This window comes from Bacillus sp. AY18-3 (assembly GCF_008042305.1).
Taxonomy (GTDB): Bacteria; Bacillota; Bacilli; order Bacillales; family Bacillaceae_G; genus Bacillus_A; species Bacillus_A wiedmannii.
The window spans coordinates 57,672-115,342 of record NZ_QKQR01000027.1 but is presented as its reverse complement, the minus strand read 5'-3'; the positions used below and the strand labels follow the sequence as shown (position 1 = coordinate 115,342).

Annotated in this window: 64 protein-coding genes and 2 other annotated features (2 of these 66 cut by a window edge); of the genes, 49 read left to right on the top strand and 15 right to left on the bottom strand. The window is 36.1% G+C overall.

Going from position 1 to position 57,671, the window contains the following annotated elements:
* The 8 genes from mltG to DM800_RS21695 all read left to right on the top strand — a co-directional run.
* A protein-coding gene (mltG, locus tag DM800_RS21730; protein ID WP_147787567.1) for an endolytic transglycosylase MltG crosses the window boundary here: on the top strand, positions 1-248 show its end. The gene continues 823 nt to the left of window position 1, outside the view; 248 of the gene's 1,071 nt are visible here — the last part of the coding sequence; the start codon falls outside the window, past its left edge; the stop codon is at positions 246-248.
* A 202-nt stretch (positions 249-450) separates the two neighbouring features.
* Positions 451-1,092, top strand: a complete 642-nt coding sequence (locus tag DM800_RS21725; RefSeq protein WP_097906788.1) for an O-methyltransferase — start codon at positions 451-453, stop codon at positions 1,090-1,092.
* Between the two features lie 7 nt (positions 1,093-1,099).
* On the top strand, positions 1,100-2,029 hold the full coding sequence (locus DM800_RS21720) for a peptidase U32 family protein (RefSeq protein ID WP_000742789.1): 930 nt from the start codon (positions 1,100-1,102) through the stop codon (positions 2,027-2,029).
* A gap of 18 nt (positions 2,030-2,047) precedes the next feature.
* A complete protein-coding gene (locus DM800_RS21715; protein ID WP_000217969.1) occupies positions 2,048-3,328 on the top strand; it encodes a peptidase U32 family protein in 1,281 nt (426 codons plus the stop codon).
* Between the two features lie 18 nt (positions 3,329-3,346).
* Complete coding sequence (gene udk / locus DM800_RS21710; protein ID WP_000537082.1) at positions 3,347-3,985, top strand: uridine kinase; 639 nt, start codon at positions 3,347-3,349, stop codon at positions 3,983-3,985.
* A gap of 278 nt (positions 3,986-4,263) precedes the next feature.
* Positions 4,264-4,740: a transcription elongation factor GreA gene (gene greA / locus DM800_RS21705; protein WP_000179964.1), complete on the top strand. Its 477-nt coding sequence runs from the start codon at positions 4,264-4,266 to the stop codon at positions 4,738-4,740.
* Positions 4,741-4,832: 92 nt separating this feature from the next.
* A complete protein-coding gene (locus DM800_RS21700; RefSeq protein WP_147787566.1) occupies positions 4,833-6,587 on the top strand; it encodes a peptidoglycan D,D-transpeptidase FtsI family protein in 1,755 nt (584 codons plus the stop codon).
* Positions 6,588-6,703: 116 nt separating this feature from the next.
* Entirely contained in the window at positions 6,704-7,351 is a 648-nt protein-coding gene (locus DM800_RS21695) for a YrrS family protein (RefSeq protein WP_060488236.1), read from the top strand.
* 34 nt (positions 7,352-7,385) lie between these two features.
* On the opposite strand, the gene DM800_RS21690 is transcribed toward DM800_RS21695, so the two are convergent.
* On the bottom strand, positions 7,386-7,601 hold the full coding sequence (locus DM800_RS21690) for a YrzA family protein (protein WP_000010984.1): 216 nt from the start codon (positions 7,599-7,601) through the stop codon (positions 7,386-7,388).
* 136 nt (positions 7,602-7,737) lie between these two features.
* Between DM800_RS21690 and DM800_RS21685 the strand changes: the two genes are divergently transcribed.
* From DM800_RS21685 to DM800_RS21605, 14 genes are all read left to right on the top strand, one after another.
* Complete coding sequence (locus DM800_RS21685) at positions 7,738-8,376, top strand: class I SAM-dependent DNA methyltransferase (RefSeq protein ID WP_000536314.1); 639 nt, start codon at positions 7,738-7,740, stop codon at positions 8,374-8,376.
* 14 nt (positions 8,377-8,390) lie between these two features.
* The gene (gene mtnN, locus DM800_RS21680; protein ID WP_048531328.1) at positions 8,391-9,086 is read left to right on the top strand and encodes a 5'-methylthioadenosine/S-adenosylhomocysteine nucleosidase; all 696 of its coding nucleotides are present in this window, start codon (positions 8,391-8,393) and stop codon (positions 9,084-9,086) included.
* An 82-nt stretch (positions 9,087-9,168) separates the two neighbouring features.
* Positions 9,169-10,092 (top strand): O-acetylserine dependent cystathionine beta-synthase, encoded by a 924-nt coding sequence (locus DM800_RS21675; protein ID WP_097906792.1) that lies wholly within the window; start codon positions 9,169-9,171, stop codon positions 10,090-10,092.
* Positions 10,093-10,095: 3 nt separating this feature from the next.
* A complete protein-coding gene (locus tag DM800_RS21670) occupies positions 10,096-11,229 on the top strand; it encodes a bifunctional cystathionine gamma-lyase/homocysteine desulfhydrase (protein WP_046956311.1) in 1,134 nt (377 codons plus the stop codon).
* A 260-nt stretch (positions 11,230-11,489) separates the two neighbouring features.
* Positions 11,490-14,093, top strand: coding sequence for a bifunctional acetaldehyde-CoA/alcohol dehydrogenase (gene adhE / locus DM800_RS21665; protein WP_147787565.1), 2,604 nt, complete (start codon positions 11,490-11,492; stop codon positions 14,091-14,093).
* Positions 14,094-14,219: 126 nt separating this feature from the next.
* Positions 14,220-14,447, top strand: a complete 228-nt coding sequence (locus tag DM800_RS21660) for a YrhC family protein (protein WP_048541451.1) — start codon at positions 14,220-14,222, stop codon at positions 14,445-14,447.
* A gap of 155 nt (positions 14,448-14,602) precedes the next feature.
* On the top strand, positions 14,603-15,550 hold the full coding sequence (locus DM800_RS21650; RefSeq protein WP_147787564.1) for an ABC transporter substrate-binding protein: 948 nt from the start codon (positions 14,603-14,605) through the stop codon (positions 15,548-15,550).
* Between the two features lie 5 nt (positions 15,551-15,555).
* Positions 15,556-16,575 (top strand): FecCD family ABC transporter permease, encoded by a 1,020-nt coding sequence (locus tag DM800_RS21645; RefSeq protein ID WP_147787563.1) that lies wholly within the window; start codon positions 15,556-15,558, stop codon positions 16,573-16,575.
* 269 nt (positions 16,576-16,844) lie between these two features.
* Positions 16,845-18,002: an RNA-guided endonuclease InsQ/TnpB family protein gene (locus DM800_RS21635; protein ID WP_147787574.1), complete on the top strand. Its 1,158-nt coding sequence runs from the start codon at positions 16,845-16,847 to the stop codon at positions 18,000-18,002.
* Between the two features lie 158 nt (positions 18,003-18,160).
* Positions 18,161-18,979, top strand: coding sequence for an ABC transporter ATP-binding protein (locus DM800_RS21625; RefSeq protein WP_088123434.1), 819 nt, complete (start codon positions 18,161-18,163; stop codon positions 18,977-18,979).
* Complete coding sequence (locus tag DM800_RS21620; RefSeq protein WP_087985284.1) at positions 18,946-19,341, top strand: ankyrin repeat domain-containing protein; 396 nt, start codon at positions 18,946-18,948, stop codon at positions 19,339-19,341. Before DM800_RS21625 ends, DM800_RS21620 begins: the two co-directional genes overlap by 34 nt.
* A 310-nt stretch (positions 19,342-19,651) precedes the next feature.
* Positions 19,652-20,158, top strand: a complete 507-nt coding sequence (locus DM800_RS21615) for a GNAT family N-acetyltransferase (protein ID WP_000469127.1) — start codon at positions 19,652-19,654, stop codon at positions 20,156-20,158.
* A gap of 56 nt (positions 20,159-20,214) precedes the next feature.
* On the top strand, positions 20,215-20,673 hold the full coding sequence (locus tag DM800_RS21610; protein WP_087985282.1) for a GNAT family N-acetyltransferase: 459 nt from the start codon (positions 20,215-20,217) through the stop codon (positions 20,671-20,673).
* 107 nt (positions 20,674-20,780) lie between these two features.
* Complete coding sequence (locus tag DM800_RS21605; protein ID WP_001101451.1) at positions 20,781-21,158, top strand: hotdog family protein; 378 nt, start codon at positions 20,781-20,783, stop codon at positions 21,156-21,158.
* Positions 21,159-21,191: 33 nt separating this feature from the next.
* Here DM800_RS21605 and DM800_RS21600 read toward each other — a convergent pair whose 3' ends face one another.
* On the bottom strand, positions 21,192-21,737 hold the full coding sequence (locus tag DM800_RS21600; protein WP_147787562.1) for a helix-turn-helix domain-containing protein: 546 nt from the start codon (positions 21,735-21,737) through the stop codon (positions 21,192-21,194).
* A gap of 156 nt (positions 21,738-21,893) precedes the next feature.
* Between DM800_RS21600 and DM800_RS21595 the strand changes: the two genes are divergently transcribed.
* Both DM800_RS21595 and DM800_RS21590 read left to right on the top strand, forming a co-directional pair.
* Positions 21,894-22,298 (top strand): DoxX family protein, encoded by a 405-nt coding sequence (locus DM800_RS21595; protein WP_001071550.1) that lies wholly within the window; start codon positions 21,894-21,896, stop codon positions 22,296-22,298.
* 21 nt (positions 22,299-22,319) lie between these two features.
* Positions 22,320-23,177: a VOC family protein gene (locus DM800_RS21590; protein WP_088064448.1), complete on the top strand. Its 858-nt coding sequence runs from the start codon at positions 22,320-22,322 to the stop codon at positions 23,175-23,177.
* 17 nt (positions 23,178-23,194) lie between these two features.
* Here DM800_RS21590 and DM800_RS21585 read toward each other — a convergent pair whose 3' ends face one another.
* The 3 genes from DM800_RS21585 to DM800_RS21575 form a co-directional block, all read right to left on the bottom strand.
* Complete coding sequence (locus DM800_RS21585; protein WP_087985280.1) at positions 23,195-23,509, bottom strand: 4a-hydroxytetrahydrobiopterin dehydratase; 315 nt, start codon at positions 23,507-23,509, stop codon at positions 23,195-23,197.
* Complete coding sequence (locus tag DM800_RS21580) at positions 23,490-25,244, bottom strand: aromatic amino acid hydroxylase (RefSeq protein ID WP_147787561.1); 1,755 nt, start codon at positions 25,242-25,244, stop codon at positions 23,490-23,492. Before DM800_RS21580 ends, DM800_RS21585 begins: the two co-directional genes overlap by 20 nt.
* A gap of 162 nt (positions 25,245-25,406) precedes the next feature.
* Positions 25,407-25,634 (bottom strand) — a binding site (T-box leader).
* A 51-nt stretch (positions 25,635-25,685) separates the two neighbouring features.
* Positions 25,686-25,915 (bottom strand) — a binding site (T-box leader).
* 188 nt (positions 25,916-26,103) lie between these two features.
* On the bottom strand, positions 26,104-28,851 hold the full coding sequence (locus DM800_RS21575; protein ID WP_147787560.1) for a S8 family serine peptidase: 2,748 nt from the start codon (positions 28,849-28,851) through the stop codon (positions 26,104-26,106).
* A gap of 300 nt (positions 28,852-29,151) precedes the next feature.
* On the opposite strand from DM800_RS21575, the gene DM800_RS21570 reads away from it, so the two are divergent.
* Positions 29,152-30,390, top strand: a complete 1,239-nt coding sequence (locus tag DM800_RS21570; RefSeq protein WP_147787559.1) for a TolB family protein — start codon at positions 29,152-29,154, stop codon at positions 30,388-30,390.
* Between the two features lie 42 nt (positions 30,391-30,432).
* Here the strand turns inward: DM800_RS21570 and DM800_RS21565 are convergent, their stop codons facing one another.
* Together DM800_RS21565 and DM800_RS21560 are read right to left on the bottom strand one after the other, a co-directional pair.
* Positions 30,433-30,555, bottom strand: coding sequence for a DUF4023 domain-containing protein (locus DM800_RS21565; RefSeq protein ID WP_000071861.1), 123 nt, complete (start codon positions 30,553-30,555; stop codon positions 30,433-30,435).
* A gap of 69 nt (positions 30,556-30,624) precedes the next feature.
* Positions 30,625-30,936, bottom strand: coding sequence for a phosphoglycerate mutase (locus tag DM800_RS21560; RefSeq protein WP_147787558.1), 312 nt, complete (start codon positions 30,934-30,936; stop codon positions 30,625-30,627).
* 198 nt (positions 30,937-31,134) lie between these two features.
* Between DM800_RS21560 and DM800_RS21555 the strand changes: the two genes are divergently transcribed.
* From DM800_RS21555 to DM800_RS21545, 3 genes are all read left to right on the top strand, one after another.
* Positions 31,135-31,737: a histidine phosphatase family protein gene (locus DM800_RS21555; RefSeq protein WP_088123427.1), complete on the top strand. Its 603-nt coding sequence runs from the start codon at positions 31,135-31,137 to the stop codon at positions 31,735-31,737.
* Positions 31,738-31,755: 18 nt separating this feature from the next.
* A complete protein-coding gene (locus DM800_RS21550; RefSeq protein WP_088608163.1) occupies positions 31,756-32,292 on the top strand; it encodes a delta-aminolevulinic acid dehydratase in 537 nt (178 codons plus the stop codon).
* A gap of 259 nt (positions 32,293-32,551) precedes the next feature.
* On the top strand, positions 32,552-33,052 hold the full coding sequence (locus tag DM800_RS21545; RefSeq protein WP_000236605.1) for a DoxX family protein: 501 nt from the start codon (positions 32,552-32,554) through the stop codon (positions 33,050-33,052).
* Positions 33,053-33,093: 41 nt separating this feature from the next.
* Here the strand turns inward: DM800_RS21545 and DM800_RS21540 are convergent, their stop codons facing one another.
* Both DM800_RS21540 and DM800_RS21535 read right to left on the bottom strand, forming a co-directional pair.
* Positions 33,094-33,972: an alpha/beta fold hydrolase gene (locus DM800_RS21540; protein WP_088064441.1), complete on the bottom strand. Its 879-nt coding sequence runs from the start codon at positions 33,970-33,972 to the stop codon at positions 33,094-33,096.
* A 15-nt stretch (positions 33,973-33,987) separates the two neighbouring features.
* A complete protein-coding gene (locus tag DM800_RS21535) occupies positions 33,988-34,821 on the bottom strand; it encodes a GNAT family N-acetyltransferase (protein WP_087985273.1) in 834 nt (277 codons plus the stop codon).
* A 261-nt stretch (positions 34,822-35,082) separates the two neighbouring features.
* On the opposite strand from DM800_RS21535, the gene DM800_RS21530 reads away from it, so the two are divergent.
* The gene (locus tag DM800_RS21530) at positions 35,083-36,468 is read left to right on the top strand and encodes an alkaline phosphatase (protein WP_147787557.1); all 1,386 of its coding nucleotides are present in this window, start codon (positions 35,083-35,085) and stop codon (positions 36,466-36,468) included.
* A 55-nt stretch (positions 36,469-36,523) separates the two neighbouring features.
* Positions 36,524-36,991: a hypothetical protein gene (locus DM800_RS21525; protein ID WP_088123422.1), complete on the top strand. Its 468-nt coding sequence runs from the start codon at positions 36,524-36,526 to the stop codon at positions 36,989-36,991.
* A gap of 75 nt (positions 36,992-37,066) precedes the next feature.
* Here the strand turns inward: DM800_RS21525 and DM800_RS21520 are convergent, their stop codons facing one another.
* Entirely contained in the window at positions 37,067-37,717 is a 651-nt protein-coding gene (locus DM800_RS21520) for a GTP pyrophosphokinase (protein ID WP_000456212.1), read from the bottom strand.
* Between the two features lie 338 nt (positions 37,718-38,055).
* Between DM800_RS21520 and rpmG the strand changes: the two genes are divergently transcribed.
* Both rpmG and DM800_RS21510 read left to right on the top strand, forming a co-directional pair.
* Complete coding sequence (gene rpmG, locus DM800_RS21515; RefSeq protein ID WP_001265617.1) at positions 38,056-38,205, top strand: 50S ribosomal protein L33; 150 nt, start codon at positions 38,056-38,058, stop codon at positions 38,203-38,205.
* 90 nt (positions 38,206-38,295) lie between these two features.
* A complete protein-coding gene (locus DM800_RS21510; RefSeq protein ID WP_147787556.1) occupies positions 38,296-39,795 on the top strand; it encodes a YcdB/YcdC domain-containing protein in 1,500 nt (499 codons plus the stop codon).
* Positions 39,796-39,853: 58 nt separating this feature from the next.
* Here the strand turns inward: DM800_RS21510 and DM800_RS21505 are convergent, their stop codons facing one another.
* Entirely contained in the window at positions 39,854-40,720 is an 867-nt protein-coding gene (locus tag DM800_RS21505; protein ID WP_147787555.1) for a hypothetical protein, read from the bottom strand.
* Between the two features lie 185 nt (positions 40,721-40,905).
* Between DM800_RS21505 and sigK the strand changes: the two genes are divergently transcribed.
* On the top strand, positions 40,906-41,619 hold the full coding sequence (gene sigK, locus DM800_RS21500; RefSeq protein ID WP_000051382.1) for an RNA polymerase sporulation sigma factor SigK: 714 nt from the start codon (positions 40,906-40,908) through the stop codon (positions 41,617-41,619).
* A gap of 290 nt (positions 41,620-41,909) precedes the next feature.
* Positions 41,910-42,698: a phosphatidylserine decarboxylase gene (locus DM800_RS21495; protein WP_088123419.1), complete on the top strand. Its 789-nt coding sequence runs from the start codon at positions 41,910-41,912 to the stop codon at positions 42,696-42,698.
* 148 nt (positions 42,699-42,846) lie between these two features.
* Here the strand turns inward: DM800_RS21495 and sda are convergent, their stop codons facing one another.
* The gene (sda, locus tag DM800_RS21490) at positions 42,847-43,002 is read right to left on the bottom strand and encodes a sporulation histidine kinase inhibitor Sda (protein WP_000853283.1); all 156 of its coding nucleotides are present in this window, start codon (positions 43,000-43,002) and stop codon (positions 42,847-42,849) included.
* 247 nt (positions 43,003-43,249) lie between these two features.
* Between sda and DM800_RS21485 the strand changes: the two genes are divergently transcribed.
* From DM800_RS21485 to DM800_RS21450, 8 genes are all read left to right on the top strand, one after another.
* On the top strand, positions 43,250-43,762 hold the full coding sequence (locus tag DM800_RS21485; RefSeq protein ID WP_000765308.1) for a YqeG family HAD IIIA-type phosphatase: 513 nt from the start codon (positions 43,250-43,252) through the stop codon (positions 43,760-43,762).
* 3 nt (positions 43,763-43,765) lie between these two features.
* Positions 43,766-44,872, top strand: a complete 1,107-nt coding sequence (gene yqeH / locus DM800_RS21480; RefSeq protein WP_000140797.1) for a ribosome biogenesis GTPase YqeH — start codon at positions 43,766-43,768, stop codon at positions 44,870-44,872.
* Between the two features lie 15 nt (positions 44,873-44,887).
* Positions 44,888-45,721, top strand: a complete 834-nt coding sequence (gene aroE, locus DM800_RS21475; RefSeq protein WP_000812092.1) for a shikimate dehydrogenase — start codon at positions 44,888-44,890, stop codon at positions 45,719-45,721.
* A 5-nt stretch (positions 45,722-45,726) separates the two neighbouring features.
* On the top strand, positions 45,727-46,029 hold the full coding sequence (gene yhbY, locus DM800_RS21470) for a ribosome assembly RNA-binding protein YhbY (RefSeq protein WP_000955225.1): 303 nt from the start codon (positions 45,727-45,729) through the stop codon (positions 46,027-46,029).
* Between the two features lie 130 nt (positions 46,030-46,159).
* Positions 46,160-46,729, top strand: a complete 570-nt coding sequence (gene nadD / locus DM800_RS21465) for a nicotinate-nucleotide adenylyltransferase (protein ID WP_001226041.1) — start codon at positions 46,160-46,162, stop codon at positions 46,727-46,729.
* Entirely contained in the window at positions 46,719-47,288 is a 570-nt protein-coding gene (yqeK, locus tag DM800_RS21460) for a bis(5'-nucleosyl)-tetraphosphatase (symmetrical) YqeK (protein WP_001078361.1), read from the top strand. The genes nadD and yqeK overlap by 11 nt, the downstream gene beginning before the upstream one ends.
* Positions 47,285-47,641 carry a ribosome silencing factor gene (gene rsfS, locus DM800_RS21455; protein ID WP_000653202.1) on the top strand — a complete coding sequence of 119 codons (357 nt, stop codon included), beginning with the start codon at positions 47,285-47,287 and terminating at the stop codon, positions 47,639-47,641. The genes yqeK and rsfS overlap by 4 nt, the downstream gene beginning before the upstream one ends.
* Positions 47,638-48,387, top strand: a complete 750-nt coding sequence (locus DM800_RS21450) for a class I SAM-dependent methyltransferase (RefSeq protein ID WP_000873071.1) — start codon at positions 47,638-47,640, stop codon at positions 48,385-48,387. Before rsfS ends, DM800_RS21450 begins: the two co-directional genes overlap by 4 nt.
* 171 nt (positions 48,388-48,558) lie before the next feature.
* Here DM800_RS21450 and comER read toward each other — a convergent pair whose 3' ends face one another.
* Entirely contained in the window at positions 48,559-49,386 is an 828-nt protein-coding gene (gene comER, locus DM800_RS21445; RefSeq protein WP_001020561.1) for a late competence protein ComER, read from the bottom strand.
* 77 nt (positions 49,387-49,463) lie between these two features.
* On the opposite strand from comER, the gene DM800_RS21440 reads away from it, so the two are divergent.
* The 3 genes from DM800_RS21440 (at position 49,464) to DM800_RS21430 (ending at position 53,016) form a co-directional block, all read left to right on the top strand.
* On the top strand, positions 49,464-50,063 hold the full coding sequence (locus DM800_RS21440) for a helix-hairpin-helix domain-containing protein (protein WP_000989940.1): 600 nt from the start codon (positions 49,464-49,466) through the stop codon (positions 50,061-50,063).
* A gap of 63 nt (positions 50,064-50,126) precedes the next feature.
* The gene (locus DM800_RS21435; protein WP_000439780.1) at positions 50,127-50,684 is read left to right on the top strand and encodes a ComE operon protein 2; all 558 of its coding nucleotides are present in this window, start codon (positions 50,127-50,129) and stop codon (positions 50,682-50,684) included.
* A gap of 13 nt (positions 50,685-50,697) precedes the next feature.
* On the top strand, positions 50,698-53,016 hold the full coding sequence (locus DM800_RS21430; protein WP_147787554.1) for a DNA internalization-related competence protein ComEC/Rec2: 2,319 nt from the start codon (positions 50,698-50,700) through the stop codon (positions 53,014-53,016).
* 29 nt (positions 53,017-53,045) lie between these two features.
* On the opposite strand, the gene DM800_RS21425 is transcribed toward DM800_RS21430, so the two are convergent.
* The gene (locus tag DM800_RS21425) at positions 53,046-53,180 is read right to left on the bottom strand and encodes a YqzM family protein (RefSeq protein ID WP_000997609.1); all 135 of its coding nucleotides are present in this window, start codon (positions 53,178-53,180) and stop codon (positions 53,046-53,048) included.
* Between the two features lie 345 nt (positions 53,181-53,525).
* On the opposite strand from DM800_RS21425, the gene holA reads away from it, so the two are divergent.
* Positions 53,526-54,536: a DNA polymerase III subunit delta gene (holA, locus tag DM800_RS21420; protein ID WP_001279932.1), complete on the top strand. Its 1,011-nt coding sequence runs from the start codon at positions 53,526-53,528 to the stop codon at positions 54,534-54,536.
* An 81-nt stretch (positions 54,537-54,617) separates the two neighbouring features.
* Here the strand turns inward: holA and rpsT are convergent, their stop codons facing one another.
* Positions 54,618-54,875, bottom strand: coding sequence for a 30S ribosomal protein S20 (gene rpsT / locus DM800_RS21415; RefSeq protein ID WP_001274014.1), 258 nt, complete (start codon positions 54,873-54,875; stop codon positions 54,618-54,620).
* A 181-nt stretch (positions 54,876-55,056) separates the two neighbouring features.
* Between rpsT and gpr the strand changes: the two genes are divergently transcribed.
* The 3 genes from gpr to lepA all read left to right on the top strand — a co-directional run.
* Complete coding sequence (gene gpr, locus DM800_RS21410; protein ID WP_000662625.1) at positions 55,057-56,160, top strand: GPR endopeptidase; 1,104 nt, start codon at positions 55,057-55,059, stop codon at positions 56,158-56,160.
* Complete coding sequence (locus DM800_RS21405) at positions 56,157-56,522, top strand: YqxA family protein (protein WP_002107663.1); 366 nt, start codon at positions 56,157-56,159, stop codon at positions 56,520-56,522. The genes gpr and DM800_RS21405 overlap by 4 nt, the downstream gene beginning before the upstream one ends.
* A 210-nt stretch (positions 56,523-56,732) precedes the next feature.
* On the top strand, positions 56,733-57,671 hold the 5' portion of the coding sequence (gene lepA, locus DM800_RS21400) for an elongation factor 4 (protein WP_001030960.1). 885 nt of this gene lie beyond the right edge of the window; the window shows 939 of its 1,824 coding nt (coding positions 1-939); it begins with the start codon at positions 56,733-56,735; its stop codon lies off the right edge, out of view.

Genomic DNA, 57,671 nt, shown 5'->3' with positions numbered 1-57,671 from the left:
GAAAGCATAAACAACGTGTATTATACGAAGATTTAAAGATCAACTCACCGTACAATACGTATGTTGTGAAAGGATTGCCGGTTGGTCCGATTGCAAACTCTGGTAAACATTCAGTGGAAGCGGCGTTAGAGCCTGCACAAACAGATTATTATTATTTCTTAGCTGCACCAACTGGTGAAGTGTACTATGCGAAAACATTGGAAGAGCATAATGCATTAAAGCAAAAATATATTACGAAAAAACAGTGAAATGGGGAGGGATAGCGAAAAATGTCGCACATCCCTCTTTTTTGTGGTAAAATATATCGGGTTAAAAACTGGCAGAAGAATCGTTTTTAATATCAAAACGGGACGTACAAGCTAAGGATGAAGCTGGCTTGTATTTTTATTGCATTCTATGTGTGAAAAGACGTCATAGAGGCACTTCTCCATGTAAATAAGGAGGACCATTATGGAGGATGCAGTTAACGAGTACCTATTATCATTTATTGATCCGAAAGATAAATTAATTCTTGAAATGGAAGATTATGCGAAAGAAAATCATGTGCCGATTATGGATCGACTTGGAATGGAATTTATGTTGCAATTTTTACGTTTAATTGGACCAAAAAGCATTTTAGAGCTTGGTACAGCAATTGGTTATTCTAGTATTCGTATGATGCAAGCTATTCCAAATTCTCGCATTGTGACAGTTGAACGCAATCGTGAGCGATATGAAAAAGCACTTGAATATATAGAATGTTCATCAGTTAAAGAGCGTATTTCTGTTATTTACGGTGATGCGTTAGAAACAGGTGAGCAAGTAGAAGAACATGGAACGTTTGACGTTATTTTTATTGATGCAGCAAAAGGACAATATCGTCGCTTTTTTGACTTATATGAACCGTTATTAAACCCTGGTGGCGTAATTATTTCAGATAATGTTATGTACCATGGCCTTGTAACGACAAAAGAGAAAATTGAAAACAGACGTACACGTGGTTTAATCCGTCGTATTAAGACGTACAATGAATGGCTTATGAACCATGAAGGATATGATACAACGATTTTCCCAATTGGTGATGGAGTAGCTGTTAGTAAAAAGAGAGGGTGACCAAGGTATGAAGAAACCTGAATTGTTAGTAACGCCAAAAGCAGTAGTGGATATCGAACCTCTTGCGAAAGCAGGAGCAGATGCGGTAATGATCGGTGAGCAAAAGTTCGGTTTACGTTTAGCAGGGGAATTTTCACGTGAAGATGTGAAACAAGCTGTGAAGATTGCGCATGAAAATGGTGTGAAAGTATACGTAGCAATGAACGCTATGTTCCACAATGATAAAGTAGACGAATTAACAGATTATGTTGCATTTTTAAACGAAGTAAGTGTAGATGCAATTGTTTTCGGAGACCCAGCAGTATTAATGGCGGTCCGAGAAGTAGCGCCAAATATGCAATTGCACTGGAATACAGAAACAACAGCAACAAACTGGTTTACTTGTAACTACTGGGGACAAAGAGGAGCAAAACGCGCTGTATTAGCTCGTGAGCTTAGCTTAGATGAAATTGTTGAATTAAAAGAAAATGCTGAAGTGGAACTTGAAGTACAAATTCACGGTATGACTTGTATGTTCCAATCGAAGCGTTCCTTAGTAGGAAACTACTTTGAGTATCAAGGACGTAATCTTGACATTGAAAAGAAAAAATATGAAGAGAATATGTTCTTATATGACCCAGAGCGTAACAATAAATATCCAATTTATGAAGATGAAAATGGTACTCACATTATGAGTCCAAACGATATTTGTTTCATCGATGAGTTAGAAGAACTAATTGACGCTGAAGTCGCTAGCTTAAAAGTTGATGGTGTACTAAAAAGCTCTGCATACATTATTGAGGTAACGAAGAAATATCGTAAAGCAATTGATTTATGTGTAGAAGATCGTGATGCGTATTATGACGTGAAAGACGATTTATATAAAGAGATAGAAGAAATGCAACCAGTAAATCGTCCGTTAGATACAGGATTCTTCTTTAAAGAGACGGTTTACTAAACGAGGAGGGTGTAGGAAATGACTGTACAAGAAATTTCACGAGTAATCGATGGCAAACGCGTTATTGTGAAGAAACCTGAACTGTTAATCCCTGCGGGTAACTTAGAAAAATTAAAAGTAGCTATCCATTATGGGGCAGATGCTGTATATTTAGGTGGACAAGAATTTGGTCTTCGTTCGAATGCAGGTAACTTTACACTGGAAGAAATGGCAGAAGGTGTTGAATTTGCAAAGAAATATGGAGCAAAAATATATGTAACAACAAATATCTTTGCACATAATGAAAATATGGACGGGCTAGAGGAATATTTAAAAGGGATTGAAAAAGCTGGCGTAACAGGAATTATCGTTGCTGATCCGCTTATTATTGAGACTTGTAAACGTGTAGCGCCTTCTGTTGAAGTGCATTTAAGTACACAACAATCACTATCCAACTGGAAAGCAGCACAGTATTGGAAAGAAGAAGGTTTACATCGTCTTGTATTAGCTCGTGAAGCAAGCTATGAAGAAATGAAAGAAATTAAAGAAAAAGTGGATATTGAAATTGAAGCATTCGTCCATGGTGCAATGTGTATCGCATATTCAGGCAGATGTACGTTAAGTAACCATATGACAGCACGTGACTCTAACCGTGGTGGTTGTTGTCAATCTTGCCGTTGGGACTATGATTTAGTTCAAACAGTATCACAACATAAAGATGCAAAAGAGCTTCCTCTATTCCAAGAAGAAGATGCTCACTTTGCAATGAGTCCAAAAGACTTAAATTTAATTTTATCAATTCCGAAAATGATTGAAATTGGAATTGATAGCTTAAAAGTTGAAGGACGTATGAAATCAATCCATTACGTAGCAACTGTAGCAACGGTATACCGTAAAGTAATTGATGCGTATTGTGCGGATCCGGATAATTTTGAGTTTAAACAAGAATGGTTAGATGAGCTTGATAAATGTGCAAATCGTGATACAGCTCCCGCATTCTTTGAAGGGGTTCCAGGACATCAAGAGCAAATGTTTGGAAATCATAGTAAGAAAACAACGTATGATTTCGCTGGTTTAGTGTTAGATTATAATGAAGAAACAGGCATCGTAACGATTGAGCAACGTAATCATTTCAAACCAGGACATGAAGTGGAGTTCTTTGGGCCAGAAATAGAAAACTTTACGCAGACGGTGGAGAAAATTTGGGATGAGGATGGAAACGAATTAGATGCAGCGAGACATCCGCTGCAAATCGTGAAATTCAAAGTGGATCAACCAGTGTATGTGAATAATATGATGCGCAAAAGCATACTTCAATAAGAAAGAGTTGATAGTCGAATGGGGACGAATAAGCCTGTTGTAATTGGAATTGCTGGTGGTTCGGGATCAGGTAAAACGAGTGTAACGAAAGCGATTTTTGACCATTTTAAAGGTCATTCTATTTTAATCTTAGAGCAAGATTATTATTACAAAGATCAAAGCCATTTACCAATGGAAGAGCGTTTAAAAACAAATTATGATCATCCGCTTGCGTTTGATAATGATCTGTTAATTGAACATTTGCAGCAGTTACTTGCATATGAGCAAATTGATAAGCCTGTATATGACTATACATTGCATACGCGTTCAGAAGAAGTTATTCCAGTTGAGCCGAAAGATGTAATCATTTTAGAAGGAATTCTTATTTTAGAAGACCCACGTCTTTGTGAGTTAATGGACATTAAGCTATTCGTTGATACAGATGCAGATCTTCGTATTTTACGCCGCATGCAGCGTGATATTAAGGAACGCGGCCGTACGATGGATTCAGTTATTGATCAATACGTAAGTGTTGTACGTCCAATGCACAATCAATTTATTGAGCCTTCTAAGAAATTTGCGGATATTATTATCCCTGAAGGTGGACAAAACCATGTTGCAATTGATATTATGGTGACAAAAATTGCAACAATTCTTGAACAAAAAGTAAATTTGTAATAGCATAGTAAAAGATATACGATAGGAAGGGATTTTTTCCCTTCCTATCGAATACAATGAAACATGCAACCTCATCTATATATAGGTGAGGGCATATTTATATCAACTTTCCATACATATCTTCTTTATATAAAGAGGAATTGGGAATACGGGGTTGTATGTGACAACTCCGCTAGTACAGGCGTGCTAGAAACCTCCGCTATACATATAAGTGGGGGAGTTTTCATATGGAACTCCTCTTTTTTTCGGGGGATTGGTATATAAAAGGAGTGGAAAATATGGCAACAGAAAAAACATACCCTATGACGCAAGAGGGTAAGCAAAAGCTAGAGAACGAACTTGAAGATTTAAAAACGGTAAAACGTAAAGAGGTTGTAGAGCGAATTAAGATTGCACGTAGCTTCGGAGATCTTTCTGAGAACTCTGAGTATGATGCAGCGAAAGATGAGCAAGCGTTCGTAGAAGGACGTATTACACAATTAGAAAACATGATTCGTAACGCAGTTATCATCACAGATAACGGCGAAGAGTCTACAGTTGTTACATTAGGTAAAACAGTAACATTTAAAGAGTTACCAGGTGGAGATGAAGAATCTTACACAATCGTAGGTAGCGCAGAAGCAGATCCATTTGAAGGAAGAATTTCTAACGATTCTCCAATTGCAAAAAGCTTATTAGGTAAGCAAATTGGTGAGAAGGTAGCAATCCAAACTCCAGGTGGAGAAATGCAAGTAGAGATTATCTCTGTAAAATAATAAAAAATCACTCGTGTAAAAGCGAGTGATTTTTTTATTTGTATAAAAGATGAAACACTCCGTCCAAACTATAATAGACGAGGTGTTTTTTTATGAAAATAAAACGGAGAATTACAATTGTTTTAATTTGTTTTATATGTATCATGTTTATTTTACTTTGTCGTTTAATTCAAATACAAATTATAGATACAGAATCATTTACAGATCGTAAGATAAATTTAATTGAAAAAAGTGTTACACAACGGACGCAGTCCATTACGGTAGATGATGGACGAGGCCATTTTATAGATCGGAACGGTAAGGAAATAGGTGAGAAAAAGTATCCTGTTTTAATTGTTTTTCCATTTCTACAAATAAAAAATGACATGTTAGAGAAAATTGCGCATATCATTGGTGTGTCGAGACAAGAGATTGAAAGTCAAATGAAAGACAAGAAAAGTGCATTTATCATGCAAAGGGGAAATGGTCCATTTCGCTTGGCACGAGAGCAGATGGAGAAGGTAAATCAATTAAATGTATTAGGTACTGTAGCAGCTGAAGTTCGTTTACGGCAAACTGGCAGGGTGAATCATTTAATTGGCGATGTGGGGGAGAATGAACGAGAATTTCAAAAACGATACGGAGAAGTAAGAAAAATTTCAAGGCAAACGCCAATTGGTATTTCAGGATTGCAGCAATCATTTGATGAATTTCTTTTGACCGATGGAGAGGCAAAAGTATTGTATCAAGTGGACCGACAAGGGGAACCGATTTTTGGAAAACAAGCGAAATATACTGCGCCTGGAAATCCGTTTTATCCAGTGACGATTCAAACAACTTTACATAACAGGTTACAGCAAAAAGCAGAAGAAGTGGTTGAAGCAAGCGAAATAAAGAAGGGGGGATTAGTATTACTTGATGTAAAGACAAATGAAATTTTAGCGATGGTCAGTAAACCATCTGTGCAGGTGAAGGATGAGCGTTTATATACAACTACACTTGAAAATCAAATGTTGACACCACATTTTCCCGGTTCTGTTTTTAAAACAATAGTTGCAGCGGCAGTGATTGATCAAAATGAAAATGTGTTTAATCGTACATTTAATTGTAATCAAGATTTATATGGTGAAGACCACCCACAAGTTATGATGGGTACACTTAGTTTTAAAGAGAGCTTTGCTAGAAGCTGTAACAGGACATTTTCAGAGTTAGGTAATGAGCTAATACAAAAGGATAAGATGGTGTTAGAAACTTACGTAGCAGCGTTAGGAGCCGCTAGTAAGGTTGGATGGAAAGGTTCTGTATTTCATACAACTCATTTTGAGCAAATGCCAGAGGAGAAGAGGGTTACGATTTGGGGTAGTGAAGGAAATAAGAATAGTAAAAAGGCGGTAGCGCAAACAGCAATTGGACAAAAAGATGTACGTATGTCACCTCTAGCGATTGCAAATATGATGGCGACGATTGCTAGAGGTGGAGAAAAGATGGAAGTGAAAGCTGTGGAAAAAATAATGTATAAAAATGGAACGGACTTCTATACATTTGAAGACCATACATTAGGTGGAAAACAGCTTTCCTATGAAACGGTGAAAACATTACAAGAGTTATTAAGGGGCGTTGTAACAACGGAGAAAGGAACAGGAGCAGCATTCAGGTCGTTACCACTAAGTGTTGCCGGAAAATCTGGGACAGCGCAAACAGGAAAAGGGATGAAAGTGAATCGTTGGTTTGCAGGTTATTTTCCATATGAAAATCCAAGATATGCTTTAGTTGTCGTGGATATAGAAACGAATAGCAATGTAAATAAAGTTACACCTATTTTCAAAGCTATCGTAGAATCAATCTATCGATTAGAGAATGAAAAGTAATCTTGCAATTCATAGTGAAATGTTTTCATTTCGTGAAAATATTATTGTAAATGTTCAACCTTTCTAGATTTAATGTTACAATAGCAAGTATGAAAAACTGCATGGAGGTTTGAAGAATGGCAGGAGGATCTAGATTCCAACAGAAACAACAAAAACGTCGTCAAAACGGTGTTTTAAATATTGCAATTGCAATTGTATTAATATTAGTAGCTATTGTATCATATCAATTGTTTGTTCCTGAAAGAAAAGAACAAGCGTCTTCTAGTGATAAAAAAGTAGCTCAGCAAACAACAAAAGAGAATAAGTCTGAGAAAGCTAAAGGCAAAGAAGAGACGAAGAAGAACGAGCAAGATAAGGCAGAGGCTAAGAATAAGGAAGAAGAGAAGCAAAAGGCTGAAGAAGAACAGAAAAAAGCTGAAGAAGAAGCGAAAGCTAACGAGAAAGTACCAGCTGAAAAAACACAGCCAAAGGCAACTGACGCTTATACGAAGTCTTCTTGGAAGCCAGTAGGTACAGAGCAAGGTGCAACACCTGCGATGACGTTTAAAAAAGGTACAGCAGATTGGAATGAGATGAACCAAGCAATTTCAGCTGCAATTGACGTTCCAGTAGAGCAATTAGTTATTCATCGAATCGGAAATAACGGTAAAAATAAAGCTTACGGTAACGTACAAGATAAACAATCAGGTAAAAAATATTATGTAAATATTGATTGGGTAGAGAATGAGGGCTGGAAACCAGTACTGGTTCAAACTCTAAACTAAAAAAGAGAGGCTCCTTAGGAGCTTCTCTTTTTTGTTAACGCAATTTTTTTAATTTAAAATGAACAACCGCGCTATAATACGGTCTTTTGCTTTCAGGATCCATAACCATTTGATGTGAGATGTGATGAACTTCAAGCATAAGTGCTTTATTATTATCAATTTGTTCACTAATTTTTCGTTCTAAAGAAGCTAAGTCTCCCGCTTCAAAAAATTCTACTTTATCTTCTAACATTTCAAAGGTAAATGACATGAAGACGGCCCCTCTCCTGTGTAATCAACTATAGTGTAACAAAGAAAAGAAGGAAATACCATGTACATTTCAATTGACATTTTTAGAAAGAGGGCATATTATACTGATAAAACCGATAAGAAAAAGGGGAATTTTTATGGGTACAGAATTTAATGGTTTATTTGATGAGTGGGCTCATACGTACGACTCATTTGTACAAGGCGAAGATATACAATATAAAGAAGTTTTCGCCCATTATGAGGACATTCTAGAGGATGTAGTTAACAAGTCATTTGGTAATGTATTAGAATTTGGTGTTGGTACTGGCAATTTAACAAATAAATTATTGTTTGCTGGACGCACAGTTTACGGTATAGAACCGTCACGTGAAATGCGCATGATTGCAAAAGAGAAATTACCAAAAGAATTTTCCATTACAGAAGGTGATTTTCTTTCGTTTGAAGTCCCAAATTCAATTGATACCATAGTAAGCACCTACGCATTTCATCATTTAACAGATGATGAAAAAAATGTAGCGATTGCGAAGTATAGTCAATTGCTAAACAAAGGTGGTAAAATAGTGTTTGCTGATACGATATTTGCAGATCAAGATGCATATGATAAAACTGTTGAAACAGCAAAACAAAGAGGTTTCCATCAGTTAGCAAACGATTTGCAAACGGAATACTATACACGTATTCCAGTCATGCAGTCTATTTTTGAAAACAATGGCTTCCATGTAACGTTTACGAGATTAAATCATTTCGTTTGGGTAATGGAGGCAACTAAGCAATAGAAAGAGGGATTAGATTGAGAATTGCTGTAATTGGAGCAATGGAAGAAGAAGTACGTATTTTACGTGACAAATTAGAACAAGCAGAAACAGAAACGGTTGCGGGTTGTGAATTTACGAAAGGACAATTAGCAGGACACGAAGTAATCTTGTTAAAGTCTGGTATTGGTAAAGTAAATGCAGCGATGTCAACGACAATTTTATTAGAAAGATATAAGCCTGAAAAAGTAATTAATACTGGTTCAGCTGGTGGCTTCCATCATTCTCTAAACGTTGGAGATGTAGTTATTTCAACAGAAGTTCGTCATCATGACGTAGATGTAACAGCATTTAACTATGAGTATGGTCAAGTACCAGGAATGCCTCCTGGATTCAAGGCTGATGAAGCATTAGTTACATTAGCTGAGAAATGTATGCAGGCAGAAGAAAATATTCAAGTTGTAAAAGGTATGATTGCAACAGGTGATTCATTTATGAGTGATCCGAACCGCGTTGCAGCAATTCGTGATAAATTTGAAGACCTTTATGCAGTAGAAATGGAAGCAGCAGCTGTTGCACAAGTATGCCACCAATATGAAGTTCCGTTTGTTATTATTCGTGCACTTTCTGATATTGCAGGTAAAGAATCAAATGTTTCATTTGATCAATTTTTAGATCAAGCAGCTCTTCATTCTACAAACTTTATCGTAAAAGTACTAGAAGAGTTAAAGTAATGTAACAAAAAGGCAACTGTCTCATATAAAGAAAATACATACAGTTGCCTTTTCTTTATTGGCAAATAAGGGGGAGAACACGATGAATGTATATCGTGGAGTTCATGAGTTGATTGGTCATACACCAATTGTAGAAATTACTCGTTTTTCACTTCCAGAAGGGGTCCGTTTATTTGCAAAGCTTGAATTTTATAACCCAGGTGGAAGCGTTAAGGACCGTTTAGGAAGAGAATTAATCGAAGATGCGCTAGAAAAAGGGCTTGTTACCCAGGGTGGAACAATTATTGAACCAACTGCTGGAAATACTGGTATTGGACTGGCACTTGCAGCGTTACAACATGATTTACGCGTTATTGTTTGTGTACCAGAGAAATTTAGTATTGAAAAACAAGAATTAATGAAAGCACTAGGCGCAACGGTCGTGCATACACCGACTGAGCAAGGAATGACCGGCGCAATTGCAAAAGCAAAAGAATTAGTAAATGAAATACCGAATTCATACTCTCCAAGTCAGTTTGCGAATGAAGCAAACCCGCGTGCTTATTTCAAAACACTAGGTCCTGAACTGTGGGATGCACTGAACGGAGAGATTAACATATTTGTTGCAGGAGCAGGAACTGGTGGTACATTCATGGGGACTGCATCTTATTTGAAAGAAAAAAATATAGATATAAAAACGGTTATTGTCGAACCAGAAGGATCTATTTTAAATGGTGGTAAAGCTGGTTCGCATGAAACAGAAGGGATTGGCCTTGAATTTATCCCGCCATTTTTGAAAACATCTTATTTTGATGAAATTCATACAATTTCTGATCGAAATGCATTTTTACGAGTGAAGGAATTAGCGCAAAAAGAAGGACTGCTCGTTGGGAGCTCTTCCGGAGCAGCATTTCATGCAAGTTTACTTGAAGCAGAGAAAGCGGCGCCAGGTACAAATATTGTAACGATTTTTCCTGATAGTAGTGAGCGCTATTTAAGTAAAGACATATACAAAGGATGGGAATAAAAAATGAGAGCAAAGACAAAATTAATTCATGGTATTCGCATAGGAGAACCTTCAACTGGATCTGTAAATGTACCGATTTATCAAACAAGTACGTACAAACAAGAAGCAGTTGGTAAGCATCAAGGATATGAATATTCACGTACAGGCAACCCAACACGTGCAGCTTTAGAAGAAATGATTGCAGTATTAGAAAACGGTCATGCTGGTTTTGCATTTGGTTCAGGAATGGCTGCTATTACAGCTACAATTATGTTGTTCTCAAAAGGTGACCACGTTATTTTAACAGATGATGTGTATGGTGGAACGTACCGCGTTATCACGAAAGTATTAAATCGCTTCGGCATTGAGCATACATTTGTAGATACAACAAACCTAGAGGAAGTTGTAGAAGCGATTCGTCCAAATACGAAAGCGATTTATGTGGAAACACCAACGAACCCATTACTGAAAATTACTGATATTAAGAAAATATCTACTCTTGCTAAAGAGAAAGATTTATTAACAATTATCGATAACACATTCATGACGCCATATTGGCAGTCGCCGATTACTTTAGGAGCAGACATTGTACTTCATAGTGCAACGAAATATTTAGGGGGTCATAGTGACGTAGTTGCAGGCCTAGTAGTTGTAAATAGCCCGCAATTAGCAGAAGACCTTCACTTTGTACAAAACTCAACAGGAGGCATTCTTGGCCCACAAGATAGCTTCTTACTACTTCGTGGTTTAAAAACATTAGGAATTCGAATGGAAGAGCATGAAACGAATTCACGTGCAATTGCTGAGTTTTTAAATAACCATCCAAAAGTAAATAAAGTATATTACCCAGGTCTTGCATCACATCAAAACCATGAACTAGCGACAGAGCAAGCAAATGGATTTGGTGCTATTATCTCATTTGATGTAGATAGTGAAGAAACATTAAATAAAGTACTAGAGAACTTACAATACTTTACACTTGCTGAAAGTTTAGGGGCAGTAGAAAGTTTAATTTCTATCCCATCTCAAATGACACATGCATCAATCCCAGCAGATCGTCGTAAAGAGCTAGGAATTACAGATACATTAATTCGTATTTCTGTCGGTATTGAAGACGGTGAAGATTTAATTGAAGATCTAGCACAAGCGTTAGCATAGTAAAAATGCACTGCTCATATAGGCAGTGCATTTTTATTACATCTTTTTGTGAAAAACTTCACAAAATAGACATACACAAATGAAATCATTTCATGTATATTAAGTTCATGAAGTGTTACTCACGAACAAACTTGTGAAATATTTCACAAACAATGAGGTTCATGTAGGAAAGCAACTCTATTTTTTTTTGCGCTAATCGGGACTCATTATGACCTATAGGGTCTTATTTAGTCCATGATAGCAGAATAGGAGGAATTTACATGGTAGTCAAAGAGAAAGTTGTAAATGAAATGCAGGAAGTAAAAGAGATGATTGATACGTTAGTGAATAACGGTCGAAAGGCTTTACAAGCATTAGAAAGTTTTACACAAGAGCAAATTGACAACATTGTTCATGAAATGGCATTAGCAGGTGTTGATCAACATATGCCGCTTGCGAAGTTGGCTGTTGAAGAAACAGGTCGTGGTGTATATGAAGATAAATGTATTAAAAATATTTTTGCTACTGAATATATTTGGCATAGCATAAAAAAAGATAAAACAGTAGGGATTATTCACGAAGATCCTCATGAAGAAATAATAGAAATTGCGGAACCTGTCGGTGTAGTAGCTGGGGTAACGCCAGTAACGAATCCAACGTCGACAACAATGTTTAAAGCATTAATCGCGATGAAAACGAGAAATCCAATTATTTTCGCATTTCATCCTTCAGCACAAAACTGTTCCATTGCAGCGGCGAAAACAGTATATGATGCAGCGGTGAAGGCCGGGGCACCAAAACATTGTATTCAGTGGATTGAAAGACCTTCTGTCGAAGCAACGAAACAATTAATGAACCATGAAGGTGTTGCGCTTGTTTTGGCAACTGGAGGAGCAGGTATGGTGAAATCAGCTTATTCTACTGGAAAACCAGCGCTAGGTGTAGGTCCTGGTAATGTACCATGCTATATAGAGAAATCAGCGCATATAAAACGAGCTGTTAATGATTTAATTTTATCAAAAACATTTGATAACGGTATGATTTGTGCATCAGAACAAGCAATCATTGTAGACAAGGAAATTTATGATGATGTGAAAAAAGAAATGATTGCAAACAATTGTTACTTTGTAACAGAAGAAGAGAGAAGAAAATTAGAAAAGCTTGTTATTAATGAAAATACATGTGCAGTAAATAGTGATATTGTAGGGAAATCAGCACAGTACATTGCCGCATTAGTTGGAATTACTGTGCCTGAAAATACAAAAATGCTTGTAGCTGAAATACAAGGTATCGGAGGAGCATATCCACTATCTCGTGAGAAACTGAGTCCAGTATTAGCTTGTGTAAAAGCAAATTCACTAGAAGAGGGACTTACATATTGCGAAGACATGTTAGACCTTGGTGGTTTAGGACATTCAGCAGTCATTCATTCTACAAATAAAGAAGTACAAAAACAATTTGGATTACGTATGAAAGCTTGCCGTCTTATTGTAAACGCTCCTTCATCACAAGGTGGAATCGGTGATATATATAATGGATTTATTCCATCACTTACGCTTGGTTGCGGCTCGTATGGGAAAAACTCAGTTTCTCAAAACGTAACAGCGACGCATTTATTAAATATAAAAAGGTTGGCAAATAGAAAAAAGAATATGCAGTGGTTCAAATTACCACCAAAAATTTATTTTGAAAAACATGCGACAGCATATTTAGCAAATATGCCTAACATTTCACGTGCATTTATTGTAACGGATCCAGGAATGGTTGAGCACGGATATGTAGATACGGTTACGCATTATTTACGTAAACATGCAAATGATGTAAAAGTCGAAGTTTTCTTTGAGGTCGAGCCAGATCCATCAGATGAAACTGTGTTTAAAGGTGCGGAAATGATGAGAAGTTTTAAGCCAGATGTAATTATCGCACTTGGTGGTGGTTCAGCTATGGATGCAGCGAAAGGGATGTGGCTTTTCTATGAGCAACCAGAAACAACATTCTATGGAATTAAACAGAAGTTTTTAGATATAAGAAAACGTACATGTAAATATCCGGAATTAGGAAGTAAGGCGCAGTTTGTTGCCATTCCAACAACATCAGGAACAGGATCAGAAGTAACACCATTTGCGGTTATTACAGATAAGCAAAATAATATAAAGTATCCGCTCGCGGATTATGAATTAACACCAGATGTAGCAATTGTTGATCCACAGTTTGTAATGACAGTACCACCACATGTAACAGCAGACACTGGTATGGACGTATTAACGCATGCAATCGAGGCGTATGTGTCTGTTCTAGCAAATGACTATACAGATGGATTAGCATTAAAGGCCATTGATCTCGTATTTAAATATTTACCAAGAGCATTTAAAGATGGAAATGACGAAGAAGCACGAGAAAAAATGCATAATGCTTCTGCAATCGCAGGGATGGCATTTGCAAATGCTTTCTTAGGTATTAATCACAGCTTAGCACATAAAATTGGACCGGAATTTCATATTCCGCATGGGCGTGCGAATGCAATTCTTATGCCGCACGTAGTTCGCTATAATGCTATTAAGCCAAGAAAACACGCATTGTTCCCAAAATATGAGCACTTTGTGGCTGATGAACGCTATGCACATATTGCGAGAATGCTCGGGCTTCCAGCAGGCTCGACAGCAGAAGGTGTGGAATCCCTCGTCCAAGCAATTATTGAGCTTGGAAAAAGCTTAAATATAAATATGAGTATTGCAGGACAAGGAGTTGCTAAAGACCAATTTGAAGAGGTTGTTGGATTATTAGCAGAAAGAGCTTTTGAAGATCAATGTACAACAGCTAATCCGAAATTACCTCTTATTTCAGAGTTGAAAGAAATTTATATGGAAGCATATAAAGGGGAGTAATGGGTATGAAAGAGTCGCAATAAAGCGGCTCTTTTTCATTTGGAAAACATCTCCCAGAATGGCTGTATTTACTGGTCTTTAAGTTTAATAGAATATGATACAGTGAAATAGAGGAGTGAGAATATAATGAAAGAATTACAAGGAAAAATAGAAGATTATACTCGGTTCGGACAAATCCTTCTCGCTGTAAGTACATTGTTAATGGTTGGCTTATTGATTCCGAATGGAGCAAAAGAAGCAATACAATCTTTTGTTATGATGGGGAGTACCGTTATATTTTTAAGTTTATCATTCTTTTTCTTTCAGCGTGTGAAAGTGATGCGAGAACAGTTAGAGGGAAACGAATGTGAGTAATATTATGAAATAGAGCACTACGAAAAGAATGAATCTTTTTGTAGTGCTTTTTGTTTTTGTAAAAAATGTATGCGGTTTATATTGACAATGATAATCCTTATCAATTAAAGTAGAATAGTAGTTAATGATTATCATTATCAGTTAGAGGTGAAAGAATGAAAAAATCTATTACGCTATTCACAGCGATTTTATCTATTTTTTTCTTGTTAATAGGTTGCAATGCAAAGGGAGACGAAAAAGCATCTGCAACAAAAACAGAAAAAGGAAAAGAGAAAATCGAAGTTACCGACCTATCAGGAAGAAAGGTAACATTCGATAAAGTGCCAGAGAGTTTTGCAACATTAAGTATGGGGGACATGAATATTATTCATGCTTTAGGCGGAAAAATAGTAGGTCGTCCGGATGCAAAAATAACTCTTCCAGAGGATGTAAAGAAAGTACAAGTAATCGGGAATGCACATCAACCGAATTTTGAGCAAATCGCTAGTTTAAAACCGGATGTACTTATTGCTAACAATGGGTTTCAAAAGAATGTTCCAACGGTTGAAGGGCAAGGAACGAAAGTAATGATTTCTTCTGCGAATTCTGTACAAGATATTCAAAAGAATATTGAACTATATGGAACGATAATGAAGAAAGAAGATAAAGCAAAAGAACTTAATCAAAAAATTAATGATCAAATGAAGACATATGAGAAAAAGAGTGATGTGAAAGCACTGTTAGTATACGGAGCACCAGGTACTTATTTAGCAGCATTACCAACATCTTTATCAGGTAATATTTTAGAAAAAACAGGCGGAAAAAATATTGCAGCTAATTTTCCGGAAATGAAGGAATATCCGCAATATGCGCAGCTAAGTGTAGAACGTATTATTGAGGCAAATCCAGATGTGATTTATTTAATTACACATGGAGATCCAAATAGCGTTAAAAAAGCATTTGAAGGCGAAATGATGAAAAATGAAGCGTGGAAAAATTTAGATGCAGTAAAACAAAATCGTGTAGTTATTTTGCCACCAGACTTATTTGGATCAAATCCTGGAACAAAAGTTACAGAAGCAATGGACTTTATGTATAAAAGTATACAAGATGTAAGGAAATGATAAGTATGGAAAGTAGTGAAGTAGTAAGGGAAAAGGAACATCCTTTTGCGAAAAAAAGATGGATAATAGCAGTTACTTTAGTTGTATTAACGATTCTAGGTCTTTTTTACGGTCTTTTCGCAGGAAGCCTATCCTTTTCTTTACGAGAAATTCTAACAGGGATACAAGATGAAGGTTCGACGGTTCATCGAATTGTATGGGACCTTCGTATACCGAGAGTGCTCGTTGGATTTATAGTAGGAACATGTTTAGCAGCATCTGGTGCACTGCTACAAGGGGTTATGAGAAATCCTCTTGCAGACCCTGGTATTATCGGGGTTTCATCTGGAGCAGGCCTTGTAGCAATTGTAATTATGGTTTTATTCCCTCAGCATATGGCATTTTTACCGCTCGGGGCGTTTATAGGAGCTTTCATAACGGCGATGGTCATTTATGCTTTATCATGGCAAAAAGGGGCGCCGCCTTCAAGGATTGTCTTAGTAGGTGTATCAATCAATGCATTAATTGGTGCAGCGACGTCAGCGTTAATGTTATTACATAGTGACAAAGTACAATCGGTGTTACCTTGGTTAGCAGGTGGCATTGGTGGTGTAAGTTGGGCACATTTAAACATGGTTATTTATTATGCAATATTCGCTATTATATTAGCCTTCTTTGGTATAAAACATATTCGAGTATTAATGCTTGGAGATGAAATGGCGAAATTATTAGGTCATAACGTGGAGAAAAGCCGGTTTTATTTAATAGTAGTAAGTACACTATTAGCTGGAATTGCAGTTAGTGTTTCTGGTCTTATTGGATTTGTCGGTCTTGTTGTACCACATATGTTACGTTTATTAGTTGGAAATGACTATAAATATTTACTGCCATTATCATGCCTTGGCGGAGGTATATTACTTGTTTTCGCGGATGCGATAGCTCGAAGTTGGTTCGATCCAATTGAATTGCCTGTTGGTATTTTATTATCCTTCTTAGGCGGTCCGTTCTTCTTATATTTAATTTATAAAGGAGGAAACAGTAAGTAAAAACAGAAGGAAATGTGGACATGCTTAGTAAAATATAAACATGAAACAATATAAACCAAAAGAGTTTTCAGGGATGATTAATGTATCTGTTAAGACATTACAAAGATAGGTGTATTCATTTTGGTTAGGACTGGTTTGAGAGATTTCTTCATAAGGTGGGAGTAGAAGTTATTATTGTTAATAATAACAAGTTATCTCCACAAGAAGAACTTATTCAGGATATATGGATTGAGGAAATAAAAAAAGAAAATGTCGGAGGATGGAGAGCTATGAAGAAAGCATACCGAATAGAGATTAAACCGACAAATGAACAAATAACCAAGATAAATCAAACGATTGGGGTGTGCAGGTATGTTTACAATCTATATATATCTAAAAACAAAGAGATATATGAAGCCGAGGGGAAATTTCTCAGTGGCTATGACTTTTCTAAATGGTTAAACAACATCCATACAAAAGAGTGCGACCAGTGGGTTAAAGAAGTGTCAAGTAAAGCTGTAAAACAAGCGATTATGAATGGAGATAAAGCTTTCAAGAAGTTTTTTAATGGTTTGTCTAAGTTTCCACGCTACAAGAAAAAGAAAAATGAAGATGTAAAATGTTATTTCCCTAAGAACAATAAAACAGATTGGGCAGTGGAAAGACATAGAGTAAAAATCCCTACGATTGGATGGATGAGATTAAAAGAGCATGGATATATCCCAAAAGATGCGGTTGTAAAAAGCGGAACGATTTCTAAAAGAGCAGGAAGATATTTTGTATCTGTTCTTTGCGAAGTGGAAGAAACAAAAACGAAGCCAATACTCCATTCAACCGGTTTAGGGATTGATTTAGGTGTGAAAGATTTCGCTGTACGTAGCGATGGAAAAACTCATAAAAATATAAATAAAACAGTACAAGTAAAAAAGATAGAAAAACGGTTGAAACGTGAACAACGCTCTTTATCACGCAAATTTGAAAATATAAGAAAACGAGGTGAACAACCTGTTACTAATAAAAGAGCGAATATAGATAAAAACATTCTTAGGGTGAAAAAACTACATGCTAGGCTAGCAAATATTCGATTAGCGTATGTAAAGTCTATTGTAAATGATGTGGTGAAAACCAATCCAACGTTTATTACAGTAGAAGATTTGAATGTGAAAGGTATGATGAAGAATAAACATCTATCTAAAGCAATTGCTAAGCAGTGCTTTTATACGTTTAAAACATGGTTATTGACGAAATGTGAGGAATATGGAATTGAACTGCGTCAAGTAGATAAATTCTATCCCTCGTCAAAGATATGCTCATGTTGTGGTCAAAAGAAAGCAGACTTAAAGCTATCAGACCGAGTATATGAATGTGACTGTGGTAATGTAATGGATAGAGATTCGAATGCGTCAATCAACCTTCTACAAGCAAAAATATATACAATACTAACGTAAATAGATTGTATATATGTACGGTGGGCTACATCGGAATTTACGCCTGTGGAGTGTTACAGCAAACTGTAGTAGCGAGTGGTTGGCAAGGCAGGACACGTAGAAGCAGGAATACTCTAAGAGTATATATTTATCTATATTTTTAGTAGCAGGAAGACAACGTGATTTCCGTTAATAAAGTGTTTTACGCACATTCTGAAAGATTTCAAATGCAAAATATGAATGTACATATTAAAGCTGGAGAGGTCGTTAGTTTAATTGGACCGAATGGATCAGGGAAATCTACTTTGCTTCGTTTAATGGCAAGACTACTTAAACAAAGTGAAGGGGATATCATTTTAGATGGAAAAAGTATTCATACGATGAAAAGTGCCGATGTAGCGAAGCAATTAGCGATGTTACCACAAATGCATGATCATCAATTAGATTTAACAGTGAAAGAATTAATCGAATTTGGAAGAGGACCTCATAAATCATGGAGAGGTCGCTTAAATAAAGACGATGAAAAAATTGTTGATTGGGCATTGTCTGTTACAAATCTTCAAGGGTATGAATATCGCCTTTTGCAATCTTTATCAGGAGGAGAAAGACAACGTGCCTGGATTGCAATGACGCTAGCACAACGTACAAATGTCTTATTATTAGATGAGCCAACAACCTTTTTAGATATCGTTCATCAGTTGGAAGTAATGGAACTTGTGAAACGGTTAAACGAGGAGTTTGGCATGACAATTGTAATGGTTTTACATGATATTAACCAAGCGGCTCAATATAGTGATCGTTTACTCGTATTAAAGCGAGGGCAGCTTCAGTATGACGGTATACCAGAAGAAGTGTTATGTCATGAAATGTTTCAACGTGTGTTCGGCATAGAGGTAGATATTTTTCAAGGAAGTGACAAGCCATTTTTCATACCAAAACGAATTTCTAAAAAAGGAGGAGCAAGATGCGAACAGAAGAATGTATTACCACTGAGTTAGTAAGAGAATTTGTTATGGCAGCTCACGGAGATTTAGAAAAAGTACAAGAACTGTTGGCTGAATCGCCAAGCTTACTTCATGCCTCTTACAATTGGGGCGGATCAGATTGGGAAAGTGCGTTAGGAGCGGCGGCACATGTAGGTCGTAAAGATATTGCTCTCTATTTACTAGAAAAGGGTGCTCGAATGGACATTTTCGCGGCCGCGATGCTTGGAGAATTAGAAGTTGTACAAGCTATTTTAGTAGCACAACCAGAGGCATTGCGTGCATCGGGTCCACATGGTATTTCCCTTCTTCAACATGCACGAATGGGTGGAGAACAAGCACAGCGTGTATTTGAGTACTTAACGGTGATCTCTTAATGACCGCAAAGGTTCTTATGTGCGGTAAACTTTTCACTTTCATATAATTGAAAAGTTTACCGCCCGTTAGAACGGGATAAGTATCTAGTATATTTGAAAATCCTACACCCCCCTCAATTGTAGTTTTCTTTATGCTAGTTATGATATGGATGCAGTAGACAATATTTGTCTACTGCCTTTTTTAGATTCTTGAGGGATTGAATATTCTGTATTTTATTCTTGGTTCATTTATAATAGATAGTAACATTTTAGGATATATACAAAACATGATCGTGTAGTTAAGTACAAATTCGTGGGAAGGAGTGCAGAGATGTTTCATACAGATCGTTTACAAATTCGCAAATATACAATGGATGATTTGCAGTTCTATGCTTCGCTATGGGGAAATGAGAAGGTAATGCGCTATATTGGAAATGGGACGTTAAAAACATATATGCAATGTAAAAAAAGTTTGGAGGAGTGGGTGATTCCTAGCTATAAAAACGGTCTTGGTTTATTTGTATTGATTGAAAAGGAAACGGGAATACGAATTGGTCATGCAGGGTTAGTAAAGCAGCAGATAGATGGAAAAGAAGAAATTGAAATTGGTTATTGGTTATTACCTCAGTATTGGGGAAAAGGGTATGCGAAAGAAGCAGCGGCAGCATTTCGAGACTATGGTTTCCAAGCGTTACGAATGAATAAATTAATTTCTCTTATTAATCCGGATCACCCCGCCTCAATCTTTGTTGCTAGAAAAACAGGGCTTAGTTATGAGAAAACAACTTCATTTCATGGGATGGACGTTCTTGTTTATTCCATTAAACGCGTTGGATGAAAAAAGGTAAATTGCATCTTTTGAAGAATGGTATATAAAAATAAAGGGGGGATTACATGTATATTTATCATAATGGCCTTATTATTCGTGAGGGAACGAATGGTGTGCCAGCATATGCAATTAAAACTTTATTCGAAGATGCTGGTTGGAGTAATGATGATATCCCTTCTTGGCAAATTGAAAAATTCACGATAGCATTTGAAAATTCAACATGGGCATTCACAATTTGGGATGAAGAAGAGATGATTGCGATGGTTAGAGTCATTTCTGATGGAATCATGATCGCGAACATAGTAAATTTAGTTGTGAAATGTGAATATAGAGGGAAGGGATTAGGTAAGAAACTTGTCGCTCTTTGTTTGCAAAAGTTGCCACATGGAGACTGGTTTGCACATACATCTGCGAGTAATTTTGATTTTTATAGAAGTTGTGGTTTTGAGGTGAGAGAATTATCGAGAAATGGAACATGTGCGTACTACGGGTATCAAGTAGCAAAAAAAGATGGGCACCGATAAAAGTAAGATAGTGTAGAAAAAGGATGCTATTTAATAATATAAACTGAACTGAGACTCATTTTATGATAAAATAAAAGAAAATTCTGTTTATTAAACGGGGGATAAAAATGAATGTAAAAGTTGGGGATGTATTTAAATACGAAAGAAGATTTACTGAGGAAGAGGTTTTTGAATTTGCAAATATTACAGGAGATAAAGGTAGGCATCATATGGAATATGATGAAAAAGGACGTTTAATGGTTCATGGTTTATTAACTGCTAGTATTGGAACGAAAGTAGGAGAAGAATTACATTACATAGCAAGAGAATTAGTAAGTGAGTTTATTAGACCGGTTTTTACAGGAGATACGATCACTTGTGAATTAACTTTAACAAATATTGAACAGATGGAAGGATATAAAAAGGTTTCAATCGAGTCAGTTTATCGCAATCAACATGAAAAGACTGTACTAGTTGGGACAAGTTATGGCGTTATAAGGGGATAAAAAAGAAGCCTGATTTACAGGCTTCTTTTTTATTTAATAAACACGTTTTCGATTTTCTGCATGACTAGAGATGAGTAATAATGCAGTTTCTTCCCCTATATTACGAACGATATGAGGAACACATGCATTCCAGGAGAAAGAATCACCTTCTTTTACTATTGCAATATCTTCTCCATGTTGAACTTCTAGTTTTCCGCGTAATACAAGGTGACATTCTTCCCCTTCATGGGCATTTGGTATATTTTCTTTCGGAAACCCAGCAGGAATTTCCACGAGGTTTAGGCGGAGGCCACCTTGCTCTGCAACATGTTCAATTCTTTGTTCATCTTTTCCGTATACACTGTATTTACGCTCTACCTTTTTGACAACTTTCAACCGATCTTTTTGTTCTAATAATAAATAGGGAAGGGGAACGTTTAAAAAATTGGAGATTGTTTCTAAAGTTGAGATAGATGGTGATGTTTTATTATTTTCAACCTGACTCATAAATCCTTTAGAAAGACCTGTTCCCTCACAAATTTGTGCGATTGTTATGCCTCTACGTTGACGAATTTCACGTATTGCAGAACCAATATTCATAAAATCAAGCTCCTTTTTGTAAACAACTATTTGTATCATAGCAAAAAAAATATATTTTTTCCCAGTGAAAATGAATTGACGAATAAAAAAAATTAGTGTATGTTTTGTAATGTAAAAAAAAGTTTTGCATAAGAAAACTATAAAGGAGAGAATGAAATGAATCAACATATCGGTAACTTAATTATTCGTATCGTGTTAGGGGTAACATTCTTTATGCACGGTTTAACAAAATTCCAATCGGGGATTGACAATATTGCAGGGTGGTTTACAAGCATTGGTTTACCAGGAGGTCTTGCATACGGTGTAGCAACAGCGGAAGTAGTTGGTGGTATATTGTTAATTCTAGGTTTAGGTGTAAGATATATTGGATTATTATTTGCACTTGTAATGGTTGGAGCAATTGTAAAAGTAAAATGGTCAGCTGGTTTATTAGGGGATGGAAAAAATCCTGGCTTCGAATTAGAACTTGCATTGTTAGCAATGGGTGCGTACTTATTTGTTGCGAAAGCAGACGGTTTTGTAGATAATTTCTTAAAAGAGAAAATGTCAAAGAAGAACTAAATTAAATGGGGGGCTAACAAGATGAGTTTTCAACTTCATCCCGATACAACACTTGATGTTGTTCATTTATATGTATCAAATATAAAGAAATCACTAGAGTTTTATACAGAAGTACTAAGTATGAAAGTACTAAAAGAAGATGAAATGGTCGTTACATTTGGGAATGAAAATAACGAACCACTCCTTATCATTGAAGAAAAGAAAGAAGCTTTACCAAAGCAAAGAGGGAGAACGGGGTTATATCATTACGCAATTTTACTACCACGTAGACAGGATTTAGCGAATATTCTTCGTCATCTTGTAGAAATGGTATATCCACTGCACGGCGGAGCCGACCATTACTTTAGTGAGGCCCTCTATTTAGCTGATCCAGATGGAAACGGGATTGAAATTTATCATGATCGCCAAAAAGAAGTTTGGCGTGATGAGAATGGAGAACTACCATTTGTTAGTAACCCGTTAGCTGGTGAAGAATTATTGCAGCAAGGAATTGCGTGGAATGGTTTTCCAGCTGGTACTGTGATGGGGCATATTCATTTCCATGTAGCTGATTTGGAAGAAGCGAAACGTTTCTATGTGGATGGTCTTGGTTTTGAAGTAACAATCCCAGCTCGTAATGGCGCGTTGTTCGTATCGGCAGGTGGCTATCATCACCATATCGGTTTAAATACGTGGCAAGGTGAAGGAATACCGCCGCAAATGCCAAATTCTGTTGGCTTGAAATATTTCACAATTGTACTAGCAGATGAAAAACAAAAAGAGCAAGTATGTGAAAGCTTAAAAAATATTGGCAAGATTGCTACGTACAAAGATGGAATATTACAAGCCCAAGATCCATTTGGACATTGTATCCATTTCAAAATTAAAGGAGAAGCCTAAAAAAGGCTTCTCTTTTTTTACTTTCTTATAATTGCTTTTTCGTTTTGTAAAAATAGTTCATTAAACTGCTTTGCAAGCTCAAAATCTAGTTTCGTTAAACCTTTTGCATTCCAAGATGACAAAGTAATAATGACTGCTTTATACTGGATAAGGATAAATGGATGGTGATTACGTTCTTCTGATAGTTTGGCGGCTTCAGAGACAAATTCGACTCCTTTTAAGTAGTCGGAAAACATATATTTTCGTTCAATCCATTTTTCATCTTTTATCATCCATTTATCCACCTTTAATAATTCCCCTTGAACTTCTTCTTCAGTTAATCGTAGCATCATTTTTCACATCCTTTACATGCAGTAGTGCAAGACCATTGTTAATAAGGCGTGTTACAGCTTCGTCAGTTGTGAAAGTAGAAAGTTGTTGTAATAATGCTGCTGATGTTTCGTGTCCTTTGTTATGCTCTAAAAGTAATTCTAATATTTCAAGGCGAAGCAGCCATTCTTTCAGATAAAATTTATTTAATACCTCTTGAATTGCTACTAATTGATTGACATGTGCGTCGTGTAAAATACCTCCACCTCGAATATCACGAACTGTTTGATACATACGATCCAGCTCAGTTAATGCAAGAGGTGCTGGAGTTTCCTCTGTTTCTTCATCAATTGGGAAAAATGATGCTGCATCTGCTGCTCCTGGGAATACTGAAATGATTTGTGAGCCAACAGCCATATCAAATGCGCCCCATGAAGCATCAAATAATACGCGGGCGTTATAAGTAACTGTGCAATCGATAAAGGAAATAAGAGCAATTTTCTTATCGTTTTTTATAATATCTGTTACTTTTCCTTTTACATGAATACCACTTGCAAAAGTAAACTCAGCAATATTTCCAATTGTAATTCCTAATGATTGTAGTTGTTCATCTGTACAATTTTCTAATGCAATATTTTCAGTGAGTAATCCAATTGGTGTTCCAAAGCCGTCACTGTGTATAGATGTAGAATGATTCGCTAGTTGTTTATTATGAATTGCTAATGCAGTTGGTGAATTTGTTCGCATGTAAATCACTTTACCTGCATCGTTTTCAATTGTCTCGCTGAATGTACCTGTAATCTGTAATCCACTAGTTAGTTCAGCAGTTGCATAGTTTTCAGAGCGAATCGCTTTTTCTAAACCTTCCTTTCCACCTGTTTTAAAGGCCATCGTTTCAGCAAATGTCTCAAGTGCTTCAGTCAGCTCTTCAAATGATTCACAAACAAATAGTTGTGGTTGCATTTTTGTTACGTCATAAGTTGTACCTGTACATGCCTCGATAGAGAATGGAACCTTTTCTACAGCGTCCGTTAAGCAATGTTTGCTTTCGCCAACAGAAGAAAGGAGACCAGCACCATATATTTTTGGAGCATCTATATTTCCGATTAACCCATATTCTACTGTCCACCAGAAAAGACGTGAAATTTGTTCAGCTTCTGATAAACCAGAAACTAATTTTTGTTTTTCAATTACAGTATTTTCAGCAGCGGCAACTTCGTCAGGAGTAGAAGTAGGGCTTTCTTTTACGATTGTTAATGTACGAACAGCTTCAAAAGCATCATGTTCTTCTTTTGTGGAGAAAGCTTTCGCACCAATTTGTCCAAAGCGTTTCACATACTTCGCATATGTAGGATCCAGTAAAATAGGTGCGTGTCCTGCTGCTTCGTGTACGATATCTGGAGCTGGTGTATACTCGATATTTTCTACTTTGCGAATATCTGTTGCGATTGGTAGTAATCCGTGTCCTTGGAAATCAAAGAATGCTACGCCGGGAATAAGTCCATCAATTGTTACAGCTCCCCATCCGCTTGGTGCTAAACAGTCATTCATTTCTTCTACCTTTGGAATTGCATCTATATTTATACCAGATGATTGTAGTCCGTTCACATAGGCTGGATGAGCAACGTCTTTTAAGAAACTATGATTTTGTCTCATAATGTAACGCCAAACAGCGTGATTCACCGGTGTATATTGATCATAATGCTGCGTGGATACGAATGGTTTTAAATGCGATGGAATTTCTGTTTTCTTTGTCATTTAGACATCCTCCTTGTTTTCTATAAAATTGAATATTGGTTGGGTATAGCTGAAACCACCACCTTTCAAAATTGTAAGCGCTTATAAAATTTTATCATAAGATTCGGAATTATTTAACATTTGTTTCTGTGAGAAATAGAAAAAGCCCCTATCGGAAAATCCGATAGGGGCGAAAGAATCGCGGTACCACCCTATTTGTAAGTGAAAAAATACTTACATCTCAATTAATGATAACGGAAAAACTCCGTCTTTTCCTTCATGCGTACAAGCACTACGAAAAAGAAGCTCCAGAATTGTAATTCATATTTATATATGTGCTAATTTCCACCGACCATTAGCTCTCTGTAACAGGGATATAAGATATTACTGCGATTCTTTCAACGCGTATATATGAAATTGTGCAAAAGGGAAGGACGCAAAAAAGCCCCTATCGGAAAATCCGATAGGGACGATAAAAATCGCGGTACCACCCTAATTGTAAACAGAAAAATTGTTTACCACTCACTTTAAGATAACGGAAAGATCCGTCTTTCTCTTCATGCATTATGTGCACTACGGGAAAGAAGCTCCAGAATTGTAATTCACGCTTGTATATGTACTGATTCGCACCAACCATCAGTTCTCTGAGACAGGGATATAAGTCGCTACTAGTATTCCTTCAAAGCCGATATATAATTCGTTCAACTAAACTATGTTTCGTATTATAAAACTATTTTTAAAAGATTGTCAACAATAATTTTATCTCGCTATTTGTGGGCAGTAAAACTCCTACCTCAAAATTCGGCCGGAGCAAAGAAGTTAGATGGAAGCTTTACTGTCCGTAAACGTCCGATTAGTGAGGGCTGATTAAAGTTTCACTTTATTTCACTTCTAAATCAACATTTAAATTAGATGTATTTCCAGCTGCATCAGTTGCTACAATATGAATAGTATTTTTTCCTTCTTGTAATTGGTTACGATCGAAATAAATGTCGTAACTTTTCTCCCAAGGATTCAGGAACGCACTTTCCCACACACCATTGCCGTTAATTTCATATTGCATTCTCACTGGAATACCAGGTGCAACCCAACCAGATTCTGTCATCCAATCTAGTAGGATATCGTCAACTTTCCCTCTAATAACAAGATTTTCTTGATCAATTTCGTGTGTTAACTTAGGGGCTGTTCGGTCGATAAATATAGCTCCTGTTTGCTTTGTTTCTCCACCCGAGGTAGAAGCGACAGCTTCGATTTGGTATAAGCCATCAGGTAGAGGAGATCCATCAGTTTTTGTACCATTCCATTTGAAAGATTTATAACCTGGTGTTTCGTTTTTACCTTGATATACCGTACCTTGATATGTCACACGGTCTTTCGTGATTAAATTGGCATGAAACGCTATATCTTCAACTGGTGTAACTAAATAGTAATTGATTAGGTTGTCATCTAATATTTTGTCATTATTTGGACTGAAAGTAGAATTAACGATTTCAAGGCCATCAATACGCTTGTATTCTTTCGGATCGATACTAAATGTAAATGGAATACGCATTTCTTCAGTTTTCCCTTGCTCTTTTACATACAGATTCCCTGTATATACGCCTTGCGGTAAGGAGCTATCTACAGTAATAGTAAAAGGTTTTTCAATATTACTATTCGGTTTCATACTAATAGAAGAAGGGAAAGAAGTTTGGATTTTTGTTTTTGTATCTAGTAATTCAATACGAGTTGAAAAGTTTTTCTTTTTGTTAGAAAGATTTTGTAACGTAATATTTTGTGTTAGTTTCACTTTGCCGCTATTCGGTTTAATAAGACCGAAACTTACATTGTTCGGTTTTACTAACGCATCCGTTTGAGCTGCTTTCGGAATGTTAATTAAACCTGATCCTTGTGCCATAACAGGATATGTATTTTCATTGACATCTTTTAATGTTTTTGCAGTGTTGGCAAGAGTAGATTTCAATTGTTCTGTCGTCCAATCAGGATGCATTTGACGTAGTAAGGCAACAGCTCCTGCTACTTGTGGCGCAGCCATACTTGTTCCGTTGTGAGATTCATAGCCACCCCTTGGTACCGTACTAGTAATTTGTACGCCAGGTGCAACAACATCAGGTTTTATGAGCCAACTTCCTTGTGATGGTCCTCTTGAGCTGAAGTTACCAATAAGTTCTGTTTTGTTCGGTTGTCCAATCTTTATATTTTTCTTTCTTTTTGTAATTAAATTTTTCAATTCTTCGCCATTTGTACTTGATAGTTGCATAACTGGAAGAGCTATCTCTTCACGGCCAAAATATTCAGGCATAATATTAAATTCTTTTTCATTAGAAATTAGTAGCACTCCGATAGCTCCAGCTTGTTTCGCTTGTTCTGCCTTTACTAACGTGCTCGAAGTTCCTTGTAAAACAAGGGCGAACTTCCCTTTCACATCTTGTTTAGCGTAATCACCTGAATTACCGTAGCCAACATAGACAAGCTGAGCATCGTTTCCTACTTGGAAATCTGCTTTTGATAACGGTAATCCTTGGTAAGATTTATTAGAACCAGCTACTTGGAATGTTGGGAATGGAATAGAAACAGTCGATGCGCCAACAGAGATGACACTACTTGCGTTACCAGGAGCATCAACAGACCAAGGTTTTGGTCCATCATTTCCATTTGAAACAACTGCAGTAACACCAAGTTTTGCTGCGCGTTCTAACGTCATTGTTACAGGTTGATCAGGGACATTCAAATCTTGACCGAGAGATAAATTTAAAACGTCAGCACCATCTTGAATAGCGCGCTCAATACCTTGAATAATATCATCGGTCGTACCAGTTCCACCATCGTTCATGACACGGTAAGCGAGTATAGAAGCATTCGGAGCAACGCCTTTAATTTTTCCGTTACCAGCAATAATACCAGCTACATGAGTACCGTGTACGTTACCATCCATCGGATCGTTATCCTCATCGACTGTATCGTATCCACCGATATAGTTTGCTTGTAAGTCGGGGTGTGTATAGTCTACGCCAGAATCAATAATAGCGACTTTCATACCTTTTCCATCAAGCGGTTTGCCAGATGGATCTTTTAAATTCCATGCTTCAGGTGCACCGATTGTCGGTCCGCCAATATTTGGCGCTTCTTCTTTAGTAGCGCTTTTTGCTGTTTCATGCAATTTATATGTTAAGTTCGGATAAACAGCTTTTACTTCGGGTAAAGAAGCTAAAGCAGCAACTTGATCTCCTGGGATAGAAATAGAGAATCCAGAAAATAACGTGCTATACGTTTCTTTTATCTTTGCTTTTGGTGCTTTTTCTTTAATTTTCTTTGTTGTATCCTCTTGCGCCTTTTTTAGTTGTGCATGGTATGATTGCACATTTCCATTTTTTAAATCTGGAGCATGCTGAATGTTACTTTGTGAAGCGAGCGGAGCATGTTGCAATTCTACAATGACTGAAATTTCTTTTGATGTTTTTGTTTCAACATTTTGCGCGATTTTGTTTTCTCCCCATTGCTCAATATTCGCTTTTAACTGTGGACTAAATTGCTTCTCCTTTTGCAGCGATTCAGCATGCGCGCTTAAAGCTCCAAAACTAGAAAAGACAAGCGCCATACTTAATAGTGCAGATGTAGTTTTTTTCATTGAAACTCCCCCTGGTAAAAAGTGCCAATATTCCGAAAAAATTATCTTACATTTTTGTTCTTAAATATGAAATCGAATGTTGGATAAACTATACTTTCGACATAATTCATACCAATCCTCTTTGAATTAAAAATTTCTTGGGAAATTTTTTGGAATTATGTCGAATGGCTCATACACAGTGGGGGGGGAAGCACATCCTTACTGAGTATAAATCCACAACAATTGTGCAATTAATATGGAGCGAAATTAGCATATAGTAAGCGGAATATGAGGAATGCTATAAGAAAAATGGAGGGACGTATGAAAAAAATTATCGTGAGTAGTAGTGTGGTTTTGTTTATTTTTTTATCTTCAATTTTTAGTACTAGTGCGGAACATAATGGGGTGAAGGTTGCTTTTATTCGTCATCATGACCTTTGGATTAAAATTGATGGGAAAGAAAAACAAATAACAAAAGGTGAGTACATAACAGGGCCAAAATGGTCCCATGATGGAGAATGGCTTGCCTATGCTAAAGGAAAGAAGCAAAACACCTTGGAGTTGTACCAACTGGAAGATGGAAAGAAAGTTAGGCCATTGCAATCTGAAGTATCGAATTATCAATGGTCACCGAAAGAGAATATAATTGCATTTGTATTTATGAATACATTATATACGTTTGATGTCAAAAATAAGAATACAGATTTTGAAAATGTATCGGCTGGTGTAGGTGATTATGCATGGTATCCTGATGGAAAGAAGTTTCTTGTATCTTCTGAGGCACACTTACTTCCAACAGGATGGACAGGAGCTCAGCTATATGAAGTGCAAAAAGATGCACATATGAATCCTCATAAAATGAAGCATTTGTATGCATTACCAAATGAACATGATGATTTTTTAGCACTAGTTGCAAGTGGGTTTGAGTGGTCGCCAGATCAAAGGTGGATTTCATTTTTAGCGGTACCGACAGCTTCATGGTCAGCTGATAGTAATACGCTTTGCTTAGTTCGAGCAGATGGCAGTCGATTTGAAAAAGTAGATCAAATGTTATTAAACACACAATGGTTCAAATGGGCGCCATCCAAGAATATTTTAGCTTATATTGAAGGAAGCGGAAGAGTTGCGTTAGAGAATAAACATTTAAAAGTAAAAGAGCTGCCGGCACTTCAGCAGAACACCTTTACGCCGAAAGGATATGTCGATTGGGATTTTGTATGGAAGAACGATAAAGTAATGATCGTTTCACGAGCAAAAGAGGCAGGGATAGAAACTCCGCCAGAAAAAAGGCCACTGCCATCCTTATATGAGATCGATAGTACAAGCGACGAACAACATCAAATCACAAAGCCACCCCATAAGCAAGGTGACTATCATCCCATCTTTATGAAGAAGAACAATCAATTGATATGGATACGTTCAGACCGTAAGAAAGCCAATGTATGGCTTTCCAGTAGTGATGGAAAACAGGAAAAGAAGTGGATTGAAAATATAGATGTACCAGAATGGTATTATGAGAAATGGAACTGGGAAAATGTTATCTCGGTGAAAGAAGAATAAAAAAAACTGCCTAAAAGATAATTTTAGGCACGTTTTTTATTGTTATTTATGTGTTTTATTTGGCTTTTTTTTCGCGGGGTTTCCGTTTCCCTGACGCTTTCTATTTTGTTCATCTTTTGCTTGTTTTTCATGTAGTGTATCTAAAAAGTCATTCGAGTTACTCATTTTTATATCGCTCCTTTCATTTCGTCCTAATTACTATAACCATTTAGGAGGATAATCATGAGATAAAAGTTAAGCGCTTAATTTTCTTCGATAGTATACGTGAAATATGCCATACGTAATAAATAGCATAAGTAAAACTTGTAACTCTACATTTTCTTTTAAAATAGTTGCGACAGAAGATGGTAAGTAAGGTGATGTATTACTCGTTCCTAAACCTAACCATTTGTTTAAGAGGTTAATGATACAAAACATGAAAACACCAGACCAGCTTGCAATAATTGCTTTCTGTTTAATTTTTGTTTCACGTTCATCATCTGTAATCCAAGGATTAGCAGTTTTATCACTATTAAAAAATCCATTTATGTATCCCCATATGATCATTCCGATAAAGGCGATAATTCATTTCATATTTGTGATTCACCTCTCTCTTGTAAAAAGTATTTTACATATTATAATTGTAATGTTTTTTAATTAATTGTGTCAAATGTTTTTTACATACCAGTTTTTCATATAGCAGGAATAAAGAATGAGATAGGGAAGAAATATGTAAGAGGATTTCATAGAGAGAGGAGGCTGGATATGAAGCTTGTCTTTGTTCGGCACGGAGAAGGTGAACATACAAAGGATTTGCCGTCAAGTTTACAAGTGCTTCATCCGCCATTAACGGATGAGGGAAAGAATCAGGCTAAATTACTTCAATGCAATGTGCCATTACAAGAAACGGATATATTAATTGTTAGTCCTACACGTAGAACTTTACAAACAGCGGCAATATGGAGTGCGAAAGTAGCTTGTCAAAAAATCGTCCATCCATATGTATCCCCACGTATTTTTCCTTATCGAGAAGGAGCGAAAACATTACCATGTGATGACATAGTAGATCAGGAAATGATAGCAAATTTATTTCCACATTTTTCGATAGAGAAAAGTACAAATAAGCAGTTATGGACGGAAGGTATAAATACTATTTCAGAGAATCGTTTTCAGCAAATAGTAGATGATTTTCTTCTTTGGTGCTATGAGCTAGGCGCTGAAAGAATTTGCATTGTATCTCACGACGGGACAATTACAGCGTATAGGCAATATGTACAGAAAGTCGTTTTAACTAGATCTGATTTTTTGCAAGAAACAGGTATATATGAAATGGATGTATCTTTTAAAAGTCTGATTGATGAGATCTAATTATAGGATGGAGGGTGTATGTTGAATGTTGCATTAGTAGTTGGTTTCAATTCGGATTTAGAGGCGCAATCAATCCGAGCATCGCTTGAATATTTTGGGGCAAAAGTTGTAACATACTGGATTGGTAGACCGAGAGAGTTCATTAATATTCTTTCTGGAAAAGGTTTATATAATGATATCAAGTATGTTATTTTTTGCTTTCATGGTGAGGAAGGAAAGTTTGTCATGGAAGAGTTAGGTGAAGATATATATGAGCAAGATGAACCGAGGGGATACTTTGGTGCAGCAGAAATTTATAAATATGCAAAATTGCATAATACACATATTGTAAATAGCGGGTGTACGTTAGGGGAGCGAAAACTAGCAGAATCTTTCTTACATAGTGGGGCGAAATCGTATATTGGATCGATAGATTATGTAGATGGGAATGCAGCACTTATGTTTACAATACGCTTATTTTATGGGCTTATTAGCCATGAAAAAACGTTAGAAGATGCTTTTCAAGAGGCGAAATTAATCGATGAGGAGACACGTACATTTCAATTCTATAAATAGTGAAAACGCATTTATTCTATATTTGAATAAATGCGTTTCACACTTAACTCACATTTTTTTTACATTTTCTTCAATGAAAATGATTATCACCTATGGTATGATATGTTCAAGTTTTTACAGGTAATAGAAGTTACTGTATATTAGTATTTAATGTTTTTTATGTATGTCACAAATTATTCATGATTAACATTTTAAAAATAAGTAACTAATGATATTATATTATCTGTAACTAACTTAATTACAACTTTAGGAGGAAGATATGGTTATTCAATTTTTAAGAGAAAACAAAGCAGTTTCTTTTGTGTTGGCAGTAATTCGAGTGTATCTTGGTTATACATGGTTAATGGCTGGAATCGGTAAACTACAAGGAAAAGGGTTCGATGCAACTGGTTATTTACAAGGTGCAATTGAAAAATCTAAAGGAGCACAACCGGCTGTTCAATCTTGGTGGGCATCATTTTTACAAGATTTCGCAATTCCAAACGTTGATCTATTTAATACACTTGTAACGTGGGGAGAAATTTTAGTCGGAATTGGTTTAATTGTAGGCTGTTTAACAAAAACAGCGGTCTTTTTCGGTCTTGTAATGAACTTTTCCTATATGCTTAGTGGGTCAATTGGTGTAAATCCTGAAATGGTTATCCTATCAATGTTCGTTCTAGTCTCTGGTATGAATGCTGGTAAATTTGGAATAGATGGTTTCGTTATTCCGAAAGTATTAGGATCAAAAACTCAAAAGCGCCAAAAGCAAGCTGCTTAATATATGAAAGCGGGTATCTCAAAATGAGATACCCGCTTATGTTATTTTTCAACTTTATTGTTCTTAAAGAATTCTTTTACATAACCTACAAATTCTTGTGGCTCTTGACGAAATGGTGCATGATAACCTTTTTCGATAATATGGAAAGTACTATTTTTTAAGAATTGATGATACGTTTCTCCTTCTTTCCAAGAAACGCTACTATCATTTCTTCCCCATATAATTAAGGTTGGTTGTTTAATTTCATTTGCATTGATTTGAAGACGTCTAGGCCATAATTTCATTTTATTGTAATGCTCTTCATCATTACGCTTGGATTTAACTTTGTTTTCATCATAATCTGCAATAGTAGAAACAGTATTTAAATCAGTCGACAACTGTGGTTTTGGTGAACCTTGTTTATTAACGAATGTATGAGGACCGCCTGTAGCATCAGTTAAAATAAGGTGGGTAACGGCTTCAGGATATAAATAGGTTAAATTAAGAGAAATTTCTCCGCCCATTGAGTGTCCTAGTATTGCAAACGAATCATAACCTAGTTTTTTCATTAATTTATAATACAAATTTGCATGGGTTGGGAAAGAATAGTAAAAATCCATTGGCTTAGATGAGCGCCCGAATCCTAAAGCATCTACAGAAATAATTGTATGATCTTTTGCTAAGTCTGAGTAAATCTTTTGAAAACCATCTGACGATCCTCCAAATCCATGGATCATAAGTAAAGGTGGTTTTTCATTACCAATCTTTTTAAAGTAAATGGTTTGACCATCTATTTCTACCATTTTTTCCTCGGTAGCTAGTTTCGCTGTAAGTGTATTTTTCACTTGTTTTACTTGCTCTACTGGCTTTTCTGCTGCACTACATCCTACTAATAGTGTAAGAGTAAGACAACCTACCATAAAATAGCTAAATCGCTTCAATTAGGTGTCCCCTTTCTAACATAACGCTGTGTCTATCATAGCAAATAGCATATTACGATTTCCAGGAAGTTGGCTACCATTTTTCATCATAAGAGGTGAAAGGAGCGTTTCTTGGAAATTTTCTGTTTGAAGAAATTTACGAAATGAAAATTGTGAATGTGGGACATCAATCCTTACTGTGCCATTCCAACATTCACAGATTCTCTTGAATAATTGAATAGCATCCTTCTCTTGTTTTGCGATAAGTGGAGTGACGCATAATATATTACCTTTTTGTATACATAAGGAAAAAGCTTCTATACAGTTATTTCTCTCAATTTTAAAAGAGTGTATGGCTCTTGGTAATAGCGATGAGTAAAGTAAGGAACGATTAGCTCCAGTTGTAATTTGATCGAGAAAAATAAGTGATATAAGATCTGGTTCTTTTACTTGTTGTGTATGAGCAATATGTGTCTTAGTAGTTTGTTTTTCAAAACGATGAATCGTCGTTACTGTTTGAAATTCGCATGATGTATAAAGAGGCTCGCCAGCTTTTGTTGCAATAAGTGCAATTGGTTGTTTTGGATGAGTGTGCTCTAAGCAACAATTTAGCAAAATACGTCCGATGCCTTGGCCTTGAAAATTAGGATGGACGATTAACATGCCAATAGTAGAAAAACTATCTTTAAAAGGAAATACTCCTCCAGCTGCAATCAGTTTATTTTCATGCATATAACCGATAAGTGTGCCGAGAGAAAGATACATTTCGAATTGTTTTTTCATAAATTCTTTATCTTGTAACCATCCAATAGCTTTACAAAGGTCGAGTAAATCAAAAATAAAAGATTCATCTAGCTTTATTGTTTTCATAAATACGCCCCACATTTCTATTAATTTTCATAAAAGTAGATTGAAAATGTTAAATAAGAGATTTACGTTACATGAAATCCAACTTGTTTATATTTTAATTGTAAAGGGGAAGGAGGTTGCTATGAAAGGACAAACTTATACAAATTATAATTGATATTTACATAAGTTAACAAAAAAATTACATATAACTAATTTTCTCTTAATAGTCTTCTATTAAATTTGATAGTGGGAAATGAATAACCTAATTAGGGGGACAAGACAGTGAAAAAGTTTGTGAAAAAAGCATGGCCATTTGCAGTTGTGGCGTCGTTAGCAGTTACTTCGGTGGCAACATGGAATTTTACACGTTCTAGTGAAGTAAATGCAGATGAGAGCGGAAGCAATGCAAAGATTAAAAATGTCATTGTATTAATTGGGGATGGTATGGGACCTTCATATATGACGGCTCACCGTTATATGAAAGATAATCCAAAAACTTTTGAGATGGAATCTACAGAATTTGATAAGCATCTTGTAGGAACGCAAAAGACATATCCGGAAGATGAACATGAAAATATTACAGACTCTGCATCTGCAGCAACAGCTATGTCAGCAGGAGTTAAAACATATAATGCAGCAATTGCAGTTGATAATGATAAAGCAGAAGTGAAAACTGTTCTTGAACAAGCGAAAGAAAAAGGGAAATCAACGGGACTCGTTGCTACTTCTGAAATTACACATGCAACACCAGCGGCTTTCGGTGCGCATGACATTAGTCGTAAAAATATGGACGCAATTGCAAATGATTATTTTGATGAGAAAATTAAAGGGAAGCATAAAGTAGACGTTATGCTTGGCGGCGGTGTAAATAACTTTGTTAGAAAAGATCGCAATCTTACAGAAGAATTCAAGAAATCTGGTTATAGCTACGTAACAGATCGAAATCAATTGTTAAATGATAAAAACGATCAAATTCTAGGTTTATTTGCATCAGGCGGTTTAGATAAAATGATTGACCGTACCGATAAAACACCTTCATTAGAAGAAATGACAAATGCAGCAATTAAGCGTTTGAACAAAAATAAAAATGGTTTCTTCTTAATGGTTGAAGGAAGTCAAATCGACTGGGCTGGACACGATAATGATATCGTAGGTGCAATGAGTGAAATGGAAGACTTTGAAAAAGCATTTAAAGCAGCGATTGAGTTTGCGAAAAAAGATAAAAATACGTTAGTCGTTGCAACGGCAGACCACGCTACTGGCGGATTATCTTTAGGTGCGAATGGTGAGTATAACTTTAAAGTAGATCCAATTAAAGCTGCAAAACGCACACCAGACTTCATGGCAAATGAGATTGCAAAAGGTGCAAATGTAGAAGAAACATTGAAAAAATATATTGATTTACAGTTAACACCAGAAGAAATTAAAGCGGTAAATGATATAGCTCCTTCAAAAGATGTCACAAAGATTGATAATGCGATTGAGGATATTTTCAATAAGCGTTCGGTTACAGGATGGACGACAGGTGGACATACAGGGGAAGATGTAAACGTATATGCATTTGGCCCAGGTAAATACTTGTTCTCTGGCGTTCAAGAGAATACAAATATCGCTAAACGTGTCTTTGATATTGTTGGTGGTGGCGATCCGAATAAAGGAAGACGCTAATTATAAATGAAAGTGAGGCGAAATGCCTCACTTTTCTTTTTAGGAGATGGGAAAGATGAAGGCTTTTTTCATGGGAATAGGATCCCTTCTAATAGTTGTAGTATTGCTAGTCGGGTGTCAATCCAAGGAGAATCATATAGAACAAAAATCTACTATTATAAAAACTGAGGAAAAGGTACAAATAACGAAAGAAGAAGAGAAATCGATTCAAGATGTTATGGAGAAATTTGTACGGACGACAAATGAAAAAAATCTTGCTGAACATATGGAGTTATTCTCAAAGAAGATGCCTAGTGCTGAAGATTTAAAAACACAAAAAGAAGCCGCTTTTCAAAAGGGAAATAAGAAAATTGAATTGGAACATATAGACATGAAAGCTAGTAAAGCAGGGTATGTTGTAGTTGAAACAAAGGAAAAGGAAATAGATGGGGAGGTCACTCTTCAGAAAAATGTACAGTATGCGCTTGGAAAAGAAGAAGATGGCTGGAAAATTGAAGAGGTTCGCACGATAGGGAAGAAATAAAGTGAAACTTTAATCAGGGAGTCTTACTGCCCGTAAATAGCGAAATAAAAAAGGTTCTCATTGGAGAGAACCTTTTTATAGTGGTAATAGAATTTGATTTGAACATGCTTCGATATCATCAATATCTTGGCGAATTGTTGCCATTTTATTATCAAGATCTTCAGCTTTCATTGCTGCATCATGTAGTTCATCTTTTAAATACTCAGGTATTTTCCCCTCATATTTATAATAAAGTTTATGTTCTAAACTTGCCCAAAAGTCCATAGCAAGTGTACGTAACTGGATTTCTGCAAATACATCTTTTGTACCAGAATTCAGTGATAAAGGATACTTAATGATCATGTGTAAACTTTTATATCCGTTGCCCTTTGGATTAGCGATATAATCTTTTACTTCTATGATTTCCATATCCTCACGCTTTTGAATGACTTCTTTTAAATGATAAATATCTTCTACGAAGCAACATGTAATACGAATGCCGATGATATCTTGTAAATGTGTTTGCGCATTCTCAACTGTCGGTAATAAATTTTTACGTTCAAGTTTTTTAATAATACTTTCAGGTTGTTTTAATCTTGTTTTTATATGTTCAAACGGGTTGTAATCCTCTAAAAATTGAGCTTCCCGGTTCATAATTTCAAATTTAGTTTTTAACTCTTCTAAAGCAAATGTATATGGTAGTACAAAAGCTTTCCAGTAGTTAACTGTTGATTGATTATATTCCATTTATATACACACCTTTTCCTATTTACAAGTGAGGTTGTTATTATACTAAATACCAAAGCATATAAGCGCAAGCAGCAAATGAGGAGATCATAAAACGATATTTAGTTTTCATACTTTCAACTCCTTTCGAGTAAGATTCTATATGAATAAACGTGATTGTTAATAAATTCACTATGTACAATTCTTATAGTAATAGATTCGTGTGAATTTCGTATGAACTAATTGTTTCAGATTTTTGTCTTTTTTTTGTAATTGACAAATAGAATAAACTTATATAACATATAAATCGTAATCATTACGTTTTAGTTTGCGATCTTTGAAAGAAAGGAGAATTACATATGCGTGTAAATATTACATTGGCTTGTACAGAGTGCGGTGATCGTAATTATATTTCTAAAAAAAATAAACGAAACAATCCAGAGCGCATCGAACTAAAAAAATATTGTCCACGATTAAAGCGAGTAACGCTACATCGTGAGACGAAGTAGAAGACTAGAGATATCTCTAGTCTTTTTTGTTTATAGTCATTTAGTTTTATTTGTTATAATTACCTTAAATTGTAATGAAGGAGAGGTATGATGAATCAAAAAGATAAAGAAAGAAAAGAGCAAGTGGCTCATATGATTGATATTCCAGATGATTATAGGCTTGTCGTAGATGATCAAGAAGGTGTGGATGACCCATATCATCTATTATGGTGGGAACATAAAGAGGATGAGGAGAGAACGATACAAATTACGCTGAATAGACATACTGGTAATTTAATCGAATTTAGTATAGATGATAAAAAATATTTTTCGAGTTCGAGTGGTAAGGAAGCAATAGGGGAGAATAAAGCAAGAGAGATTGCAAATGCATTCTTAAAAAAATATACAAAAGAAGGATATGAATTTTATATATATGTAACGGTTAAGGACGACAGGCGTGGTCGGAAAGAAGTAAATTATATGCAAGAAGTAAATGGCTATCCATTGCCGAATACAGGGTGTGTTGTGCGAGTTCATCCTTCAGGTAATGTTGTGCATTTTCGTTATAATGGACAAAAAGCTATACAAGAAAAACCGCTATGGCCAAATGAAATTGTTGAGAAGAACATCGTTTTAGAGAATTTAAAAGCTAGACAAGATATGAGACTTGTATTTGTAGATTTGACATTCTCTTCATGTAAATATGAAAGTGGAGAAGAAGGAACCGGGTACCATCTTGTATATGAACCAGAACCTAGTCATGCGTTTATTAATGTAAGTACAGGTAAAGATTTATTTGGGCCCGATCATTATAAATTGCCTTCAACTGTAGCTGTTGAAAAACCGAAAAAAGGTAGCCGGCCAGACGATATATTCGATTTGTTTGAATGGAATAAAGAAAATTTTACAAAAGTAGCTGAGACGGAAAATGATGATGAAATAAGAATGAAATTTGTTCCGAAAGAGGAATTACAAAAACAGAAAGAAGAAAAGAATCCATATTTAATGAATGAATTCTTTAAAAAGCATTTACCGATGTTAAAATATAATAATTTAATTGGCATTACGGTTGATAAATCTACCAATGAATTAACTGGTTTTATAAAACTGACAGACGATAAAGAAGTAAAGCAAATATTTCCTAGAGAGGAATGTTTACAAAAAGCACTTCAATTTTTGGAACAAGTTATTCCAGATGTCACACAATATCTACGTCTTTGGGAAGAACATGAAGAAGCAGAAGATGGGATTGAAAGATTTACCTTTTCCGTATATGTGAATGGCATTCCGGCAGAGTATAAGCAATTTATGGTTAATATCAATGCGGGAAATGGGGCTGTGGTGCATTATTCCGGAGAGTCTAGCAACCTTATAAAAGAATTGCTTACATACGAAACAACACCAAAAGTAAAAAAGGAAAAAGCGTTAGCAATATACAGAGGGGCCATGCGAGTTAATTTAGAATGGTTTTTAGAAAATGACGTAGAGGAAACGAACTACGAACTACTGTATAAACAAACGACGGATGAAAATTATAAAGAATCCTTCGATTGTAGTCGAGAAATTCGTTATATTGATGCGCATACGGGGGAAAAGATTTGGAGTGAATAGTTTTATGAAAAGCCAATCGAGAATCTCGATTGGCTTTTAGTTATATGAATAAGAGATATTAGTGGATTTTAAGTACGCCTTTTTGAGCTTCATACCAATCATATATATTTCCATCCGAACCTACTGCAAAGTTGTAAACGCGTTGGCGCTCGCCCTCTCCACGTGCATAGAAAACATCGTATAGTTTAATTCCGTTGATTATTCCGATAGGTTCAGTTGTGGCGCCATAGTGTAGTTGAGCTGTTTGAGGTCCCATCGTTTTTTCTAAGATTTTTATGGCATCCTCACTTGTGAATGTAGTAATATCGGCGGGTTTGTTTATTGGTTCATTCGATTGTTTCCCAGTTTGTTTATTAACTTGTTGATTTTCTTGTGTATTTTTAAATTCTGATTCAGTTAATGTGCTACCGTCACTCCCATTAACAATAATTTCTCCTGTTTGTTTATGAACAGAAAAGGTGAAATCAGCACGATAATTATCAAATTGAGGCGTGAAAGTATAGTAATCAGTACCCAGTTTATTATTAATTTTATTTTTTGCCGAGCTTTCACTAGGTAGAAGATTGTATGTAACTTCATTTTCATCTAATGTTCCTAATTTTCGGATGAGGATTTCTTTAGCCTTGCTTGCTGTTATGTTTATATTTGCAGCGTTGTTTTGTTTTTCTTTAATTTTTGTCTGTTCTTCAGGTTTTACTGGATCTTCAGGCATTGCTTGGTTTTTAGTTTTTGTTTGATTTTTAGCTTTTTCCTGTTCTTCGGGTTTGTTCTTGTTTTCGGTGTTTGTGTTATCTTTTGTTGTCACAGTTTCCTTTTTGTTGTTATCAGTTTGTGTATTTGTATTTTGTTGTTCACAGGCTGAAAGTAGGAAGAGTGATAAAATGAGTACGATAGAGTTTCTGATTTTTACAGTGGAGTATGGCATGAAAACACCTCTTTCTAATTTTTTGCACTTTGTAAATTATAATATAATGAAAATATAATTAAAGCGATAGGGTTCATTTAGTTCTCCAATAAGTTAAGGGTTCTATATTTGCTTAGTACAGACACAAACAACCTCACGCCCACATACACATAGTAAAGACCACTATTTTGGCGGAGGTGAAAGGTTTGAGTCTATTCGCCGCAATTGGATATATGGTTCGAGAAGTGTTTGTCTTTGTTTCTTATGTGAAGAATAATGCGTTTCCGCAGCCGTTATCATCAGACGATGAGAGAAAGTACTTAGAGTTAATGGAGCAAGGTGATGCTCAAGCGAGAAATCTGTTAATTGAACATAATTTACGGCTTGTAGCTCATATCGTTAAAAAATTTGAAAACACAGGGGAAGATGCAGAAGATTTAATTTCAATTGGTACAATTGGGCTCATTAAAGCGATCGAGAGCTATTCGGCAGGAAAAGGCACAAAACTTGCGACGTATGCAGCACGCTGTATTGAAAATGAAATTTTAATGCATTTACGTGTACTGAAAAAAACGAAAAAAGACGTTTCACTTCATGATCCAATCGGGCAAGATAAAGAGGGGAATGAAATATCGCTTATCGATATATTAAAATCAGAGTCTGAAGATGTAATTGATATGATTCAGCTTAGTATGGAGTTAGAAAAGATTAAAGAGTATATCGATATTTTAGACGAACGAGAGAAAGAAGTAATCGTGAAGCGTTTTGGACTGGGGCTTGATAAGGAGAAAACGCAACGAGAGATTGCGAAGGCACTTGGTATTTCCAGAAGCTACGTATCAAGAATTGAAAAGCGCGCTTTAATGAAAATGTTCCATGAATTTGTAAGAGCTGAGAAAGAGAAAAAAGCGAAAGAATAATGTACATTGCAAGCAGCCATATTTTAAAATGGGCTGCTTTTCTTTTTGTAAATAAGGAAAGAAAAAGAGTTGTGTTCAGAAGAAATCTATGTTCACTGTTGAAAATGACGGATTCTATCTGTAATATTAGAGGGTGCTAAACAATTTAAGAATAATACCATACTTAGTTTTCCGCATGTATAATGAAACAGTTCTATATGATATGTGGGAATAAGAACCAATTTTACATATGATATAGAAGGAAAAGAAGGGGAAGCTAAAGTTATAGACTGATTAGGAGGTTTCGCAATTTGCGACGTACATTATATCGACTTATGATCGAACTTACAAATGGTCGTTTTACTTCTTATATATTACGTAAATTTGCACAATCTCGTTTGAGCTCTATCATTATTCCATCGTATGCGAAAGTTTTTCAAATTAACCAAGATGAGATGGAAAAGGGTTTGAAGGAATATAGAACATTGCATGAATTATTTACGCGTAAGCTAAAAGAAGGAAAGCGTAGTGTTGATACAGATGCATCGAGTATCGTTAGTCCTGTTGATGGTGTTTTTGCTGATCACGGTCCTATTGAGGACACAAAAACATTTGATATTAAAGGTAAGCGTTATTCAATCGTGGATATGCTAGGTAATGAAGAACGTGCAAAGCGATATGCAGGTGGTACATACATGGTTATTTATTTAAGCCCAAGTCATTATCATCGTATTCATAGTCCGCTTTCTGGTTCTGTGACTGAAAGGTTTGTACTTGGTAGAAAGTCATATCCGGTAAATGCAGCTGGTATGGAATATGGGAAAGAGCCATTGTCAAAAAATTATCGCTCTGTTACAGAAGTAAATAGTGACGGTGAACATATGGCACTTGTAAAAGTAGGGGCTATGTTTGTTAATAGTATTGAGCTGTTGCATGAAAGAGACACTGTTCAAAAAGGTGAAGAAATGGCATACTTTACATTTGGCTCAACAGTTGTGTTATTGTTTGAAAAAGATATGATAGAAGTAGTGCAGGAATTGAAGAGTGGACAAGAGCTTCGTCTTGGTAAAAAAATTGCTACTCGTTCGGCTCATAAGTAAAGAAAACATTTTATAACTGTAAGCAAGAGTTATGGACAAAGATGCTTAATGATGAAATTCCCTAGATGGGAGTACTTGTTTATTCGAGAGCCATCGCAGGATGGCTCTTTTTACAAGTTAGCTCATTAAAATTTCACTTTATATGTAATCAAGACGATTTGACAAGCTTGTCCTCTAATGAGCGTCTAATCATTTCTTGTTTTATAAGTAAAATGAAGTCGGGATTTAATTTTAGTTCTTTTGCTTTATAATAAGACTCAGTGAGTAACTCAGTAGACAACTGTTCCATATATTTTGTTTTCAAGGTGAGTCACCTCCTAATAATTTAAGGATTGATTCGTTGTTGCATTTAATGTACCAAAAAAATATGACAGTCACAAACGAGTGGTTATCCACATACCTAGGTGGATAAAATGTGTATAGATTGTTAGTAAATTCCAAATTGACTGAAAAATTAATGTGGAAAATGTGTACAATTTTATCCACAGGTCATATATCGAAATATGTTGTCGAAAAATTTTTATGAAAACTCCTCAAAGAGGTGAAAGAAATTGAAGCTATTTTTACCAAATGAATATGTGAAAAATGTATATCATGTTCAACCAGAAGATTTGAAAAAACGTGGAATTAAAGGTGTCATTACTGATTTAGATAACACGTTAATTGAATGGGATCGTCCAAATGCAACGCCACAACTTGAAGAATGGTTTTTGAAAATGAAAGAGCAAGGTATTCAAGTAACGGTCGTTTCAAATAATAATGAGCAACGTGTGAAAGACTTTGCTGATCCATTAGGTATTCCATTTATTCATAGTGCGCGTAAACCATTTGTTCGCGCGTTTAAGCGTGCGATACAAGAGATGCACCTGCAACCAGATGAAGTTGTAGTAATTGGAGATCAGTTACTAACGGATGTTTTAGGTGGAAACCGAGTGGGACTTCATACAATTTTAGTTGTACCGGTAGCACAAACGGACGGATTAGTAACGCGCTTTAATCGAAAAATTGAACGAAGAATTATGAGAAATATGAAGAAAAAAGGTTTAATTAACTGGGAGGAATAAAGTTTGACTGAAACAATTAAGTGTATTGGTTGCGGTGTAGAAATTCAAACAGAAGATAAAAACGAAGTGGGATATGCTCCTACCTCATCTTTAGAGAAAGAACAAGTAATTTGTCAACGCTGTTTTCGCTTGAAACATTATAACGAAATTCAAGATGTATCATTAACAGATGATGACTTCCTACGTATTCTAAATGGAATTGGAAAATCGGATGCGTTAGTAGTTAAAATTGTAGATATTTTTGATTTTAATGGTAGCTGGTTACCTGGCCTACATCGTTTCGTGGGAAATAATAAAGTATTACTTGTTGGAAATAAAGCTGATTTAATTCCTAAGTCAGTAAAACATGATAAAGTAAAGCATTGGATGCGCTATAGTGCAAAGCAGCTAGGATTAAAGCCAGAAGATGTCTTTTTAATTAGTGCAGCAAAGGGACAAGGGATTGCTGAGTTGGCAGATGCTATTGAGTATTACCGCGGCGGAAAAGATGTTTACGTTGTTGGATGTACGAATGTAGGAAAATCAACATTTATTAATCGTATGATTAAAGAATTTAGTGATGAGACTGAAAATGTAATTACAACATCTCATTTCCCAGGAACAACACTTGATTTAATTGATATTCCGTTAGACGAAGAATCTTCTTTATATGATACGCCAGGTATTATTAACCACCATCAAATGGCTCATTATGTTGGAAAAGAAAGCTTAAAGCTTATTACACCAACAAAAGAAATTAAGCCAATGGTGTTCCAATTAAATGAAGAACAAACACTATTCTTCAGTGGATTGGCACGTTTTGATTATGTAAGTGGTGGTCGTCGTGCATTTACTTGTCACTTCTCGAATCGTTTAACAATCCATCGTACAAAGCTTGAGAAAGCAGATGAATTGTATAAAAATCATGCTGGGGATTTACTAAGCCCGCCAACACCAGAAGAATTAGAAAATATGCCAGAGTTAGTGAAATACGAATTTAATATTCGTGAACCAAAAACGGATGTTGTATTCTCTGGATTAGGATGGGTTACGGTAAACGAATCGGGAGCAAAAATTGTTGCACACGTACCAAAAGGAGTAAGTGTTTCGCTACGTAAATCTTTAATTTAATATGGAGAGGGATTTATGAAACAATTATATGGTGTAATCGGAAATCCAATTGGACATTCATTATCGCCAGTTATGCATAACGATGCATTTGAACACTTGAATATGGATGCCCATTATCATGCATTTCTTGTTAAAGAGGAAGTGCTAGGGGAAGCAGTAAGAGGTTTAAAAGCATTAGGTATTTCAGGATTTAATGTAACAACGCCGCACAAAGTTGCTATTATGGATTATTTGGATGAGATTGACCCGCTAGCAAAACAAATTGGTGCAGTAAATACAGTGGTTCATAAGGATGGAAAATTGATTGGCTACAATACAGATGGAATTGGTTTTGTCCGAGCGCTGCAGTCAATTAGTAGTGAACCACTTCAGGAGAAACGTATTTTATTGCTTGGCGCAGGTGGTGCTAGTCGAGCTATTTATTTTTCTCTTGCTGATGTAGGTGTGAAAGAGATTGATGTAGCTAATCGTACAGCAGATAAGGCGAAAGAACTTATTGCTGCATGTACGGCTACTGTTAATTCTGTTGCTTTATCGCTAGAAAAAGCAACAGAAGAACAAGGAAATTATGATATTATCATTCAGACGACAACGATAGGTATGCATCCACGCGTCGAATATACGCCATTACAAATTTCTTCGTTAAAAAAAGGGACGATTGTATCAGATATAATTTATAATCCATTTGAAACGAAAATTTTATGTGAGGCAAAAGAGCAAGGTGCAATGATTCAAAATGGTATTGATATGTTTGTCTATCAAGGTGCACTTGCATTTGAAATGTGGACAGGGCGTGTACCGAATATCGATAGAATGAAACAATTAGTTATAAGAAAGCTTGGAGGCTAACATATATGTTAACAGGAAAACAAAAAAGATTTTTACGTGCACAAGCACATCATTTAACACCAATTTTTCAAGTAGGAAAAGGCGGAGTAAATGAAAATATGATTAAACAAATCGCAGATACTTTAGAAGTTCGTGAACTATTTAAAGTAAGTGTGCTACAAAACTGTGAATTCGATCGTCGTGAAGTTGCAGAAGAACTTGCAAAAGGCGCACGTGCTGAAATCGTTCAAGTAATTGGAAGTACAATCGTTTTATACAAAGAATCTAGAGAAAATAAACAAATTAAACTTCCGCGATCAAAAGAATAGCATATGCTATTTTTTATCGTTAGTGCGTAATGATGTAGAGAGCGAAACCAATTGAACTTTTATTAACAGTGAACTCTCTTCGGATAGGAATGAAGAGAGTTACTGTAGGTAAAAGGAAGGGGCGTTTCTTTTGAGAAAAATTGGCATCATTGGCGGTACATTTGATCCGCCACATTATGGGCATTTGCTAATTGCAAATGAAGTATATCACGCTTTGAATTTAGAAGAAGTATGGTTCTTACCGAACCAAATTCCACCACATAAACAAGGACGGAATATTACAAGTGTAGAAAATCGCTTACAAATGTTAGAGCTTGCGACTGAGGCGGAGGAACATTTTTCTATTTGTTTAGAAGAGCTAAGCAGAAAGGGCCCATCTTATACGTATGACACTATGTTACAATTGACGAAGAAGTATCCGGATGTGCAGTTTCACTTTATTATTGGTGGAGATATGGTTGAGTATTTACCGAAGTGGTATAACATTGAAGCGTTACTCGATCTTGTGACGTTTGTTGGGGTTGCAAGACCTGGTTATACATTGCGTACGCCTTATCCTATCACCACTGTGGAAATTCCGGAGTTTGCAGTTTCTTCATCTTTATTGCGTGAGAGATATAAAGAGAAGAGAACATGTAAATATTTACTTCCCGAAAAAGTACAGGTGTATATCGAGAGGAATGGGTTGTATGAATCGTGAGAAAGCACTTCATATTGTCAAACAACAAATGCATGAAAAACGTTATATACACACAATAGGTGTAATGGAGACAGCAATTGAACTTGCTAAGTTATACGGTGTGGATGAAAAAAAGGCTGAAGTTGCAGCTATATTCCATGATTATGCGAAGTGTAGAGCGATTTCTGAGATGGAAGAGATTATTAAAAGTGAAGATTTGCCGAAAGATTTACTTTGTTATAACAAAGAGTTATGGCATGCACCTGTTGGGGCATACTTAGTAGAAAAAGAAGTAGGCATTACGGATCCTGAAATCCTGCAAGCTATTACATATCATACAAGTGGTCATGAGAAAATGACGATGTTAGATAAAGTAATTTATGTAGCTGATTACATTGAGCCTGGGCGAAAGTTTCCAGGGGTGGAGGAAGCTCGTAAACTCGCATATAAGGATATAAATCAAGCTTTATTATTTGCGTTAAAGCGAACAATTCAATTTTTAATGGAAAAAAATCAAACGATTTATCCATTAACATTCCAAACATACAACGCAGTTATCAAGGAGGAAATTAGTAAATGAAAGATAAAGATTTATTAGTATTAGCAGCAAAAGCGGCTGATGATAAGAGAGCAGAAGATATGGTTGTCCTAAATATGCAAGGTATTTCACCAATTGCAGATTATTTCATTATTTGTCACGGTAACTCAGATAAGCAAGTGCAAGCAATTGCGCGTGAAATTAAATCAAAAGCACATGAGTTTGAAATCGACGTACAACGTATGGAAGGTTTTGACGAAGCACGCTGGGTACTAGTTGACCTTGGAGATGTAGTTGCTCATGTATTCCATAAAGATGAGCGTAATCACTATAATTTAGAGCGTCTTTGGGGCGATGTGCCACGTGAGGATATTACAGACGAGCTAGACCAATGAAATACGAACAATTTGCATTGTTGTACGACGAACTAATGAATGATGTTCCTTATGATAAATGGGTGGAATTCACAGAGGAGAGTTTACAGCAAGCGGATATGAAAGAGGCGAAGATTCTTGATGTAGCATGCGGTACTGGTAATGTAACACTTCCGCTTGTACAAAAGGGTTACGATTTAATCGGTGTCGATCTTTCAGAAGAGATGTTAACGGTCGCTCAGCAAAAACTAGGCGGAGAAGGATACTTTATTCCTTTTTACCAACAAGACATGCGAGAGCTTGACGTTCCAGGTGAGTTTGACTGTGTAACGATCTTTTGTGATTCATTAAACTATGTATTGCAAGAAGATGGAGTGCAAGAAACATTTCGAAGAGTGTTTCACCATTTACGTCAAGATGGTTTGTTTTTATTTGATGTACATTCTTTATATAAAATACATCATGTATTTCAAAATGAAACATACACAGTGAATGGAGAAGAAATATCTCTTATTTGGAATTGCTTCCCTGGTGAAGAATCAAATAGTGTAGAACATGATTTAACATTCTTTGTTCAAGACCCAGAAGAAGATGTGTACCATCGTTTTGACGAATGTCACGTGCAACGTGCATATCAGGTCGAAGAGTTAACGACATGGCTTGAAGAAGCTGGTTTTACCGTGCTTCGCGTCACTGGTGATTTTGAGCGACTTGAAGTTACAGAACAAACAGAGCGTATTTTCTTCATGGCGAAGAAAAACGGATAAAACAAAAGCAACCGAGAAGGTTGCTTTTGTTTTGTAAAGAAGTTGTAATTTTAGTTCTAGCATAATAAGAAGATGATATACGTGAAGTGTGAAAATACTAGTTTAGGTGAAAATGTAATGTAAAAAAGTAAGTATTTATAAAAAGGATTTGGAATGACGATGACGTATTTATTATGTGTGTTTATTGAATTGCTGATCGACGCATTTTAAATCTTCATCAAATTTCTCGTGTGTCCGCTCAATTAATTTATGAAACATATCCCCAACATGTTCTTCTAAAACACGAATGCCTTCTCCTGTAACGCCGCCTTTAACACATACTTTTTCTTGTAAAGTAGGCAATGTGAAAATCTCTTTTTCAAGTAGTTTCCCCATTCCAACGACCATTTCACTTACTAAAGTAGTGGCTTCTTCATGTGTAATATTTGTTTTATCTACAGCAGCGTTAATGAAACATTGTAATAAATAACTAAAGAATGCAGGGCCGCAGCTTGCTATATCAGATGAAACGCGCGTTATATCTTCTTCTATCATAAGAGGAGTAGAAATGTTTTTGAATAGGCGAAATAGCTTTTGTTGCCACTCTTCAGAGCATTTACTTCCAAATGTAAATAGTGATGCGCCAGACAGGGCGCGGTTTGTAATGCTCGGAATGATACGTGCAATGTGGCAAGGTACAAGCGTCTCTAATTGTGACGGAGATATTGGACTTGTGATAGAAACTAAGCACTTTTCATCAGAAAAATGTTCAGCGTATTTTTGTAGGATCGGGTATATATCTATCGGCTTTACGCAAATAAAAATAAGATGTGATCGTTCGATTACCTCATCGATAGTTTTGGCGATATGAACAGAAGGGTGTTTTTCCTTTATATGATATGCTTTGGCGGGCGTTCGATTAATCATTGTAAGGCACGAAGGTTTGACAGCACGGGTTTCTAAAAATGCGTCGATTAGTATATTCCCCATGTTCCCTGTCCCTATAATTCCTATGTTCAATGTTTCATCCCTCCTTCGTAACAGCTTTCTCCTAAACAATATGAATGATGTTATAAATTTATGATTAGAGGTGTAAAATGATGTGGGATTTTCCAAAGAAATGGTTAGGATTAGTAGCTATTATTGGAACTGTACTTTTTCTTCTTTTTTGGAAAACGAACCAGCATACAGAGCGAACGGTCATTGCAACGGATGTTCAAGCGAAAGAGCTAGAGAAGAAAAGTAAACCGAAAATATCGGATACAAAGCAGCAGAAAAAAATAATTGTAATTGATATGAAAGGGGCTGTTGTTAAAGAGGGGGTGTATGAAATGAAAGAAGGGGACCGGGTCAAGGATGCTATTGAAAAGGCAGGTGGTTTTTTACCTGAGGCAGATAGGAAGAAGGTAAATTTAGCACAAATGGTACAAGACCAAATGATCCTTTATGTACCGAATGAAAACGAACAAGTGCAAGAGGTAGCTGCTATTGCAAAGGGGGAGGGGAAAGTTCAAATAAATGCAGCTTCTAAAGAACAACTTGAAAAAATTACAGGCATTGGTTCTCGGAAAGCAGAAAGTATTTTGAAATATCGAGAAGAACATGGTCCTTTTCAGAAAATAGAAGATTTGTTGGAGATTGATGGGATCGGTGTGAAGTCATTGGAAAGAATAAAAGATCAAATTATTATTCCGTAAAAGATTGACGAAGTTTTTCTTCATTCGCTACACTACAAGTAGACAAAAAAGTAGGTGAAAAATATGGAACGAATTTCATGGGATCAATATTTTATGACGCAAAGCCATCTGCTATCTTTACGTAGTACATGTACAAGGCTTGCAGTAGGAGCGACAATCGTTCGTGATAAACGAATTATTGCTGGTGGATATAATGGTTCAATTAAAGGTGGCGTACATTGTATAGATGATGGATGTTACGTTATTGATAATCATTGTGTTCGTACAATTCACGCAGAAATGAATGCTTTATTACAGTGTGCAAAATTCGGTGTGAAAACGGAGGAAGCGGAAATTTATGTTACGCATTTCCCTTGTTTACAATGCTGTAAGGCGATTATTCAAAGTGGTATTACAGCAGTTTATTATGCGCAGGATTATAAAAATCATCCATATGCCGTAGAGTTATTTGAAAAAGCGGATGTAACAGTGAAACACGTTCCGCTAGAATATAATATTGCAGCATTAGAGGATCAAAAGCGTCATATGGAGTTAAAAGAACTATTTGCATCTTTAGAAAAAGAAAACTTATCAATGGAAGAATTACAGCATGTATTCACGAAAGCAAAAATGATGCTATAAGGAGTGAGTATAGTTGTATGGACAATGGGGTTATGTTGCAATCTCATTTATCATAGGGATTGCAATTGCCTTTTCCACTTCAGTTTTATTGCTGTGTTGTCTCGTTTTGTATGTTTTCTATTGTTTATACCGTACTTCGCGTAAAACCTTCTTTTTTTGTATGTTAGCGTGTTTTAGTGGCGCTATGTACACTACGTATATTCAAGGGCAAAACAAGCCTCTAGGAGAGTCTTACGAAGTTACAAGGGGGCTAATACAAAATACACCTCTTATTAACGGGGATCGCCTAACATTTCAAGTTGAAGATCAGAATAAAAATATAGTGCAGTTAAGTTACAAAATTAAATCGGCCTTGGAAAAGAAACAACTGCGACAATTACATGCAGGAGTATCATGTGTATTCGAAGGTGAGAGGAAAGAACCACCAATAGCTCGGAACTTTCATGGTTTTAATTATCGTGATTATTTGTATAAGCAAAATATTCATTTCATATTGGAGGCTATACATATTTCTGAATGCCAAAAAACATCGTTGTCACTCGTGCAATGGATTCTTCTTTTGAGACAGCAAGCAATCTCGGGCGTTACAGAAATGTTTCCGGAGCAATCAGGTGCTTTTATGAATGCATTAGTATTTGGTGATAGACAACAAATGACATTTGAAGTTGAAGAGCAATATCAGCAATTTGGTCTTGTACATTTGTTGGCGATTTCAGGATCGCATATCGTATTGTTAATGGTAATTGTGTATTTTATTTTGCTAAGAAGTGGTGTGACGAGGGAGATAGCGACAGTATGTCTTATCTTTTGCATTCCTCTATATATGATTTTAGCAGGAGCATCACCGTCTGTTATAAGAGCTTCTATAACAGGAGTTTTGATGTTGATTGCTTTCATATGTTCTATTCGTTTATCTAGCTTAGATGCTTTAAGCGTTACAGCTATATGTATGCTTATATTTGATCCGTATCTTGTTTTTAATATTGGCTTTCAGTTTTCGTTCGTTGGTAGTTTCGCCTTGCTTTTGTCAGCCCCGCTTTTACTAGATAGTAGCAATGGAGTAATCCGAAATTCCATTTATATTTCTTTTATCTCACAACTCGTTAGTACTCCGATTTTGTTATATCACTTCGGTTATTTTTCTCCATATAGTATTTTTCTTAATATCCTATACGTTCCGTTTTTATCTCTTATTGTATTGCCGTGTAGTATTATCGTTTTGGTATGTATACCGATCGTCCCGTTTCTTGCAAAAGGACTTGCGAATGTACTATCAATAGGTTTGAATCTTTCTAATGATTTTCTAAGTTATTGTGAAAATTTACCGTTTATCCGCCTTGTTTTCGGGCAAACACCTATACTTCTTGTAGCTCTATATTACGCGAGTATTGTTAGTATATTGATGGTTTGGGAAAGGCGGGTGTCGAAGAAAATTATGTTCGTAGCTTCGGGTATATTTTTTTTCGTTTGTACATGTCATTATGTATATCCGTATTTTCGAGAAAGTGGGAGTGTTACATTTCTTGATGTTGGACAGGGAGACGCAATTTTAATTCGCCTCCCGTACGATAAAGAGATTTACCTCATTGATACTGGTGGCACAATGCGTGCAAATAAGGAAGAATGGCAACGGAAAAAGCATGAATTTTCTGTTGGAAATGATATTTTAATCCCTTATTTACAAAAGGAAGGGATTAAAACAATTGATAAATTAATTGTAACGCATGGAGATGCGGATCATATAGGTGCTGCGCAAGAGTTATTATCAAATATAACCGTAAAAGAAGTTGTATTTGGCCGAAAAGAACAAGATGCGGTATTAGAAAAAGTATTAAAGAAACAGGCATTAGAAAAGGAAGTGAAAATAAGTGAAGTGGGGGAAGGAGAGAGTTGGAGCGTAAATGAAGCGGAATTTTTTGTGTTAGCTCCAACAGGAAAAGCGAGAAGTGAAAATAATGCTTCAATTGTAATATGGGCAAAATTAGGAGGGGCAACGTGGCTGTTTACAGGTGATTTAGAAGAAGAAGGAGAGAAATTTTTAATAGCTACGTATCCAGATTTACGGGCGGATGTTTTAAAGGTTGCTCATCATGGGAGTAATACGTCATCTATAGTGCCTTTTTTGAGCGCTGTACAGCCTGATGTAGCGATTATTTCTGTCGGTGAGCGTAATAGGTATGGGCATCCTCATAAGGAAGTGATAGAGCGTTTGGAGAAGATGGGGATTGAAATATGGCGTACGGATAAGCAAGGCGCTATTTCCTATGTTTTTAAAGTGGAACACGGAACCTTTCGTAGCAAAATCACATATGATGAAACACATGATAGATAAAAAAGAAGACTGCCAGTAAGCAGCAGTCTTTAAGAACCGATAAATTTAATAACAGTTGCAATGATGAAAAGTGTTGCGAAAAAACCAAATGAGACGATAAATCCTACCCCTGAATCAATAGCGTCATTGCGTTTACTTTGAACGTTCTGTTCAAAATCATTCATTTAGAATCCCTCCCCAACATTCCACTTTAGTATAAAATATTGTCAGAAAAAAATCTACAATTTCCATGTGAAGAGAAATCGAGCGTTTTTACTACTTTAGATCATTAAGGAACGCGAGTTTTTTGTTTCCAAGCATGTTAACAGTTGGCACTTATACTCGAATTTTTATTGTGAATAATAAAGGGAAGGTGATTACCGCACACCAATAAGAAACCCGGGGCTTATTGCGTGGCGTTTAATATAAATAAAGGAACGGGTCATAAAGCCTGTTCCTTTGTACTTGTAAAACGAAAGCTAGGGCATTAGTATAAATATATATTGCCAAGTTAGGGAGTAGGAAAAAGTATGAGTGATATACATAAAAAGATTAAAAAGAAGCAGTTTGCTCCAGTGTATTTACTGTATGGAACGGAAGCGTTTTTTATAAATGAAACGATAAAGCTTATTACAACAGAAGCGCTTGAAGAGGAAGATCGCGAGTTTAATGTTGTGACATATGATTTAGAAGAAGCGTATTTAGAAGATGTGGTTGAGGATGCACGTACACTTCCTTTTTTCGGGGAACGTAAAGTGATATTAATAAAATCACCACTATTTTTAACTTCACAAAAAGAAAAATTAGAGCAAAATATAAAAATTTTAGAAGAATATATTGGGGAGCCTTCTCCATTTTCTATTCTTGTTTTTGTTGCGCCTTACGAAAAACTTGATGAACGAAAAAAAATTACAAAACTATTAAAGAAAACAGCGGATGTAGTAGAAGCGAATGCGATGCAAGTGCAGGATGTTCAGAAGTGGATTGTTGCTCGTGCAGATGAAGTGCATGTGCATATAGATAATGCAGCTGTTAGTTTGTTGTTAGAGCTTGTGGGAAGTAATGTAACGATGTTGGCGAAGGAAATGGACAAGTTAACGTTATACGTCGGTATGGGCGGAGAGATTACACCGAAACTCGTTGGGGAGCTTGTGCCAAAATCGGTTGAACAAAATGTGTTTGCTTTGACAGAAAAAGTGGTAAAAAAAGATATCGCGGGTGCGATGCAAATTTTGGATGGATTATTTACGCAGCAAGAGGAACCAATTAAACTGCTTGCGTTATTAGTAAGTCAATTCCGCTTGCTCTATCAAGTGAAAGAGTTACAGCAACGTGGTTATGGACAAAATCAAATTGCGTCTCATATTGGTGTGCATCCATATCGTGTAAAGTTAGCGATGAATCAAACGAAGTTTTTCTCTTTTGAAGAATTAAAAAAAGTGATTATAGAATTAGCGGAAGCTGATTATAGTATGAAGACTGGAAAAATGGATAAGAAACTTGTACTTGAGTTTTTCTTAATGCGGTTAAATCATATGTGATGAAACAAAAAGTTCACGTGCTTAGCACGTGAACTTTTTGTATATAAAAAAACGATCCAAATGGATCGTTTTTTAAACGCCTTACGCGTTTACTTGTTTCGCTAAGCGAGATTTTTGACGAGCTGCAGCGTTTTGGTGGATAAGACCTTTACGAGCTGCTTTGTCAAGTTTTTTAGAAGCAGTTTTGAAAGCTTCTTTAGCATTTTCAAGATCGTTATTAGTAACTAAAGCTTCTACAGTTTTAACAGCAGAACGCATGTCAGACTTGATAGAAGCGTTATGTGAACGACGCTCTTCGCTAAGTTTAGCGCGTTTGATAGCAGATTTGATGTTTGCCATACTTTTCACCTCCCTGGTGCAATCGAATGACTCGATTCTTAACATAGAACAAGTGATATTCTATCAAACGGTGAAGAGAATTGCAATAGTATATCAATGAAATTTCACGTAAAGGAAAGAATGACCTTATATAACTTTGGGAAATCTAACGATATTTACTATGAATTACGGAGGAGATACGATGAAAGAACCATTAGATTTAAGTAAATATAGTGTTAGAACGGACCTTGCTGTAGAGGCACATGAAATGCTGCAAGAGAGTCAAGAAGAGCAAAAAGGGATACAAGGAGTTATTGTCAAAGAGAGGGAAGAAGAAGGTATTACCATTACAAAAGTAACGATTGATGAAATTGCCTCTGAATCGATGGGTAAAAAACCTGGGAGTTATTTAACGCTTGAAGTACAAGGCATACGTCAACAAGATACGGAACTGCAACAAAAAGTAGAGCGCATTTTTGCAAAAGAATTTTCTTATTTCTTAGAAGAGGTTGGCGTTACGAAAGAAGCGAGTTGTTTAATTGTTGGTCTTGGGAATTGGAATGTAACGCCAGATGCGCTTGGACCAATCGTTGTAGAAAATGTATTAGTAACGAGACATTTGTTTCAATTGCAGCCTGAAAGTGTAGAAGAAGGGTTTAGGCCTGTTAGTGCAATTCGGCCGGGGGTAATGGGAATTACAGGAATCGAAACGAGCGATGTCATTTATGGAATCATTGAGAAGACGAAGCCAGACTTTGTCATTGCAATTGATGCATTAGCTGCCCGCTCTATTGAACGAGTAAATAGTACGATACAAATTTCTGATACGGGAATTCATCCTGGATCGGGTGTTGGGAATAAGCGTAAGGAACTTAGTAAAGAGACATTGGGTATTCCTGTTATCGCGATTGGTGTTCCGACTGTGGTTGATGCAGTTTCGATTACAAGCGATACAATTGATTTTATTTTGAAACATTTTGGACGGGAGATGAAAGAAGGAAACAAACCTTCCCGTTCTTTGTTGCCAGCCGGTTTTACATTTGGAGAAAAGAAAAAATTAACAGAAGAAGATATGCCGGATGAAAAGAGTCGGAATATGTTTTTAGGTGCTGTAGGTACACTGGAAGATGAAGAGAAGAGAAAATTAATTTATGAAGTGTTATCTCCTCTTGGTCATAATTTAATGGTGACTCCGAAAGAAGTGGATGCTTTCATAGAGGATATGGCGAATGTAATAGCGAGTGGTTTAAATGCAGCCTTGCATCATCAAATTGACCAAGATAATACAGGAGCATATACACATTGATGGGAAGAGACGATAATCGTTTAAGCCGTTTTTCGCTTTTATGTATATGTAGTGCGGCCTTATGTTTACTTATGATAATAGCAGGGGTGGCACTTGCTAATCATGGTTTGAAAAGTATGAAAGGTTATCAGCAAATGTCGTATGAACAAATCGCTCATATGACAGGAACAGAGGGTGCGGGTGCTGAATCAGAAATTTTGGGAAGTTCGTTTTCCGTTGCTGAAAAACAAAAACAATTAGAAAGCTTAAAAAGCTTTAATGTTGTAGAAGGAATTGGTATGGCAATAGCAAGTGCTACTTATGAAGTAACAAAGTTCGGAACGGATATAGTTGTTGGGAAAGTGAGAGAGATTTTTAGTTAAGGGTAGCAGGAAGAACGGTTGTCTTACCATTTTGTACGACAGCCGTTTTTAAATTTGAAAAAGGTTTGTCTCTTATGGTTTGTTCGCATAAGATATAGATAGAATGATTTGTATTGTAAGCAGCACGAGTTTTCATTGAATCTTTGCTGCTCTATTGATATAATCAGTGCTAGTGTATATTGGCGAGACTATTAGGAGTTGAGAACATAGATGAACAAAGAAGAAAGAGCAAAAAGACAGTCCAAAATCCGTAATTTCTCTATCATTGCTCATATTGACCACGGAAAATCAACGTTAGCAGACCGTATTTTAGAGAAAACAAACGCGTTAACACAACGTGAAATGAAAGCTCAATTGCTTGACTCTATGGATTTAGAGCGTGAGCGCGGTATTACAATTAAATTAAATGCAGTACAACTAACGTATAAAGCGAAAGACGGTGAAGAGTATATTCTTCACTTAATCGATACTCCAGGACACGTCGACTTTACGTACGAAGTATCTCGTAGTTTAGCGGCTTGTGAAGGTGCGATTCTTGTTGTGGATGCAGCACAAGGGATTGAGGCGCAAACATTAGCGAACGTATATTTAGCGCTTGATAATAATTTAGAAATATTACCAGTTATTAATAAGATCGACTTACCAAGTGCGGACCCAGAACGTGTACGTCAAGAGGTAGAAGATGTAATTGGTTTAGATGCATCGGAAGCTGTACTTGCTTCAGCGAAAGCTGGTATTGGTATTGAAGATATTTTAGAACAAATCGTTGAAAAGGTACCAGCTCCAACAGGGGATTCAGAAGAGCCTTTACAATGTATGATTTTCGATTCTTTATATGACCCGTACCGCGGTGTAATTGCATATATCCGTGTTGTAAATGGAACGGTAAAAGTTGGCGATAAAGTACGTATGATGGCAACTGGAAAAGAATTTGAAGTAACAGAAGTAGGTGTGTTTACACCGAAAACAACGCAACGTGACGAGTTAACAGTAGGTGATGTAGGTTTCTTAGCAGCATCTATTAAAAACGTAGGTGATACACGCGTAGGTGATACAATCACACATGCAAAACGTCCGGCTGCAGAGGCGTTAGCAGGTTATCGTAAATTAAACCCGATGGTATTCTGTGGTTTATATCCAATCGATTCT

Coding starts and splice junctions, on each gene's coding strand:
- DM800_RS21725 (WP_097906788.1), top strand. CDS start 451: ATGGAGGATGCAGTTAACGAGTACCTATTATCATTTATTGATCCGAAA.
- DM800_RS21720 (WP_000742789.1), top strand. CDS start 1,100: ATGAAGAAACCTGAATTGTTAGTAACGCCAAAAGCAGTAGTGGATATC.
- DM800_RS21715 (WP_000217969.1), top strand. CDS start 2,048: ATGACTGTACAAGAAATTTCACGAGTAATCGATGGCAAACGCGTTATT.
- udk (WP_000537082.1), top strand. CDS start 3,347: ATGGGGACGAATAAGCCTGTTGTAATTGGAATTGCTGGTGGTTCGGGA.
- greA (WP_000179964.1), top strand. CDS start 4,264: ATGGCAACAGAAAAAACATACCCTATGACGCAAGAGGGTAAGCAAAAG.
- DM800_RS21700 (WP_147787566.1), top strand. CDS start 4,833: ATGAAAATAAAACGGAGAATTACAATTGTTTTAATTTGTTTTATATGT.
- DM800_RS21695 (WP_060488236.1), top strand. CDS start 6,704: ATGGCAGGAGGATCTAGATTCCAACAGAAACAACAAAAACGTCGTCAA.
- DM800_RS21690 (WP_000010984.1), bottom strand. CDS start 7,601: ATGTCATTTACCTTTGAAATGTTAGAAGATAAAGTAGAATTTTTTGAA.
- DM800_RS21685 (WP_000536314.1), top strand. CDS start 7,738: ATGGGTACAGAATTTAATGGTTTATTTGATGAGTGGGCTCATACGTAC.
- DM800_RS21675 (WP_097906792.1), top strand. CDS start 9,169: ATGAATGTATATCGTGGAGTTCATGAGTTGATTGGTCATACACCAATT.
- DM800_RS21670 (WP_046956311.1), top strand. CDS start 10,096: ATGAGAGCAAAGACAAAATTAATTCATGGTATTCGCATAGGAGAACCT.
- adhE (WP_147787565.1), top strand. CDS start 11,490: ATGGTAGTCAAAGAGAAAGTTGTAAATGAAATGCAGGAAGTAAAAGAG.
- DM800_RS21660 (WP_048541451.1), top strand. CDS start 14,220: ATGAAAGAATTACAAGGAAAAATAGAAGATTATACTCGGTTCGGACAA.
- DM800_RS21650 (WP_147787564.1), top strand. CDS start 14,603: ATGAAAAAATCTATTACGCTATTCACAGCGATTTTATCTATTTTTTTC.
- DM800_RS21645 (WP_147787563.1), top strand. CDS start 15,556: ATGGAAAGTAGTGAAGTAGTAAGGGAAAAGGAACATCCTTTTGCGAAA.
- DM800_RS21635 (WP_147787574.1), top strand. CDS start 16,845: ATGAAGAAAGCATACCGAATAGAGATTAAACCGACAAATGAACAAATA.
- DM800_RS21620 (WP_087985284.1), top strand. CDS start 18,946: ATGCGAACAGAAGAATGTATTACCACTGAGTTAGTAAGAGAATTTGTT.
- DM800_RS21615 (WP_000469127.1), top strand. CDS start 19,652: ATGTTTCATACAGATCGTTTACAAATTCGCAAATATACAATGGATGAT.
- DM800_RS21610 (WP_087985282.1), top strand. CDS start 20,215: ATGTATATTTATCATAATGGCCTTATTATTCGTGAGGGAACGAATGGT.
- DM800_RS21605 (WP_001101451.1), top strand. CDS start 20,781: ATGAATGTAAAAGTTGGGGATGTATTTAAATACGAAAGAAGATTTACT.
- DM800_RS21600 (WP_147787562.1), bottom strand. CDS start 21,737: ATGAATATTGGTTCTGCAATACGTGAAATTCGTCAACGTAGAGGCATA.
- DM800_RS21595 (WP_001071550.1), top strand. CDS start 21,894: ATGAATCAACATATCGGTAACTTAATTATTCGTATCGTGTTAGGGGTA.
- DM800_RS21590 (WP_088064448.1), top strand. CDS start 22,320: ATGAGTTTTCAACTTCATCCCGATACAACACTTGATGTTGTTCATTTA.
- DM800_RS21585 (WP_087985280.1), bottom strand. CDS start 23,509: ATGATGCTACGATTAACTGAAGAAGAAGTTCAAGGGGAATTATTAAAG.
- DM800_RS21580 (WP_147787561.1), bottom strand. CDS start 25,244: ATGACAAAGAAAACAGAAATTCCATCGCATTTAAAACCATTCGTATCC.
- DM800_RS21575 (WP_147787560.1), bottom strand. CDS start 28,851: ATGAAAAAAACTACATCTGCACTATTAAGTATGGCGCTTGTCTTTTCT.
- DM800_RS21570 (WP_147787559.1), top strand. CDS start 29,152: ATGAAAAAAATTATCGTGAGTAGTAGTGTGGTTTTGTTTATTTTTTTA.
- DM800_RS21565 (WP_000071861.1), bottom strand. CDS start 30,555: ATGAGTAACTCGAATGACTTTTTAGATACACTACATGAAAAACAAGCA.
- DM800_RS21560 (WP_147787558.1), bottom strand. CDS start 30,936: ATGATCATATGGGGATACATAAATGGATTTTTTAATAGTGATAAAACT.
- DM800_RS21555 (WP_088123427.1), top strand. CDS start 31,135: ATGAAGCTTGTCTTTGTTCGGCACGGAGAAGGTGAACATACAAAGGAT.
- DM800_RS21550 (WP_088608163.1), top strand. CDS start 31,756: ATGTTGAATGTTGCATTAGTAGTTGGTTTCAATTCGGATTTAGAGGCG.
- DM800_RS21545 (WP_000236605.1), top strand. CDS start 32,552: ATGGTTATTCAATTTTTAAGAGAAAACAAAGCAGTTTCTTTTGTGTTG.
- DM800_RS21535 (WP_087985273.1), bottom strand. CDS start 34,821: ATGAAAACAATAAAGCTAGATGAATCTTTTATTTTTGATTTACTCGAC.
- DM800_RS21525 (WP_088123422.1), top strand. CDS start 36,524: ATGAAGGCTTTTTTCATGGGAATAGGATCCCTTCTAATAGTTGTAGTA.
- DM800_RS21520 (WP_000456212.1), bottom strand. CDS start 37,717: ATGGAATATAATCAATCAACAGTTAACTACTGGAAAGCTTTTGTACTA.
- rpmG (WP_001265617.1), top strand. CDS start 38,056: ATGCGTGTAAATATTACATTGGCTTGTACAGAGTGCGGTGATCGTAAT.
- DM800_RS21510 (WP_147787556.1), top strand. CDS start 38,296: ATGAATCAAAAAGATAAAGAAAGAAAAGAGCAAGTGGCTCATATGATT.
- DM800_RS21505 (WP_147787555.1), bottom strand. CDS start 40,720: ATGCCATACTCCACTGTAAAAATCAGAAACTCTATCGTACTCATTTTA.
- aroE (WP_000812092.1), top strand. CDS start 44,888: ATGAAACAATTATATGGTGTAATCGGAAATCCAATTGGACATTCATTA.
- yhbY (WP_000955225.1), top strand. CDS start 45,727: ATGTTAACAGGAAAACAAAAAAGATTTTTACGTGCACAAGCACATCAT.
- yqeK (WP_001078361.1), top strand. CDS start 46,719: ATGAATCGTGAGAAAGCACTTCATATTGTCAAACAACAAATGCATGAA.
- rsfS (WP_000653202.1), top strand. CDS start 47,285: ATGAAAGATAAAGATTTATTAGTATTAGCAGCAAAAGCGGCTGATGAT.
- DM800_RS21450 (WP_000873071.1), top strand. CDS start 47,638: ATGAAATACGAACAATTTGCATTGTTGTACGACGAACTAATGAATGAT.
- DM800_RS21440 (WP_000989940.1), top strand. CDS start 49,464: ATGATGTGGGATTTTCCAAAGAAATGGTTAGGATTAGTAGCTATTATT.
- DM800_RS21435 (WP_000439780.1), top strand. CDS start 50,127: ATGGAACGAATTTCATGGGATCAATATTTTATGACGCAAAGCCATCTG.
- DM800_RS21425 (WP_000997609.1), bottom strand. CDS start 53,180: ATGAATGATTTTGAACAGAACGTTCAAAGTAAACGCAATGACGCTATT.
- holA (WP_001279932.1), top strand. CDS start 53,526: ATGAGTGATATACATAAAAAGATTAAAAAGAAGCAGTTTGCTCCAGTG.
- rpsT (WP_001274014.1), bottom strand. CDS start 54,875: ATGGCAAACATCAAATCTGCTATCAAACGCGCTAAACTTAGCGAAGAG.
- gpr (WP_000662625.1), top strand. CDS start 55,057: ATGAAAGAACCATTAGATTTAAGTAAATATAGTGTTAGAACGGACCTT.